The following is a 52,797-nucleotide window of genomic DNA, read 5'->3' as shown; positions in this document are numbered from 1 at the left end:
ACTCGCACCCAGGTCGGGCCGCGGCACCTCGACGGCCTCTCACCTCGAGAGCCCAGCCCCGTCAAGGGGACACGGACGGACGGACCGAACAAGCCGTTCACCTGGGAGAGGAGGGCGTCCACTGCGTCCTCCGCCGCTGCACCTCTCGCGCGGCTCCGCGCGCGCCCCCGTCGTTGCACAGCCCTAGTGGCGCCTACCGCTCCGGGCGTCACTCAGGGCGTCGCCCTGGGCGCCCGCTCACCGGGCGCAGCAGCGCCTGCCCAGCCAGCTGCCGAGCAGCGCTTCTTCCGGTCTCGGACCGGGTCCACGAGTGGGACGAGGTCCAGCCCGTGGAACGCCGCTCGGGTGGCCGGTGAGGGACGTCCTCCAGGCCTGTCGCCCCCCACACCTGGGGCGGACCCGCGACCCGCTGACTCAGCGGCAGTCCGTCTCGATCCCGGCAGCGCGTTCGCCTCAGCGAGTCCGTGGCCCGTGGGCGGCCGCGCTCTCAGAGGGGGCCGGCCGTCGCGGTGCTGGGAAACCCACCGGCGGGGAAGCCGGGTCGGTGATGTCGAAGACCGAGGCAGGGCCCTGCGGCTGAGCTGTCGCGGTCACCTCGACCACCGCGTCCACCTCCGCGGCTTGGGCGACCGGACTCGGGCACGAGCAGCCCGAAGGCCTCATCGCGGACACGCCCTCGGCCACCGCAGCGGCGCCGAGCAGGAGGGCCATGGCGGCGCCGGGACCGGCCATGAACAACCAGCCCGCCCCGGGCGCCACGAGCACTGCTCGCCCCAGGTCGGCGCTGTTCAGGTCGACGGTCCAGGGGTCTGCCTCGGGGTTGACGTCACCGCGGGTGGTCATCGCTGTGGTGCCTGCGCGCTGCTCGAGGGACACCACCCGGTGCATCACCGGGTGGTGTCCGCGGGCGTACGGCTCCGGGGGAGCGAAGGCGACCACGTCACCGACGCGCACCTGCGACGGGGCCACGGGGACGGTCAGCACCAGGGAGCCCTGAGCCGCGTACGGGGTCATCGAGCCGGACAGCACCGGCACGGCGCGCCAGCCGTGCAGCTGCGCAGCAGCGGCCAGCACCACCCCGAGGGCGACGACGGTGACGCCGAGCCTTCGGGACCAACGCGTGGCGAGGCTCATCACGCTCATCCGGACGTCCTGTCCCGCGGGGCGCCGACGGGTGCGGCGCTGCTGCGCAGGTCAACAGACGCGCCAGCGCCGAGGGAGGTGGAGGTGCCCAGCTTGAGGTAGCGGCGTCCACCCGAGGGCAGCACCGCTTCGAGGGTGGCGGTGCTGGTCGACCCGAGCAGCACCGGTGCCGTGGACACCGTGGTCTCGCCTGCGGCGCAGGTGCCCGTGACCGACCACGGCACGTCGCAGCCCTTGGCGGTGACCACCAGGTTGGCCGCGCCGCCGGTGGTCACCGTGACGGTGACCTCGGCGGTCACGGTGGAGGTGTTGACGGCGTCGACGTACCCCGGACCGAGCGCCAGGAGCGCTGCGGCGGAGTAGGTCTCGCCCCGCGGGGTGGTCGTCCCACCGGGTGCCCTGGTGTCCAGCCGGCTGCTGATGCGGGCCAGGGTCAAGGGGGCGGTAGCGGTGGAGTCCCGGGCCCGCCAGCCGGCGCTGGCTGGGGCAGCTGTGGCGATGATCGCTCCAGTGGTGCCGGCGGCGACGGCTGCGGTGATCACCGCAGCCGTGCGCCGGCGGGGCAGCGCGGGCGGCTCAGCCCGTGGTGCGGTCACGGTTGCCCACGAGGTCGCTGACCACCGACATGCTCAGCGATCCGGTGGTGCCCATGAGAGATGCCGGTGCTGAGGGGTCGACGGTCACTTTGTAGCGGACGTGCTGCACCGCGGTCGGTGCGAGGATTCCGTGGGCGATGGCCAGGCCTGAGCCGACGCTGCCGGAGGCCAGGACGTTCTGAGTGCCCGGGCAGGTGGCCGCCGCCGTGTTCCAGGCCGCTGAGCAGGACTCGACAACGGCGGTCAGCCCGCTGCCCAGCGCAGCGGAGGACACCGTGCCGGTGAAGGCGCCGACCACGGTGCTGGTGTTGGTGACGTCGACGTAGCGGTACAGCCAGTCACCGGGTAGCAGGTCGGAGACGGGGGTGGTGAGCTGGCCGCCGGTCGCACCGACCACAGTGGCGCCCACGGTGGCGGCCCTCAACGACGCGCTGCTGGCCGAGGCAGTGGCCTGCCAGGAGGCGAAGGCGCCGGTGCCCAGCAGGCTGCAGCCACCGACCAGCAGCACCACGGCGCCCAGGCGGCGGCGCCGGTGGCTGTGGCTCGGGCAGTCTTTCTGCTCGCGCGAGGCGCTGGGTGCTGTCGGGGAGGAGGCGAGAGACATGGGCGTCGTTCCTTCGGCGCTCGGAAGCGCCGCCTTCAGGACGCCTCGCAAGATGTGTCGGACACGAGAGATTCACTGTTGAGTGCCGCCGACCAGGCCGAAGCGATCGAGGCTGTCCCACCTTGGGGGGACGGGGTCGGGTGGTGCCAACTCCTGTCGAGGCGGCATCCCCGCTCGTGGGCGTCGATGCCGACTGACGCCAGTCGTCGCACGAGGGACCGTCTGCCGGTGGGCTGCGACGTGGAGTCCCGAGGCCCGAACCCTCCGACCAGCGGTGTTCCGACGACCCGCCCGGAGGACCGCCTCACCCGAGGGGCGTCCTGCGGAGATCGACGTCCAGCGCCTGTCGAGGAGGCGACGGCAGGTCGGCGTCAGCCTCGCGAGCCGCTCCGGGGGCGCGGCGCTGACGGGCCGGAGGACAGCGACGTCGAAGCCGCCGACAGCTCGGACAGGTCCGAGAGGATCCGTGCGTGCCGGGCGCGCAGAGCCTCCACGTCGGCCTGGGCCTGCTCGAGCACGGACTCAGCCTCCTCGCGCAGCTTCGCGGACTCCTTCGCGGCGTCCTCGAGGAGCTTGTGCGCCGCGGTGCGCGCCTCGGAGAGCAGCGCCTCGGCCTCGACCGAGGCGGACCTGCGCTGCTCGGAGGCCTCGCTGCGGGCGCGGGCCACCTCCTCGGCCACCTGGTCCACCAGGGCGCGCGCGCCGGCCTCGGCCTCAGCGGCCGAGCGGGCCGCCGCCGCCGCGGTCTGGGCGGCCTGCGCCGTGGCGCCCTCCACCAGGCGAGAGGCCTCGGCCTGCGCCACCTCGAGCGCCTCGCGGGCCGCGCTGCGGGCCGCAGCCGCCTCCCGGCGGGCGGCGGCACGCAGCTGCTCGCTCTCGGTGCGGGCCGCGGTGCGCTCGGCGGCGCTGTCCTCGCGGGCGCTGCCGAGCAGCTCCTCGGCCTCGCCGCGGGCGGCGCCCAGCACCTCCTCGGCCTCGCGGGAGGAGGTGGCGCGCAGCTCGGCCGCCTCCCGCTCGGAGGTGGCGCGCAGCTCGGCCGCCGCCTGCTCGGAGGCCTGACGCAGCTCCACCGCGATCCGCTCGGCAGCGTCGCGGACCTCCTGCGCGGTGCGCTCGGCCGCCTCCCGCACCTGCTCGGCGTGCTCAGCAGCGGTGCGGCGCAGCTCGGCGACGTCGAAGTCCGCGGCCTGCTGCTCGCGCTCGAGGCGCTCGGACGCGGCCGTGGTCAGCTGCTGGGCGCGCTCGCGGGCCTGGCGGACCGTCGCAGCGGCGTCGGCGTGGGCCTTGCGAGCGGCGGCGTCCGCCGCGTCGGCCGCCTGCTCGCGCACGCGCTCGGCGTCGGCGTCGGACTGCTGCAGGCGAGCGGCCGCCTCGGCGAGCACGCGAGCGGCCTCCGCCTCGGCGGCGGAGCGGACGCGCTGCGCCTCGGCGCGAGCGGCCTCGGCCTCCTCGGCGGCGCCCTCGCGCAGCGCGTCGGCACGAGCGGTGGCAGCGGTCAGCGCGCGCTTGGCCTCCGCGTAGGCGTCGGACGTGGCGCGGCGCGCCTCGAGAGCCGCCTGCTGACGGGCCTGGTCGGCCTCGCGGCGGGCGCGGGCGGCCTCCTCGTCGGCCTCGCGCTGCGAGGTCGACAGCAGGGAGGCGGCCTCGGAACGGGCCCGCTGCAGCTCGGCCTCGGCCTGCTCGCGCAGCAGCAGGGCCTCGTCACGCAGGGCTGCGGCGGCCGAGCCGGCCTGCTCCCCCGTGACCAGGGCGTCGGCGGCGGCGCGCTCCAGCAGCTGCTCGGCCTCGGCCTGGGCCCTGGCCAGGTCTGCGGCGGCGCGCTCGCGCACCGCGGTGGCCTCGGCCAGGACGCGCTGGGCCTGCGCCTGCGCCTCGGCGCGCGAGGCGGCCGCGGCGGACTCGGCGGCCGAGCGCTCCCGCGTGGCGCGCTCCTGGGCGGCCACCAGCAGCCGGTCGGCCTCGGCCTCGGCGGCGCGCTGGCGGGCCTGGGCGCGGGCGGTGATGTCGTCGGCGGCGCGCTGGACGCTGGAGAGCATCTCCTTCGCCTCGGCGCGGGCGGCCGAGACGATCTGGTCGGCCTCCACCTCGAGCGCGGTGCGGGCGCTCTCGGCGTCGTTGAGCAGGGAGACGCCGCGCTGGCGGGCGAGGGTCAGCAGCTCCTCGGCGTCCACCTGGGCAGCCGCTCGGACGTCGTCCGCGTCCGCCGCGGCGGCCGTGGTGATGCGCACCGCCTGGGCGCGGGCGGAGGCGAGCAGCTCCTCGAGCTCGTCGGCGGCCTCCTCGCGGGAGGCGTCGGCCTCGCGGGCCACCGCCTCGGCCTCCGAGCGCGCGGCGGACAGCACCTCCTCCGCCTCGGCGGCGGCGTCGGCGAGCATCTGCTCCACGGCGGTCTGCGCCGCAGCCACGGCGCCCTCCGCCTCGGCGCAGACCTCCTCGGCGCTGGCGCGGGCGCGGCCCAGCACGTCGTCGGCCAGGTCCACCGCGTCGCCGTGGAGGCGGTCGGCCTCGTCGGCGGCGGTCTGCCAGAGCCGGTCCACCTCGCGCGAGGCCTCGGCGACCAGCGCAGCGGCCCTGTCGCGGGCGGTCGCCACGAGGCGCTCGGCCTCGGCGCGCGCGGCCTGGGCGTGCTCGCGGGAGCGGTCCCGCTCCGCCTGCACCTCCAGGTGCAGCGCCGCCGCAGAGGCGCGGGCCACCTCGGCCAGCTCCTCGGCCTCGCGCGCGGCGGCCTTCACGCCCTCCACGGCCTGCTCGCGAGCGGCCTGGGCGTGGCGTCGCGCGCCGGCGAGCACGGACTCGGCCTCGCTGTGCAGCGCGGCGGCGGACGCCCGGGCGGCCTCGGCCAGCTCGTCGGCCTCGGCGCGCGCCACCAGCTCCAGCGCCTCGACGCGCTCACGCGCCTTCTCGGCGTGGCTGCGGGCCCCGGCGAGCACGAGCTCGGCGTCGCGGCGAGCGGCCGCGGCAGCCGCGCGGGCCACCTCGAGCGCGGTGCCGGCCTCGCGGGCGGCGCGGTCGGCGATGGTGTCGGCGGCGGCCTGCGCCACCGTGCGCAGCTGGGCGGCTTCGGCGCGCACGGCGGCAGCGTCGGACGCCGCCGCACCCCGCACCCGCGACGCCTCGGCCTCGGCGGCCTGCAGCACCTCCTCCGCGCGCGTCTGCGCCGAGGCCAGCAGCTCCGCGACCTCGGCCTCGGCGGCGGCCAGCAGCGCGGCGGTCTCGCCCTCGGCAGCGGTGCGCAGCTCCGCGGAGGCGAACTCCACCGCGCTCTGCACCTGCGCGGCCTCGGCGCGAGCACCGGCGAGCAGCTGCTCGGCGTCTTCCTGCGCGGCGGCCAGCACGCCGGCGGCGNNCTCGGCCTCGGCCTCGGCGACGAGCTCGGCCGCCCCGGCCTCCGCCGTCGCGCGCAGCTCCGCGACGTCGCTCTCGGCGGTGGCGCGCAGGGCGGCGACGTCGTCGCGGGCGGCACCGGCCGCGGCGCGGGTGGCCTCGGCGTGGGCCAGCACCTGAGCCGCCTCGAGGCGCACCTGCTCGGCGTCGGCCTGCGCCGCGGCGCGGACGGCCTCCACCTGGGCGCGCAGCGCGTCGGCCTGCGCGGCCAGCTCGTCGACCACGGCGCGAGCGGCCTGGCGCTCGGCGTCGAGCCCGGCCAGCACCTCCTCGCGGACGGCCTCGGCCTCGGTGCGGGCCGTGGCCAGCAGCGCCGCCGCTCCGGCCCGGGCGCTGGCCAGCGCCTGCTCGCGGTCGTCGAGGGTCGCGACGCGCAGCGCCTCCGCCTCGTCGCGAGCGGCAGCGGCCTGCGCCTGGGCGGCGGCGCGCGTCTCCAGGAGCAGCGCCGAGGCCTGGGCGGTGGCCTCCTCCAGCACGCGGTCCGCGTCGGCGGCTGCGGAGGCCGCCTCGGCGCGGGCGAGCGCCAGCGCCTCCGCCGCCTCGGTGCGGGCCTGCTCCAGCAGCGCCAGCCCCTCGGCGCGCGCGGTCTCCCGCAGCCCCTCGACGTCGGCGAGCGCGGCCTCCCGCTCCAGCTCCAGCGTGGCGAAGACGGCCTCGCGCTCGGCGTCGATGTCGCCCTGGGCCGCGCGCAGCTCGTGGGCCACCAGCTCGGCGGCCTCCAGGCGCGCGGCCTCAGCGGCCCCCGCGGCCTCCTCGTGCAGCTCCTCGGCGTGCCGGGCGCGCTCGGCGGCCTGGTCGTGCAGCTCCTGGGCCTGCAGCAGCAGCGCCCGGGCTGCGTCCTCGGCCTGCTCGCGCAGCTGCGCGGCGACCGCCTCCGCCTCGGCGGCGGTGCGCTCGGCCTGCTCGGCGGCAGCGGCGCGCACGGCGTCCGCCTCGTCGCGGGCGGCCACCAGCGCCACCTCGGCGGCCGCGGCGGCCGCAGAGGAGACCTGCTCCCGCTCCTGCTCGGCGTCGGCCTGCACCTGGTGCGCGTCGGAGCGGGCCTGGCCCAGCAGCGCCTCGGCCACCGCGGCGGCCTCGGCGCGGACGCGCTCGACGTCCTCGTCGACCTCGGCCCGCAGCTGCTCGGCGTAGGCGACAGCGGCCGCCGCCTGCTTGCTGGCGTCCGCCCGGGTGCGGTCGGCCTGGTTGCGGGCCTCGGAGCGGACCTCCTCGGCCTCGGCGCGCAGCGCCGCGCCCTGGGCGGCGGCGCCCTCAAGGCGGGCCTGGACGTCCTCGTCGGCAGCGGCCAGGCGCGCCTCGGCCTCGCGGAGCAGCCGGTCGGCCTCCTCCTGCGCCGAGGTCAGCACCCGCTCGGCGGCGGCGCGGGCCTGGGCGAGGTCGGCCTCGGTCTTCAGGCGCAGCTCGCTGGCGTCGGCCTGCGCGCTGGCGCGCGCGGCGACGGCGCGCTCCACGGTGACGGCGGCCTCGCGGGTCACCTCGGCGGCACGAGCGGCCGCCTCGTCGATCATGGTGTCCGCCACCGAGCGGAGCACGCTGACGCGGTCCTCGAGGGCGGCGGTCTCCTCGACGAACTCCCCGCGGCGGGCGCGCAGGGCGGTGAGGTCGGTGCGCAGCAGGCTCAGCTGCTCGCGCAGCGTCGTGTACTCCTCGCCCATGGCGGCGAGCACCTGGCGGCCCTGCTCGGTGCGCGTCTCGAGGAGCTCCACCTCCTGCGCGGCGCGCGCGAGCATGCTCTCGGCGCGGTCCTGGGCGCTGCCGATGACCAGGGCGGCCTGCCGGGCGGACTCGGCGCGGGCGCACTCGGCGCGCTCGGAGGCCTCCTCGAGCAGGGCGCGGGCCTCGCGGTCAGCCGTGGAGCGCACCTCCTCGGCGTGGCGCTGGGCCAGACCGAGGAGCTCGACGGCGTGGTCGTAGCGGGACGGGTCCACCGCCGGCTGGACGGGCTGCGCGTGCTGGACCGCGGGCGCCTGCTGGTGCACGGGCTGGTGCACCGGCTGCTGCACCGGCGGGGTCCCGTACCAGTGCTCCTGCTCCACCGCGGCGGGGTGGTGCGAGGCGGCAGCGGTGGGCGGCAGCTGCACCGGGGCGTGGGCGGGCTGGGCGGGGTGGCGGCCGAGCCACTGGTCGAGGTGGTCGGAGACCTGCGGGCCCGGGGCCGCCGGTGCCCCGCCGTCGCGCAGGTCGATCACGGGTCGCCGCACACCGGGCTGGCCCGGCTGCCGCGTGGCCGCGCCCACCGGCGTCGGGGTGGGGGGCGTGCGGCCCGCGGCGACGGCGGGCAGGGAGACGGAGGTGTGGGCGCGGTGCGAGGCCACGCGCACCCGGGGCAGGGCGCGGGCGTCAGCGTCGTCGACGTCGTCCGGGTCGTCCCACGGAGACGGCTCGCCCGGGAACCCGGGGCGGTGCATCTCCATGCACGGATCGTGACACCTCGAACGCTCTGCGCGTGGGACTTCCGGCGCGTCGAGGCATGTCGCGCCGCCCACAGGCCTGCTCGCGCGGGCCCACGGACGCACCGAACCGGGACAGACCCGGGCTCACAGCCCATCTCCAGCGAGGCCGGTGTGACTGCTGTGAACGATGGTGCACCCGGGGGCGAGCCCGGCGTCGCAGGCGGGCACCGCCCCGGCGTGTCGCGCTCAGCCGACCACGCCCTCCACGAGCGCACCCGCCCCCGTGAGCACGGCCAGGGGCACGGGCGGTGACGCGACGTCCGCCGTGCCCGCCACCGCGGTCGGCGCACCGCCGTCCACGGTGAACTCCCCCGCGTAGGTGGTGGTGAGCGTGACCAGCACGTCCCCGCCGCGCTCGTAGGTGTGGGTGGTGCCCAGGGCCGGGAAGAGGGCGCCCGGGTCCGGGGTGGGCCCGAGCACGGTGCCGTCACCGAAGTCCCAGGTGTAGGCCACCGGCGTGGCCCGCACGGAGACCGCCGCGCCGAGCACGGCCGTGGCCAGCACGGCCGGAGCCGTCCCGGCCACGGCGTTGAGCGGCACCCCGACGAGCGCGTACCCGTTGCCCGGCTCGAGCACCACCTGCTGCGGCGGGATCGGCAGGCTGCGGAAGTCCGCGAGCGTCAGGCCCGGCACCGCCTCGCCGTCGGTCGCCTCCTGCCGGGTCAGGCAGCGGGTGCCGACGAGGTCGTAGGCCACGCCGTCCGAGGAGCGGTACTGCCAGTAGAACAGCCGCGGGGCGGCGCACTGGGTGGTGGCCAGCTCGCACGTGGTGGTGCCGGGCGCCTCCAGGGTGTTGCCGTCGCACGCCAGCACGTAGCGGTAGCGGTAGCGCGGCCCGCTCGGCGCCGCCCCTCCCCCGCCGCCCTGACCCGCCGAGCCGGCGCCGGGCACGTGCTCGCGGCACCCCACGTCCACGGAGCGGTCACCGAGAGCGCCGTCGCAGGCCGCCGCCGCGGCGGTCGGCTGCGTCCCGGGCACCGCCACGGCCACCACCCCCAGACCGACCAGGAGGACGACGACGAGCGCCGCCGCACGGGCCGGCGCACGGCGGGCGCGCGCTCGGCGCGGCGGCCGCGCGCGGCGCGTGACGGCGATCATGGGCGCAGCGTGGAGGAGCTGCGGGGTGCAGCGGGCGCGCACCCCCCCGCCCGGACCAGCGCCGTGCTCCCCCCGGGCCGCGGCCGTCCCGGGCCGTGACGGGTGGCCAGCGCTCGGTGATCGCCGGGGTCGCTCTTTACTCGCCCTTGACCATCCGGTGAGAGACTGGGGCATGCCCGCCGGCGTCCTCGGTCCCCTGTCCGCCACGTCCTCCGCAGCGCCCCGGTCGTCGCTCGGCTCCCGCACCCGCCGCTGGACCGTCGCGGCGCTCGCCGCGGCCCAGGTGGTGGCAGCGGTGGTCGCCTCCGTGCTCGGCGGCGGCCGGCCCGGCGGCACCGGCGGCTCCGACCTGCTCATCACCCCCGCCGGGTACGCCTTCGCGATCTGGGGCCTGGTGGTGGCCGGCTGCCTGGCGTACGCCGCCTACCAGCTGCCCGCCGGCCGTGGCGACGAGCCGCCGTACCGCCGCGTGGCCTGGCCGCTGGCCGGCGTCATGGCGGGCTTCGCGGCGTGGCTGGTGGTGGCCGCCACCGGCCCGGTGTGGGCGACCGCCGCGATCTTCGCGGTGATGCTCGCACTGCTCGTGCTCGCCTACGACACCGGGCTGCGCCACCGCCGGCTCATGCGCCTGCCCGGCCGGGTGCTGCTGCTCGGCACGCTCGGCGTCTACACCGGGTGGGCGGCGGTCGCGGTGCCGGTCAACGTCGCCTCGGCGCTGGCGGAGGCGGGGCTCCCCTCCAGCGGTGGCGGCGCTGCCGCCTGGCAGGCGGGGGTGCTGCTGGTGGCCCTGGGGGCGGGCGCCGCCGTGGTGCGGCGCTGGCGCGCCCGTGCGGCGAGCACGCTGGCCGCCGTGTGGGCGCTCATGGCCGTGGCGTTCGGGGCCGGTGCTCGCGACGGCGGGGCGCTGCTGGCCTCGGCGGCCGCCGTGGGAGCCGTGGCACTGCTCGGCTGGGCGGTGTGGTCGCGCTGGGAGGACCTGCGCCGCCGCCTGCAGGCGGCCACCCTCCGCGTCGGCGGTCCGGGCGGCCCCTTCGGCCCCGGGGGCCCTGGCGCGCCCGGCGGCCCGTTCGGCCCCCGTCCCTGACCCTCCCCAGCGTCAGGCACCGCCGCGGTGTCAGGCTCCTGAGGCCGGATCCGGCCTGACGGCCCTGACGCTGCGGCTCGGCCTGGCACTGCGGGGCGGCCGGCCGTCGGCGATCACGCCGCAGGACCCGGAGCAGGTGCGGGCGGGTCCTGCGGGGACGGCGACGGCGACGGCGACGGCGACGGGGCGTCCCCGCGCGCGTCGCCGTGGCCGAGCTCGAGCATCGCCTCGAGCATCTCCGCGCGCAGCCGCTCGATCTCCGGGGTCAGCCGCTCCACCGCCTGCCGGCGGCGCGGGGCGTCGGCGCGCCCCGGCGTCGTCGTCCCCAGCAGCAGGTGACGCGACCGCTCCAGCGCCTTCGCGCGGCGCAGCCACGCGTCGGCCTGGGCCACCTGGAAGGGGCTGCCGGCGCCCTCGGCGTCCGCGCGCGCCGACGTGGCGTGGTCGACGAGGGCGGAGATCTGCTGCGCGAGCCGGGCGTCCGGGGTACGGGCGGAGCGCGCGTCGGACCAGCGCTGGGTCAGCGCGCGGAAGCGCTCGCGGGTCTCGGGCTCGCGCAGGTAGGGCGCCACGATCGTCATCCAGCGGATGGCGTCGGGCCCGCGCTTGGCCGCCAGCGCGACCAGCTGGCGCAGCACGGCGGGGTTCACGGCGGGCACCCGGCCATCGTGACCGACCGCCGCGGTCCTGTCGCCACCACTTCCCGCGGAAGGACTACCGCCCGGCGCGCCCCGGGTCTACGGTCACGCCACCAGCAAGCGTTTCGCTTGCTCAGTGTGCGCGGAAGGTGGCACGTGGCTCACGACTCCCTTGCTGGTGCCGGTGTCCCGGTGCTGGTCACCGCGGTCGAGGACGACGCCCTGGGCGCGCGCCTGCGCTCCGCCCGCCGCAGGGCCCGGCTGTCCACCCGGGAGCTCGCCGAGCGCGCCGGCGTCAGCGCCGGCTTCGTCAGCCAGGTGGAGACCGGCAAGCGCGGGGTGTCCGTCAGCGCCCTCAAGCGCCTGGCCGACGCGGTGGGGCTGTCCGCCGCCGAGCTGCTGTCCGAGCGCCCGCCGGTCTCGCGCCAGGTGCTCCGGGCCGCCGAGCGCCCCGTCTTCGAGTCCGAGACGGGCCTGACCAAGCTGCTGCTCTCCCGCACGCCGCTGCAGCAGCTCGAGGTGTACGTCGGGCGGTTCGAGGTGGGTGGCTCCACCGGCGAGGAGCCGTACAGCCACGACGACGCCCAGGAGATGTTCCACGTCGTGGCCGGCCACGTGGAGTTCACCGTGGGCGACGACGCGTTCGTGCTCGGGCCCGGGGACACCCTCGAGTACCTGTCCGCCGTCCCCCACCGCGCGGTCAACGTGGGGGCCACGCCCGCGGAGGCCTTCTGGATCACGTCGCACTTCTCACCGCCGGTGGACCCCAACCCGGCGAGCGCCCGCCCCAGCCAGCACACCGGCCAGCACACCAGCCAGGCCCACCTCCAGGAGGGACGTCAGTCGTGAGCACCACCCTCGTCGTCAACGGCAGGCTGTTCACCCCCGCCGGGGTGCTCGACGAGCCGCTGCTGCTCTCGGGCGGCCGCATCGCGGCCATCGGAGACGCCGCGCGGGACGCCGCGTCCGCGGCCGGCAGCCGCCCCGCGGAGCTGGACGCTGCCGGCGGCCTGGTGCTGCCCGGCTTCCAGGACTGCCACGCCCACCCCCACCACGCGGGGCTCGACATCCTCTCGTGCGACCTGTCGCAGCACACGACCCGCGAGGAGTACCTGGGGCTCATCGGCGACCACGCCGCCGCCACCGCCGCCAGCGGCGAGGAGTGGGTGACCGGGGGCGGCTGGTCGATGGACGCCTTCCCCGGAGGCATCGCCACCGCGGCCGACCTCGACGCGGTGGTGGGAGACCGCCCCGCCTACTTCCCGACGCGCGACGGTCACACCGCGTGGGTGAGCTCCGCGGCGCTGCGCCTGGCGGGCGTCACCCGCGACACCCCCGACCCCGCGGACGGCCGCATCGAGCGGGACGCGGCCGGCGAGCCGGTCGGCACGCTGCAGGAGGGCGCGATGCGGATCGTGGCCCAGCACGTGCCGCTGGCCACCCAGGACGACCTCGACGCCGCGATGCGCATGGCGCAGCAGCGCCTGTTCGCCTGGGGCGTCACCGGCTGGCAGGACGCCATCGTCGGCGCGACCAACGAGGTGCCCGACACCCTCGACTCCTACCTGCGCCTGGTGGCCAGCGGCGAGCTGAAGGCCCGCGTGGTGGGGGCGCTGTGGTGGGACCGCACGCGCGGCCTGGAGCAGGTGGAGGAGCTGGTGGCCAAGCGCGAGCGCGCCGCCGCCGCCGGCTTCCGCGCCACGGCGGTCAAGATCATGCAGGACGGCGTCGCGGAGAACTTCACCGCCGGGATGCTGGAGCCGTACCTGGACGCCTGCGGGTGCCCGACGGGCAACGCCGGCAAGTCGTTCGTGGACCCCGAGGTGCTGCGGGAGGCCTGCACCCGCCTCGACGCGCTCGGCTTCCAGCTGCACGTGCACGCCCTGGGCGACCGCGCCGTCAGGGAGGCGCTCGACGGCGTCGAGGCCGCGCGGCGCGCCAACGGCCCGCGCGACGCGCGGCACACCCTGGCGCACATCCAGGTGGTCCACCCCGACGACGTCCCCCGCTTCGCCGAGCTGGGTGTGGTGGCCAACATGCAGCCGCTGTGGGCGCGCCACGAGGCGCAGATGGACGAGCTGACCATCCCCTTCCTCGGGGCGCGCCGGGCGGTGAACCAGTACCCGTTCGGGTCGCTGCACCGCGCGGGCGCGGCCCTGGCCTCGGGCAGCGACTGGCCCGTGAGCACCGCCAACCCGCTGGAGATCGTGCACACGGCCGTCAACAGGGCGCGGGTGGCCTCCGACGGCCGGTGGCTCGCCCCGTTCCTGGGGGAGCAGGCGCTCAGCCTGGCCGACGCGCTCACCGCCCACACGCTCGGCACGGCCCACCTCAACTTCGACGAGGCGCACAGCGGCTCCCTGGAGGTCGGCAAGGCGGCGGACGTGGTGGTGCTGGACCGCGACCCGTTCGCCCACCCCCTGCCGGAGATCGGCCTGGCCAGGGTCACCACCACGCTCGTCGGCGGGGAGGTCGTGTTCGACGCGACCTCCACCGCCTCCCCCACCGGCGGTCCCCAGACGGCGGGTGCGCGATGAGCCTGCTGCGCCCGACCCCGACGTCCGGCAGCGCGCCCGCGGCGGGCACCGACTCGAGCGCCGCCCGCGAGCTGGGCGGGGCGCAGGGGTCGGTGCGGCTGGCCGGTGTGACCAAGCGCTACGGCGACGCCGTGGCCGTCGACGACCTCGACCTGGACGTGCGCCCCGGTGAGCTGCTGTCGCTGCTGGGCCCCTCGGGGTGCGGCAAGACGACGACGCTGCGGCTCATCGGCGGCTTCGAGCAGCCCGACGCCGGCACCATCTCCATCGACGACGCCGAGGTGCAGCACCTGCCCCCGCACAGGCGGCCCGTGAACACCGTCTTCCAGAGCTACGCGCTGTTCCCGCACCTGTCCGTGGCCGACAACGTCGCCTACGGGCTGCGCAAGAAGGGCGTGGCGCGCTCCGAGCGCGGCGAGCGGGTGGCGAGGGCGCTCGACATGGTCCGGATGCGCCCCTTCGCCGACCGCCGCCCGGCGCAGCTGTCCGGCGGCCAGCGCCAGCGCGTGGCGCTGGCCCGGGCGCTGGTCAACCGGCCGCCGGTGCTGCTGCTGGACGAGCCGATGAGCGCGCTGGACCGCAAGCTGCGCGAGGAGACGCAGGTGGAGCTGACCCTCCTGCAGATCGAGCTGGGCACCACCTTCGTGTTCGTCACGCACGACCAGGAGGAGGCGCTCACGATGAGCGACCGGATCGCCGTCATGGACTCCGGCCGCGTCGCCCAGATCGGCACGCCGCGGGAGGTCTACGACACCCCGACGTCGGCCTTCGTCGCCGGGTTCATCGGCCGGCAGAACGCCTTCACCGGCGTGGTGGAGGGCCGCGACCCCACCTCGCTGACCGTGGTGGCCGGCCAGCGGCTGCGGCTGCTCTCCACGCGCGTCGTCGACGGCGTGGAGCGGCCCGCTCCCGGTGGGGCGGCCGCCGTCTCCGTCCGCCACGAGGCCGTCTCGGTGACGGTGCTCGAGGACGACGCCCGCGGCGACCGGTCCGCCGCTGCGCCCGAGGTGCCCAACCGGCTCGTGGGCTCCGTGGTCGACGTCAGCGAGCTCGGCCACTCGGTGATGGTCGTGGTGAGGGACGACGACGGCACGCAGGTCATCGCGCGCCTGCCCCGGGGAGCAGGCGCCCCGGCCACCCACGGCACCCGCGTCACCTGCTCCTGGAGGGCCGACGCCGTCCACGTCTTCACGCCCTGACCCGCAGCCCCACCACCGCAGCCCCGCACGACGCAGCCCCGCACGACCCCCCTCCGCCCAGCCCGAGGAGTCCCGATGCCGCAGCGCCAGCCCCAGCTCCCCGTCCGCGCCCTCGTCCCCGCCGCCGCGCTGCCGCGCCTGCAGGCGCAGCTCGGCGCCGCGCTCTCGCGCCGCACGTTCCTGGGCGGGCTCGCGGCAGCGGGAGCCGCGGGCCTCGCGGCCTGCGCCAACCCCAACGCCTCGGAGGGGGCGGGCGGCGGCGGGGGCGGGGGGACGCTCAACATCTACACCTGGGGCGAGTACGACGACCCGCAGGTGCTCAAGGACTTCACCGCCGCCCAGGGACCGGCCATCACGCTGGACAGCTACGGCTCCAACTCCGAGATGACCGCCAAGCTGAGCGCCGCCAAGGGCACCAGCGGCTACGACATCTGCGTCCCGACGCACTCCAACATCCAGCAGATGGTGGAGCTCGACCTCCTCGAGGAGCTCGACCACTCGAAGCTGCCCAACATGGCCAACCTCGACCCGTCGGTCATGGACACGGCCTGGGACCCGGGCAACAAGCACACCGTCTGCAAGGACTGGGGCTCCACCGGCTACGTCTACGACACCCAGCGCATCACCCGCGAGCTCAGCAGCTGGAAGGACTTCATCGACGCCGCCCAGAACGAGGCGTCCGGCAGCCTGTCGCTGCTGGAGGACCAGGGCGAGGTGGCCTTCATCTACTTCTTCGCCAACGGCATCGAGCCCAACACGCAGGACCCGGCGGACGTCGAGGCGTACCGGCAGTGGGTCCTGTCCGACCTCGCGCCGCACATCACCACGTTCTCCTCCTCCACCAGCGCCGCGATCAGCGCCAGCGAGCAGGCGCTGGTCCACTGCTGGAACGGCGACGGCCGCCTGGGCATCCTCGGCAACGCCGACCCGGAGCGGTACAGGTTCGTGTGGCCGTCCGAGGGCGCCAACCTCTGGCAGGACAACTGGGCCATCGTCAAGGGCGCGCCCAACGCCGAGGCCGCCTACCAGTTCATCGACTACGTGCTCGACAAGGACGTCTCGCTCAAGGAGCTGACGTACATCGGCTACAACACGGGCGTCCAGGGCATCGAGGAGGCCGCCACCGCGGCCGGCGTCGAGCGCCCGGACCTGATCTTCATCGACCAGTCGGTCATGTCCAAGCTCGTCTACAGCGAGATGACCCCGCGCGACCAGGACATCATCAAGATCTACGACGAGCTCAAGGCGAAGGCCGGTCAGTGACGTGACCACCGCCCCCCCGCGCCTGAGGCGCACCCCCCGGCTCGCGCTCCCCCGCGGCATCGGCGCCCTGCCGCTCGCCGCCTGGCTGGTGCTCTTCTTCGTCGTCCCGCTGGGCGTGGTCCTCTGGTACTCCTTCGGCTACAAGCCGAGCCTGTACGAGACGCACGCCAACGACGTCCTGTCCTTTGACAGGTACGTCGAGGCGGCCTCGCCGACGTTCTTCGCCGTGCTGTGGCGCACCATCCGCATCGCCGCGCTCGGCACCCTGCTGTGCCTGCTCATCGCCTTCCCGGTGGCGTACTGGATGGCGGTGGTGCTGCCGGCGCGCTGGCGGGGCGTCGTCGTCGCCCTCGTGCTGGTGCCGTACTGGACCAACTTCCTGGTCCGCACCATCGGGTGGCAGGTCTCCCTCAACGCCGACGGGTTCGTCTCGCGGCTGCTGCAGGGCGCCGGGCTCGTCGACGGCCCGCTGTCGGTGCTCTACACGCCAGCGGCCGTGCAGCTCGGCGTCGTCTACAACTACCTGCCGCTGATGGTCCTGCCGCTGTACGTGACCCTCGAGCGGCTGGACCCGGCCCTGCTGGAGGCGAGCTCAGACCTCGGCGCGGGGCGCTGGGCGACGTTCTGGCGCGTCACGGTGCCGCTGTCGCTGCCCGGCGCCTCGGCGGGGGCGCTGCTGTGCTTCGTCCCGCTCATGGGCGACTACATCACCCCGACCGTGCTCGGCGGGGCGAGCGGCTCGATGGTCGGGCAGATGGTGGCCTCCCAGTTCCGCGAGGCCCAGAACTGGGCGCTGGGCAGCGCCATGGCGGTGCTGCTCATGGTGGCGATCCTCGGCTCGGCGGCGGTCTTCGGCGGCGCGGCGGCCCTGCTGCGCCGCGCGGTGGCGGCCCTCACGGCGGTGCGGCTGCCCACGGTCGGCGCCGGCACCGGTGCGGGGAGCGCGTCGTGAGCGCCCCCGCCAGGACCCGGGGGACGACGACAGCGGCTCCGGGCTCGCAGCCCGCGCCACGGCGCCCGTCCCCCGCGCCCCGGCGCCGCGGGCGCGGGGTGCAGCTGCTGCTCGGCGCGTGGGGCGCGCTCGTGGTCGCGTTCCTCTTCTTCCCGATCCTCGTGATCGTCGTCTACTCCTTCAACGAGGGGCGCTCGCTCGCCACCTTCGACGGCGTCGGCACGCTGTCCTACGCGCGGGCCGTGTGGGACCCGACCATCGCCAGCACCATCCGCGTGACCCTCGTGGCGGCGCTGGGGACGGCGGCCGTGTCCACGCTGCTCGGCACCGCGGCGGGGGTGTCCCTCGCGCGGCGGCCCGGCCGGTGGGCGCCGTGGCTGCTCGGGCTCCTCGGCGTGGTGCTGGTGACGCCGGAGATCGTCTCGGCGGTCTCGCTCCTGCCGTGGTTCGTGACGCTCGGCGTGGATGCGCAGATCGGCCTGTTCAACGTGGGCCAGGTGCGCCTCGTGATCGCCAACACCCTCTTCGCCTGCGTGGTGGTGACGTTCGTGGTGCGCGCACGGCTGGCCGGGCTGGACGAGTCGCTGGAGGAGGCCGCCGCCGACCTGTACGCCAGCCCGTGGCGGCGCTTCACCGACGTGACGCTGCCGCTGGCGCGCCCGGCGATCGTGGTGGGCGCGCTGCTGTCGTTCACCTTCACCCTCGACAACACGGTGCTCTCCTCGTTCGTCTCCGTGGCGGGCTCCACGCCGTGGTCGGTCTACGTGCTCGCCTCGCTGCGGGCAGGGCTCAGGCCCGAGATCGCCGCCGTCTCCACGCTGCTGCTCGGGCTCACGCTGGCCGTGCTCGCGCTCGCCGTCCTCGTGCTGCGCCGGGACCCGGCCGGCGCAGGGCGCGGCGCGGCCCAGCTGGCGTCGATGGTGGGCGGGAAGTGACCGGGCACGCCGACCCGCCCGTCAACGGCGAGGTCAGCTTCTGGTGGCACCAGCTCGGCCGGCCGGCGCAGCGGCCTGCGCTGCCGCGCCCGCCGTCGTCGTCCTCCCCGGCGCTGGAGTGCGACGTCGCGGTGGTCGGGGCGGGGTACACCGGGCTGTGGACCGCGTACTACCTCAAGAAGGCCGACCCGTCGCTGCGCGTCGTCGTCCTCGAGCAGGCCTTCGCGGGGTACGGCGCGTCGGGCCGCAACGGCGGGTGGCTGACCAACGAGATCACCGGCGGCGTGAGCGGCTACCGGGACAGCCACGGCCCCGCCGCCGTCGACGCCTTCCAGCTGGCGATGGACTCCACCGTCGCCGAGGTGGTCGCCGTGGCGGCCGCCGAGGGGATCGACGCGGACGTGCACCGGGGCGGGGAGCACACCGTGGCCCGCGGCCCCGCCCAGCTCGCGCGGCTGCGCGAGCTGCACGCCTCGATGGCGGCGCGCGCCGGCACCGACGTGCAGTGGCTCGACGCCGGCGCGGCGTTCGAGCGGATCGGGGTGGCCGGGACGTCGGCGGCCCTCTGGCACCCGCACTGCGCGCGCATCCACCCCGCCAAGCTGGTGCGCGGCCTGGCGGAGGCCGTCGAGCGCCTCGGGGTGGAGGTCTACGAGGGCACCCGCGTCACGGAGGTCTCCCCCGGCCTGGCCCGCACGGAGGTGGGCGGCGTCCCCGGGGACGTCAGGGCCCGTGTGGTGGTGCGCGCCACGGAGGGCTTCACCGCGGACATCCCGGCCCTGCACCGCGACTGGCTCCCCATGAACTCCTCGATGGTCGCCACCGCACCGCTGCCGCCGCTGGTGTGGGAGGCCATCGGCTGGGAGGGGCGCGCGACCCTGGGCGACTCCGCGCACGTCTACATGTACGCCCAGCGGACCGCGGACGACCGGATCGCCCTGGGCGGGCGCGGCGCCCCCTACACGTGGGGCTCCAGCACCGCCCGCACCACGGCCGACGGGCGCACCCCCGAGCGCACGGTGGAGGGACTGCGCCGGGTGCTGGAGGACTTCTTCCCCGTGCTGCGCCAGCTCGCGCCGGACGGTCGCGCCCCGCTGGAGCACGCCTGGTCGGGCGTGCTGGCCGTCCCGCGCGACTGGCACGCCTCGGTGGGCCTGGAGCGCGCCGCGGACGGGACCGCGCTGGCGTGGGCCGGGGGCTACGTCGGCACCGGCGTCACCGCCACCAACCTGGCCGGGCGGACCCTGCGCGACCTCGTGCTGGGCGAGCGGACGCCGCTGACGGAGCTCCCGTGGGTCGGGCACCGGGTGCGCCGGTGGGAGCCGGAGCCGCTGCGCTGGCTGGCCGTGCACGGCCTCTACGCCACCTACCGCGCCGCCGACGCCGCCGAGGCCCGCGGCCGCACCCGCACCTCGCCGCTGGCGGTGCTGGCGGGGAAGGTCGCCGGGCACCACTGAGGACGACGACGACGACGGCCGCGGACGCCGTCGCCCCGCGCGCGCCCCAGCTCAGCCCGCGGTCCTGGCCACCCCGAGCGCGTCGGCCAGCGTGGGGAGCACCGTCAGCACCGTGTCGGCCGCGGTGACGTCGAGCACCTGCCGGGGCTGCTGCTGCGCGCAGCACACCACGAGCGACCCGCCGGACGCGGCGCACCGGCGGTGCAGCGCGATGAGGGCTCCCACCCCGCTGGAGTCGAGGAAGGCGACGCCGGTCAGGTCGGCGACCACCCGGTGCGCCGACGCCTCGGGGAGGTTCCGGCGCAGGCTGGTGGCGCCCTGCACGTCGAGGTCTCCGGCGAGGCTGAGCACCTGCACGGGTCCGCGGGCGCCGTCGTGGCGCTCGACGCGGACCCTCAGGTCCAGCGCGTCGTCGTAGCCCGGTGCCCAGCGCGCGCTGCGGTGGTCCTCCACGCCCTCCCCCTCTCGCCGTCGCCGGGTCGTCGGACACCGGACGGCAGGCCGAATGCTGGCACCCGCAGGCTGACAGCGTAAGTCCCCGAGGTGGAGACGGCCTGGGCGTGACGAGGGCCACCCGGCACCGGCGCCTCCGGCACGAGGACGACCCGCGGGCGTGTGTGACAGTGGTGGTGGGACCTCCGGGTCCCTCGCTGAGCGGTCGGCAGCACCGTCACGGACCACGAGACGGTGCACGGGTGAGCAGTGGCTGTCGCCCTCGCCCGACCCGCGCCCCGCTGCCACGGGGCGTGAGGACTGCGACGGAGCACGGCACGCGCCCGCGCCCGCGGTGCGCGCCGCGTCCCCCCGAGGAGCTCCTCCCCCATGACGACCACCGCACCCGACCCCGCCGCGGCCGCGCCCCGCGTCCGCGAGCGCGACCGGGCCGTGAGCACCTACGCAGAGCTCTCGCGGGCGGTGAAGGAACGGGGGCTGCTCGACCGCCGCCTCGGCTACTACGCGGTCCGCATCAGCGCGGCCGCGGCGGCGGCCGCGGCGCTGGTGGCGGGCGTCGTCGTCCTCGGTGACTCCTGGTGGCAGCTGCTGCCGGCGGCTGCGCTGGGCGTGCTGGGCACGCAGTTCGCCTTCCTGGGCCACGACGGCGCGCACCGCCAGGTGTTCGCCTCGAACGCCCGCAACGACTGGGCCGCCCGCGTCTTCGCGGGGCTGTGCGCGGGGCTGAGCCACGGGTGGTGGATGAACAAGCACACCCGCCACCACGCCGCGCCGAACCAGGTGGGCAGGGACACCGACATCGAGTCGGCGGTGGTGGCCTTCCACGTCGAGGAGGCCCAGAAGCGCCGCGGGCTGCGGGCGGCGCTGACCCGCCACCAGGGCTGGTTCTTCCTGCCGCTGCTGCTGCTGTCGGGGGCCAACCTGCACGTCGACAGCGTCAGGTCGCTGGCCCGCCGCTCCCCCGTGAAGGGCCGCTGGACCGACGTGGGGTTCATCGCCGCGCACTGGGCGCTGTACGCGTCGGTGCTGCTGACCACCATGGGCCCGGGCAAGGCGGCGGCCTTCGTGGGGGTGCACCTCGCGGTGTTCGGCCTGTGCATGGGCGGTGCGTTCGCGCCGAACCACGTGGGGATGCCGATCGTGGAGCGCGGCGCCCGGATCGACTTCCTGCGCCGCCAGGTGCTCACCTCGCGCAACATCCGCGGCGGGGTGGTCGTCGACTTCCTCATGGGCGGGCTGAACCGCCAGGTGGAGCACCACCTGTTCCCGAGCATGCCGCGGCCCAACCTGCGCCGGGTGCAGCCGCTGGTGCGCGAGTTCTGCGCGACGCACGGCATCCCCTACACGGAGACGTCGCTGGTCGGCTCCTACCGCGCGATCATCAGCCACCTCAACGAGGTGGGCCTGCGCGCCGGCGACCCGTTCAGCTGCCCCCTGGCCGCCCAGCTGCGCGCCTGACGAGGTCCTGCGGCGGACCGGGCGGGGACCTCGCTGCCACGCGTCCGCTCCCTCCGGGTGCAACGGCAGCGCCCCGTCCGGCGTCACAGGTGCGTCGCCGTCCACCCGAGCACGGGAGTCCGCATGCGCCCTGCCCCACGTCCGCGCCCTGCTGGTCGCACTGCTGGTCGTGGGGCCTCGGTCGCAGTGGCCGCCCTCGCGACGGCGCTGGTGGTGGCCGGGTGCGCGGACAGCACCGTCGGTGGGCTCGTGACGATCTCCGGGGACCAGGTCGACGGCGAGGCGGTGCCGTTCGAGGGCGAGCTGGTGCTCGACCACCAGAGCTGCGAGCTGGCCCGCCTCACCACCCCGGCCGGGAGCACCACCGACCGGGGTGGTGAGGCCGACCGGCGCCGAGATCTACTCCGAGGACGGCCCAGAGCCCGTGCAGGGAGCCACCGTCGACGGCGAGCAGTTCGTCAACGGCGACCGCATCCGCGGCACCGGGTACGTGGTCGGCCTGGAGGCCCTGCCTGGCGAGGCCCGCCGCAGCGGAGGGATGTACGCCCAACGGGGCCGCTACTGCGACGCCCACCACCGCGGTGTGCTGGTGATCGCCGAGGTCGAGCACGCCTGACGCGACGGGTGCACGGGGCGTCCCCTCCCACTGCCATGATCGTCCGGCTGGTGGGGTCGACGGGGGGCGGGGGACCGGTGGACGGCTTCGGGCACGACCTGCTGTGGCGCCTGCCGCTGACCCTGGTCGGCGGGTGCGTCACCGCACTGGTGGTGCTCCACCTCGTCCGGTCTCGTGAGACCACAGCCGTCGACGGCGCCAGGGCGTGGTCGTTCGAATGCTGGGCGCGCGTGGAGGAGGGCGAGCATCCCCAGCTGTCCCGCCGCTGGCGCGTCGGGCGCGCGGTGGTGAGCCCCCGCAGCATCCAGCTGACCCTGTACCGGTGGGGACTGCGCTTCCGGCGGCTGACGCCCTTCGTGGTCGACGTCGGTGCGGTCGACCACGGTGGTGTGCGGCGTGCGGGGTGGCGCGACAGCCTGCGGTTCGAGTCGTCGTGCCGTCTCGTGCCGGTGAGCACCACCGGAGGCGTGCGGCTGGTGCTGGCGGTGCCCGCACGGGATGCGTCCGTGGTGCTCGACCTCCTCGAGGGACACCCGCCACCGGCTCCCGGAGCGCCCGGGCAGCCCGGCGAACCCTGCCCCCCCCACCACGGTGGTGGTCACCGGCAGGCCCGTGACGCGCGGTGACGTCCGTGATGACGTGCCGACACAGCTCCGCCGGTGCCTCGACGCCGTGGCGCAGCAGCTGCAGCCGCAGGGGATGTCCCTGGCCGACCTGGTGAGCGTGAGGGTGCGGACCACCGACGCCCACGCCGTGGTCGCGAGCGTCCGCGAGATCGCGTCGCAGCTGCGGGAGGCCGGCGCCGCGCCGTCGATCAGCGTGCTGGCCGTCGAGCGGCTGCCCGCCCCGGGGCAGCTGGTCGAGGTGGACGCGACGGCCACGGGTGTCGGTCGTTCCTCCACCGAGGACGAGCTGCGGTGAACTCGTCCCCACCCGGACGCGGTCGGCGCGAGCGCCGCTCGCGAGCACGCGACGAGGGTCGCAGGCGGTACCGGACCGAGGTCGTCGACGTGGTGACGCGCGCCGCGCAGGACCTCCACGGCGTCACCGCCCAGGACGACCGGGAGAGCGAGCACCCGTCGGTGGTGCTGCGCCTCAGCGACCCGCACGACGCCGCCGCCGCAGCGCGGTGGGCCCGCATCTCGACCTGGGGCAGCGGGCTCTTCGTCCTCGACCTCTCCGGCGGCTTCAGCCACACGGACTTCGAGTACGACGACGGTGGCGAGCCCGAGATGCTCCGCCGGCTGCTCGGCCTCGCGGTGGAGCACCTGCACGGTCGCTCCTGCGAGGTCGAGGAGCTGGGTCCCGACGGCAGCCGGCGGCGCCACCTGGAGATCTTCATCGGCGGTGATGTCCACGCGGTGCACGAGCACGCCGAAGCGCTGTTCGGCTCCTGCCACGAGGCGCTGCTGGGGCTCCCCCGGCTGCTCCTCACTCGCCTCGTGCGGAGGGGTCGCTGACGGCGGAGGAGGACGACGGCGGGCGCCAGCCGGGGTCGCGTCCCGCCAGGCCGAGCGCCCGCTCGAAGGGCGGCGCGCCGTCGGCCACCGCCACCGCGGGCCCGAAGAGCCCCTCGCGGCTCCACTCCTCACCGGGAGCGGCGACGGCGGTGGTGAACGCCAGCACGACGGCCGCGGACCCGTCGTCCACGGCGTAGGGCTGGCCGGTCGCGCGGGCGAGGTCCCAGCCGTGGAGCACCACCTCGTCGAGCGCGACCGCGGCGGCGTCCGGGCCGTCCATCACCACCCCGCCGGCCTCCAGCCGCCCGCCGTACGGCGCCGGGTCCTGCCAGCCCTCGGCGAGCGCGGCGAGCCGCGCCGGGAGCAGCGCGCGCCAGGCGGGGTCGAGCTCGGTGGGCGGGGCGCTGTCGTCGTCGGGGACCACCGCACCGGGGGTGAAGACCAGCGACAGCCCGAGGAGGTGGACCAGCAGCCACGTCACGTCCCTGCCCTGGCAGGGCGTCGGGGCGTGCAGCTGGTCGTCACGGACGGCGAGGGCCACCCGGGCGGTCTCGGCGCAGGCGGGTCGCAGGTCGAGGAGCTCGCTCATGCAGCCCGGACCGCGGCGGACCGCCGGACTCATCGGACGGCGGCCGCGCCACCGGGTGCTGCAGGACCGGCCGTACCGGTGACGCGGCCCGGCGGAGACCGGCCCGGTGGGTCAAGCGAGGCCCCGCGGCGTCCGATGGGTGCCGTGTGGAGCACCAACCGCCCAGGCGCGGCCTCGCGCGCGCTCGCGGCACCGCGCGTCGCCTGACGACGCCGCCGTCCACGGCCTCACCGGTCGCGGCGGCGTCGCTGGCGCAGGTGCTGCTCTGCGTCAGCGCGGTCCTGGCGCTGGTGGTGGGCGGCCTGCCGGGGCACCCGGAGGCGCTGGTCGCCGTCCTGAACGCGAGCGGGCTGCTCGGGCTCGGCCTGGCGCTCGTGGTGCGGTGCCGCGGGCAGCTGGGAGCGGTGGGGCTCCACGTCCTCCTCGTGGGCGTGTCCCTCGGCGCCTCGGCAGCGGCGCTGGCGGCCTCCGCCTCGCACGCCAGCACCGCCTTCATGGTCTGGTACTGCGCGGTGGTGGCGGTCGCCGTCGCGGCCTCCTCGTGGTCCGGGGCGGTCGCGCACGTGGCGCTGGCGGTGGTCAGCGCGGCCCTGCTGCACCTCGAGCGCGGGACCGGCTCCCCCACCGCCGTGCTGGTCGTGGGCTGCGCGCTGGTGCTGACCGTCGTCGTCACCGGGCGCGCCGTGCACTCCGCCGGTGACGCCGGCGTCGACGGGCTCACGCGCCTGCCCACCCGCCGCGCCTTCGAGCAGCGGCTCTCCTCCGCCCTCGAGAAGGCGCAGGCGCAGGCGAACGCCGGCGAGCAGGCCCCACTCGTCAGCGTGCTGCTGCTGGACCTCGACCACTTCGAGGTGGTCAACCGCACCCACGGGCGTGACGGCGGCGACGACGCGCTGCGCACCGCGGCCGGCCAGCTCAGGGCGGCGCTGCCGTCCGACGCGGCGTGCGCCCGGCTGGAGGGCGACCGCTTCGCGGTGCTGCTCGTGCGGCGCGACGACGCGGCCGTGCCGACCCTCGCGCGGGACCTGCAGCGGGCCATCGCGCCCCTCCAGGCGTCGGTCGGAGCTGCCCACGCCGAGGCGGAGCAGGACTACACGACGCTGCTGCGGCGCGCCGAGGTGGCGCTGCACGCCGCCAAGGAGGCCGGGCGCGACTGCCTGCGCACGGCCGACTCGTACGACGAGCAGCTGGTCCGCGGACTGCGCCGAGCGCTGCTCAACCCGAGCATCCAGGTGGCCCTGCAGCCCCTGGTCGACCCCGCCACCGAGCGGGTGCTCGGGGTGGAGGCCCTCGCCCGGTGGCACGACCCGGCCCGCGGGTGGGTGCCGCCGGCGGTGTTCATCCCGGTGGCCGAGAAGAACGGCCTGATCCCCGACCTCGGCCAGGTGGTGCTGGAGCGCGCCTGCCGCGACGCGCTCCAGCTGGTGCACCACCTCGGACGCCCGCTGACGCTGACCGTCAACGCCTCCGGCGCCGAGCTGGTGCGACCGCAGTACGTCGACGACGTGGCCGCCGTCCTGCACCGGACCCAGTGGCCGGCGCGCGACCTGGTGGTCGAGGTGACCGAGAGCAGCCTCGACGCCGCGTCGCAGGACACGCTGGCCACCGTCGAGCAGCTCAAGCAGCTCGGGGTCCGCGTGGCCATCGACGACTTCGGCACCGGGTACTCGGCCTTCAGCCAGCTCGACAACATCCCTGCGGAGTTCCTCAAGCTGGACACCAGCTTCACGGCCACCACGACGACGAGCACCCGCCGCCAGGCGATGCTCGCCGCGCTGGTCACGCTGTGCGGGGAGCTCGGCATCCAGGTCATCGCCGAGGGCGTGGAGACCGCGGAGCAGGCCGAGCTCGTCGCCCGCTTCGGCTGCGACCTCGCGCAGGGCTACCACTACGCGCGGCCGATGCTCGTCGCCGACCTCATCGCCGAGCTGGCCCGCCGCTCGGCGCCCGGCCACCCGGTCCACCCCGCACCCGCGCTGCAGGACCACGCCCTGGGCAGCTGACCCCCGGCGCGCTGCCGAGCCCCTCGGTCACCGCTGGGACGGAGGCCCCCACACCTGCGTCTCACCCCAGGACTCCGACGACGACGACGGCGCGGGCGGCGGCGGCGCGGGCGCCAGCGCGAGGCGCAGGACGTGCCCGGCCACGCAGATCATGCCCACCCACCAGGCCGCGGACTGCAGCCACGCCACCACGCCGGTCCCCGCCACCGCGCCCGAACCGCTGTCCAGCGCGGTGACGAGGAAGCTCAGCCCCAGGCAGGAGAGGCCGGTGGGGAGCAGCGGCGAGGGTCGAAGGGGGCGCCGGCGGGGGTCCACGTGATCAGTGTGGCCCTCAGTGCATGTGCATGCCGCCGTCCACGCTGAACGTGGTCCCGTTGACGAAGCCGGCGCCGTCGGACAGCAGGAACGCCGCCACCTCGGCGAGGTCGGCCGGCTGGCCGACCCGGCCGGCGGGGATGCCGGCGGCCATCTGGGCCTTGCGCTCGTCGTCCAGCGCTCCGCCCATGATGTCGGTGTCCACCGGCCCCGGGACCAGCGCGTTGACCGTGACGCCGTGGGGCCCCAGCTCGCGCGCGGCGCCGCGGGCCAGGCCCAGCACGGCCGCCTTGGCCGCGGCGTAGGCCGACTTCGAGAACGTGCCCCCGCCGTCGAGCGCCGTCACCGACGACGTCAGCACGATCCGCCCGTGCCCGGCCGCCACCATGCGCCGCCCCGCCTCCTGCACCAGCAGCAGCGAGCCGGTGGCGTTGACCGCCATGACGCGGTCCCACTCGGCCAGGGTGACCTCCAGCAGCGGCGTCGGGCTGGGGATGCCGGCGAGGTTCACCAGCCCCGCCACCGGCGGCAGCTGCTCGTCGGCGGCGGCGAGCGCGGCGGCGACGGCGTCGGGCGAGGTGACGTCGCACGCCAGGCCCAGCACCGAGGCACCGTCGGCCAGCTCACGAGCCACCTCGTCCGCGCGGCGCCGCACGCCGCCACCGTCGACGTCCAGGAGCAGCAGGCTCCACCCGTCTCGGGCGAGCCGGTGCGCCACCGCCCGTCCGATGCCGCGCTCCGAGCCCGCGCCCGTCACCACCGCTGTCCGCTGCCCGGCTCCAGCACCGGGTCCCGCCGTCGTCATCCCCCCAGGAGTAGGTGCTGCCAGCGCCGCGCGCCAGCCGGGGACGGGGCCTCAGCCCAGGTGGCGGGAGAAGAACTCCACGGCGGCCACCTCGTCCACCGAGCCACCGCCCTCGTGCCCGTTGTAGGGCCACACCTCGATCTCCTTGTGCACCGAGGGGTCGCCGCCGCCCCACTCGGCGTAGGCCGCGAACGGCCCCGACGGCGGCACGACCGCGTCCATGAGCGCAGCCGTGAACCGCGCCGGCGCGCGGCCCCGGCGGGCGAAGCCCACGCCGTCGACGTGGTCGAGCGTGCGGTGCACGGCGTCGACCTCGTCGCGGTGCACGGCGAGGTAGCGCACCAGCTCGTGGAACGGGTCGGCGTCGGTGATGGTCATCGACCGGCGGATGTCGCACAGGAACGGGACGTGGGCCACCACCGCGCCCACGTCGGGCACCAGCCCGCCGGCGGCGATGGCCATGGCGCCGCCCTGGCTGCCGCCGTAGACCGCCACGCGCCCGGCGTCCACCACGGCGAGGGTGCGGGCGGCGTCGACGGCGCGGGCGGCATCGGTGAACAGGCGCCGGTAGTAGGAGGTCTCCGGGGAGGTGATGCCGCGCGTCATGACGCCGGGGAACTGCGCGCCGTGGCTGGCCGGGTCCTCGGTGCCGACGTCCGGCGTGGCGCCGCGGCTCCACGTCGAGCCCTGTCCGCGGGTGTCCACGTGCAGGTGCGCGAAGCCGCAGCTGGCGAAGAGCAGGTCGTCGGCGGGCTCCCCGCGGCCGCCGCCGTAGCCGACGAACTGCACCACGGTCGCCAGCCCTCGGCCGGTCCGCTCGGCGGCCTCGACGGCTCCGGCGGGCACCCGCAGCCACGCCCGGATCGGCTGCCCCTCGAAGCCCGGGAAGGTCACGTCGTACACGTCCACGCTCGTCAGCGGCGTCGGCTGCGGGACGAGCCGCACCTCGCCGCCGGCCGCGCGGGCCTGCGCCAGGGTGGAGTCCCAGAAGCCGGTGAGCCCCTCGGGGTCGCGGTGGGCGCTGCGGTGGGAGCGGAGCTGCTCCAGCGGCATGTCGGTGAGCACGGGCGCCATCGTGGCCCGAGCCACCCGCTGATCGCCCGGCGGGTGGGCCGCCCCGGCGGCCATCGGAACAGGTGCCGCCACCGCGCTGTTGCCGCCCGCGTGAAGGTGGAGATCTGGTCCGACGTCGTCTGCCCCTGGTGCTACGTGGGCAAGCGCCGCTTCGAGCAGGCGCTGTCGCGCTTCGAGCACGCCGAGGGCGTGGAGGTGGTCTGGCGCGCGTTCGAGCTGGACCCGAACAGCTCCTCCCACCCCGAGGGCACCGAGGTCGGCCCGGACGACTACGCCCAGCGCCTGTCCACCAAGTACGGCGCGGGCCTCGAGCGCGGGCGCGAGATGGTGTCGCAGATGACGGCCACCGCCGCCACCGAGGGCATCGACATGCGCTTCGACAGGGCCGTGAAGGCCAACACCGTCGACGCGCACCAGGTCATCCACCTCGCCCTGGAGCGCGGGGGCGCCCAGCTGCAGGGCGCCGTCAAGGAGCGGCTGCTGCGCGCGTACTTCACCGAGGGCGAGGCGGTCGGTGACCGCGCGGTGCTGCAGCGGCTCGCGGTCGAGGCCGGGCTGGACGCCGAGGACGTCAGCGCCGTCCTGGCCGAGGGCCGCTACGTCGACGCGGTCCGCGCCGACGAGGCGGAGGCCTCCGCGCTGGGCATCACCGGCGTGCCGTTCTTCGTGCTCGACAGGAAGTACGGGGTGTCCGGGGCGCAGTCGGCCGACGTGCTGCTCTCCGCGCTGACCCAGGCGTGGGCCGAGCGCGCACCCCAGCTCGTCATGACCGGGAGCGCCGCCGGCCCGGCAGACGGGAAGGGCGCCGACGGCGGGGCCTGCGGCCCCGACGGCTGCGCCGTCTGACGCCTCAGCGCAGGGCGGGCCAGCCCAGCAGGTGGGTCGTCTCGCAGGTGGAGTGCCAGCGCCCGGTGAGCGCCGAGCGCCGGTAGACGCCGAGCGAGCCGACCGACCTGACCACCACGTCCACGCTCCACGCCCGCCCGTCGGACAGGCCCGGCAGCTCGGCGGCACGGGTGTGCAGCGCGCGCAGCCAGCCGGCGTAGCGGTCCAGCACGAGCACGGCGCTGCCGTCGTCCTCCGACAGGACCAGCCGCCCGCGGTCGTCGCTGCGGCCCACCAGCTGGCGCACCACCCGGGTGAGCTCCAGCGGGTCCGGCCCGCCCTCGGTCATCACGGGGAAGACCTCGCGGCTCGGCGACAGCGGTGTGCCGGCCACGGGCAGCGGCAGGCGGAGCTCGTCGGACAGCGCGGCGGACAGCTCCGAGACCACCACCGAGGCCCGGCTCCACGCCACCAGCCCGGCGGCGCGGGGGCCGTACCAGCGCGCCAGCAGCGACGCGGGCCCGCCGTCCTCCGGCATGCCCTCACCCATCCACCGGGTCACGCCCACGTCGGGGCGCCCCCAGCCCAGCGCGCCGAAGGTCAGCGCCACCAGCGGTGCCCAGTGCTCCACGTGCGCCTCGTAGCGGTCGTCCTCGCCGGCCTCCGGCAGCTCGGTGCGGGCGAACGGGTCGGCCAGCGCGGGCCAGACGAGCCCGACGTGCGACGCCCACGCGCCGCGCTCGCCGAGCACCTCCTCAGACCGCTGCAGCAGCCCTGCCGCACCGGCGACCTGCCGCACCGCTGTCCGTGCCACCGAGGACCTCCTGACGCCGTCCGACGCCCGCTGCTCCGGCGTCCCTCGTGACTTCGGGGCCGGGAGGCCGCGTCCTCATCGAGGGGACACCCGCGTCACCCGCTCGGCGGACACCACCGGGGGCAGGTGCAGCCGCTCGCCGCTGCACGGGTCGCGGGGTCCCACCACGAGCTGTCGGTGCCGTCGCGCAGACTGCTCCGGGTGGGGTGCACGGGGTGAGGCGGACGGCTGACGGGTGGTGGCACTCGCCGCGCGACCTCATGGCGGTGCTCGAGTGCGACCACCGCCTGCGGCTGGAGCACGCCGCCCACAGCGGCCTCGTGCAGCGCCCGCCGGTCCCGCTCGACGGGAGCCTGGAGCTGGTGGCCCAGCACGGCCTGGAGCACGAGCGCCAGGCGCTCGCCGCGCTGAAGGCGCTGGTGGCGCCGCGCGGTGGCCGGGTGGTGGAGATCACCGCCCCCCGTGATGACGAGGACGACGACCCGGCGGTCCCGGCCGACCCGGTCGCCAGCAGCGCCGCCGCCCTGACCGCCGCGGCGCTGGCCGCCCAGGTCGACGTGGTCCACCAGGCGGCGCTCGTCGTCCCCGCTCCCCCCGAGGACCCGCGGGGCGGCGGCTTCCTCGGCTTCGCCGACTTCCTCGTCAGCGTCGACCTCGTCACCGGTGAGCCGGTGGTCGACGAGGCCACCGGGCGGCGCCGCTACGAGCCCGTCGACGCCAAGCTGGCCCGCACCGCCCGCCCCACCGCGCTGCTGCAGGCCGCCGCGTACGCGGACGCCCTCGTGGCGCTGGGCCACCCCGCGCCGCAGCGCGTGCACCTCTGGCTCGGCGGCGGGGCCGGGTCGCCCGGCGGCCGGGTGGTCTCCGAGCGCGCCGCCGACCTGCTGCCGCTCGTGGCGGAGTACCGCGAGCGCGTGCTCGCGCAGCTGGCCACCACCGGCGCCGGGCCCGCTCCGCTCCCGGAGCCCCTGTGGGCGGACGCCCGCCCGGCGTGCGGCACGTGCCCGTGGGCGCCGGTGTGCGAGACCGGCAGGGCGGACGCCCGCGACCTCAGCCTCGTGGCGGGCATCCGCCGGGACCAGGTGCACCGCCTGCGCGAGCGCGGCGCCGCGACGGTGGAGGCCCTCGCCGCCGCGGGTGACGAGGTGCGCCCGCCCAGCATGAGCCGGCCCACCTTCGAGCGGCTGCGGGCGCAGGCCGCGCTCCAGGCCCGCGGTGACGCGCAGCCGCCGGGCTCGCCGCCGCTGCACGACCTCCACGACGACGCGCCCCTGCGCCTGCTGCCCGAGCCCGACGCGGGCGACCTGTACTACGACATCGAGGGGGACCCCTTCGCCGACGGCGGCGAGGGGCTGGAGTACCTGCACGGCCTCACCGGCGCCGACGGCGCCTTCACCGCCCACTGGGCGCACGACCGGGCGCAGGAGAAGGCGGCGTTCGAGGCCGTGGTCGACACGATGACGGCCGCGGCGGCCGCGCACCCGGGCATGCACGTCTACCACTACGCCGCCTACGAGCGGACCGCGCTGCTGGCGCTCGCGGTGCGCCACCAGACCCGCGAGGCCGAGGTGGACGCCCTGCTGCGCGAGGGACGCCTCGTGGACCTCTACGCCGTGGTCCGCGCCTCGGTGCGGGTGTCCGCGCCGTCGTACTCCATCAAGAAGCTCGAGCCGCTGTACATGGGCGCCGACCTGCGCGGCGGCGAGGTCACCACCGCGGGCGACTCGATCGTCCAGTACGAGCACTACGCCGCCCTGACCGCCCGGGGCTTCCACGCCGACGCCGCCGTGGTGCTCGAGGCCATCCGCGACTACAACGCCTACGACTGCGAGAGCACCCGCCGGCTGCACGGCTGGCTCCTCTCGCTCGTCGGCAGGACGACGACGGCCGCCGCCGAGGCCGCGGCCGCTGCCGCGCTCGCCGCGGCCCGGGACGGCGCGGACGCACTGGCGGTGGCCGGCGCGGTCGGCGTGGCCGACGTCGCCGTGGACGGCTCCGACGCCGGGGCGCCCCCGGACGCCGCGGTCACCGACCTCGTCGGCCGCCTGCTCGCCGGCGTCCCCCCGCACGCGGGAGAGCGGACCGAGCTGCAGCACGCCCGGGCGCTGCTCGCGGCCTCGCTGGGCTACTACCCGCGCGAGCACAAGCCGTTCTGGTGGGAGCACTTCGACAGGCTCCGCACGCCCCTGGACGAGCTCGCCCACGACGACGGCGTCGTCGTCCTCGACCGGGTGGACGGCGGCGACTGGGAGAAGCCGCCCCGCGCCCGGACGCTCAAGCGGACCGTCACCGCGTCCACCTCGGCCAGCGCCGCGGACGCCGGCCGGCTGGGCCGCTCCCCCCACGTCGTCTACGAGGCGCCGGCGCCGGAGGGGATGCAGCTGTCCGCCGACAGCGCCCGCGGCACCCACGCCCGCTGCGGCTCGCTGGAGTGGGACTCCGGCGTGGTCACCTTCGTCGAGAGCACGGCCCAGGGGGGTGGTGGGGGCTGGCCGGAGCTGCCCGTCGCGCTGCTCCCGAGCGCGCCGCCGGCGACCAAGGGCAAGGAGGCGGTGGTCCTGGACCTCGGCCGGGCGGCCCTGGCCGAGCTGGAGGCGGGGCGCGAGCCCGACGAGGCGTGGTGGCGCCTGCTGCTGCGCCGCTCCCCCGGCCTGCACCACGCCCCCGCCGTCGCCGGCCAGCCCGGTGGCGGTGTCGACACCGTGGCCGCGGTGACGTCGGCGCTGCTGGGCGCGGGGCGCGACGTCGTCGCCGTCCAGGGGCCCCCGGGCACGGGCAAGACCTACGTCGGCTCCCGCGTGATCGCCGCGCTCGCGCAGCGCGGGTGGCGGATCGGCGTGGTGGCGCAGAGCCACCAGGTGGTGGAGAACCTCCTCGAGCGCGTCGTCGCGGTGCGCGACGCCGCAGCGGGCGGCCCGGGGTTCGCGGTGGCCAAGCCGAAGCAGGAGGGCGACGAGCGCGAGACCACCCCGTGGGAGCGCCCGCCCAGGCCCGACGCGTGGCTCGCCGCGGCCGAGCGCGGGTGCGTGCTCGGCGGCACGTCGTGGACCTTCGCCCAGGAGAAGGTGCGCGGTCAGCACCTCGACCTGCTCGTCGTCGACGAGGCCGGTCAGTTCGCGCTCGTCGACGCCCTCGTCGCGGGCTCGGCGGCCGAGCGGGTGCTGCTGCTGGGAGACCCGCAGCAGCTGCCGCAGGTCTGCCAGGGCACCCACCCCGAGCCCGTGGACGTCTCCGCGCTGCGCCACCTGCTCGGCGGGGCCTCGCTCGTGCCGCCCGAGGCCGGCTACCTGCTGGACACCACGTGGCGCATGCACGAGCGCGTCTGCGAGCCCGTCTCGCAGCTGCAGTACGAGGGCGTCCTCGCCGCGCACCCGCGCACCGCCGAGCGGCACCTGGAGGGCGTGGAGCCCGGCGTGCACCTGCAGCCGGTCGACCACCGCGACAACACCACGGCGTCGGTCGAGGAGGCGGCGCGGGTGGTGGAGCTGGTCGGCGACGCGCTGGGCCGCACCTGGACGGACGAGGACGGCGCAGCCCGCCCGGTGGGCACCGGCGACGTCCTCGTCGTCGCCCCCTTCAACCGCCAGGTGTCGCTGCTGCGCCAGCGGCTCGCGGCGGCGGGCTGGGGCGACGTGCAGGTGGGCACGGTGGACAAGTTCCAGGGGCGCGAGGCACCGGTGGTCGTCGTGTCGATGGCGACGTCCTCCGGTGACGACCTGCCCCGCGGTCTGGAGTTCCTCCTGTCGCGCAACCGCCTCAACGTGGCGCTGTCGCGGGCGATGTGGGCGGCGCACCTGGTGCACTCCCCCGCGCTGCGCGCCATCACGCCGACGACGGCGGAGGGCCTCGTGGCGCTCGGCGCCTTCGTCGGTGTGCTGCGCCGCACCACGCCCTGATCCGGACGGGTGGTCGCCGACGGCCGGACGGGGCACCGCCCCGCGGGCCGGGTCAAGCGACCGAGCGCTCGGGGCCGACACCTCCACCATGCCGCTGATCACCCTGCGCCCCGCGCCGTCCGGAGCGACGCCGCTCACGACGTCGACGGCGTCCGTGCTGCGACACCTGGACGCGGTGCTGGTGACGGCCCTGCTGCGCACCGCCGTGCCGGCGCTGCGGGACGCCGGCTCCGTCGTCCTGCTCGCCGAGGGCCGGGACGGGCGCCGCGTCAGCGGCGCCGCTCGCGACGCGCTGGTCAGCGACCCGGGCACCGCGCTGCTCGTGGTCACCGGCGACCGCACGCGCCCGCCGTGGGTGGACGAGCTGGGCACCGAGGACGAGCAGCTCCGGGTCGCGTGGTGCTCCTCGGCGCACCTGGCCGACGTCGTCGACCTCGCGCTGGCCGACGGCCTCCCCCAGGCCCGCGCCAGCCAGCACTCCCGCGAGCTGCTCGGCGAGCTGCTGGCCTACTGGGACGCGCACGGCCTGCGCTCCCTGCACGACACCGTGGTGGTGGCCGGCCGCACCGCGTGGCCGGAGTACCTGCGCACCGGCGCGGTCATCACCGCGCCCGGCCGCGAGCTGCGCGGAGGCACCACGCACGTCGGCTTCTCCGTGGACGGCGAGCTCGCCGGCATCGTGCCCGCGGTCGAGGCGGTGCACACCGGCGTGAGGTTCACCGCCGCCAGCGCCGACCGGCACCGCGAGCAGGGCCGCGAGCAGCTCGCCGCGGTCATCGACACGTCCCTGGCGGACCACACCCGCACCGAGGGCGCCCTCTACGACGTCGTGCTGCTCAGCGCCCCGTGGGACGAGGGCACCGTGCAGCTGGGCGCCGGCGTGGCCGACTCGGGCGTCACCGGACGCCGCGGCGGCTGGCCGCAGGCCCGCCGGTACGCCCACCTCGACGAGCTGCGGGCCCAGTCCTCGACCCAGTCCTCAGCGCGGGGCTGACCCGCCGCCGGCGCGCGCACCGGCCCGCGGGGCCACGCGACGCAGCACGGCCTGCGCCGCGCAGGGCCACGTCCGCTGGAGCCGCCCGCGCGCCAGCTGCGCGTGCAGCGCGTCGCCGAGGGCTCCCGGCGTGGTCGGCCACGGGACCCCGCCGCGTCCGGCGAGCACGGCGGCGTTGGCGCGCCCGTGCCCGGGGATGCTGCGGTAGGTCACCGCGGGCAGCCCCGCCACGAGCGCCTCGGTCACAGCGAGGCCACCGGCGTTGTGCACGAGCACGTCCGCCAGCTGCATCAGCCGGTGCACGTCGGAGCGCCACCCGAGCGCCACGGCGCCGGGCACCGCCGCGGCGCGGCGCCGCAGCGCCTCGTTGCGTCCGCACAGCACCAGCGGCGTCCACCCGGCCGCGACCACGTCGCGCGCCGACGGCACCACCGCGCCCATCCCGAGCGAGCCCGTGGCCAGCAGCGCCACCGGCCGGCCGGCGTGCTGCCCCCGGTCCAGGCCCAGCTCCCCCCGCAGCGCCACCAGCTCCGGCAGCGCGGGGCGCTCCGCGAAGCGCGCCGGCACCAGCGGGCCCGCCACCTCGAACGGCACCCCGGCGCGCTCGAGCTGCGGGTAGGCGGCCCGGCCCTGCTCCGCGGTCGCCTCGGTGACGGTGAGGTGCGCCGCGGCGCGCGGGTGCAGCCAGGACGCGTGCACGGCCGGGTCGGTGCAGTAGGTGACGAACGGCACGGCCAGGCGGCCGGCCTCGGCCTCCTGCCCGAGCAGCTGGCTGGACAGCGGGTAGGTGGAGACGACCACGTCGGGCCGCACCTCCTCCAGCCACCCCTGCACCGCGCCCGCGCCCAGCGCGCAGATCTCCTGCTCGACGCGCCAGACCACCCCGCGGTGCTGGACGCCTCGGAACACCGCCTCGAACAGGTGCGGCAGCCGCGCCACGGCCACGGCGTAGCCGTCGCGCAGGAAGAGCTGGGCGGCGCGCGGCAGCCCGTCGAGCAGGTCGCGCACCTCGGCCACCGCGCCCGCGGCGCGCAGGCGCGCGGCCAGCTCCGCGGCGGCGCCGTCGTGCCCCGCCCCCACGCTGCCGGTGAGCACCAGCACCCGCGGGGCGCGCGCCGAGGGCGCAGGGAGCACCACCGGCGCGGCGGGCACGGCGGGGAGCAGACCCGGGGGCGCTGCGGTCATCGAGGGTCCTCACGTCGGGCCGAGCGGTCCCCCCGACCCTGCCCGCCCCGGTGCGGTCCGCTCCCCCTGTGCGGGCGCACTCCAGGTGAAGGTCAGGCGAACAGCTGCCCCGCGGCGGGCGTCCCGGACGCGTCACCGGACGCACCACCCCCCCGCGCCCGGGGATGCTGGGCGGGTGATCGCGGTGCTCTTCGGGCTGGCGGCGGCCGCCGCGCTGGCGGGCGCCGCGGTGCTCCAGCACGACGCCGCCTCCACCGCACCCGCCCAGCGCGGCTTCGGCGCCGGTGTCAGGCTGCTCGGGCGGCTCCTGCGCCGTCGCCGGTGGCTCGCCGGGCAGCTGCTGGGCGCCGCGGGCCTGGGGCTGTTCGCGGTGGCGCTCCACCTGGGCCGCGTGGTGGTGGTGCAGCCCCTGCTGGCCACCCAGCTGGTGTTCTCGCTGCTCCTCGCCGGGGCCCTGGCGCGGCGCCGCCACGGGCGCGCCGGCCTGGACGCCGCGCTGTGGGGTGCGGCGGCGCTCGTCGTCGGCGGCCTGGTGCTCTTCGGGGTGACCGCCCGCCCCGCGGCGAGCCCCGCCGTCGCCGGGAGCAGCGGCGGCAGCGACGGCACGGACGTCGAGGCCCTCCGCCTCAGCTGGCTCCTCGGCTCCGCCGCAGTCGCGCTCACGGCCCAGCTGGTGGGCGGGCTGCTGGGGCACCGCCTGCGCGCCGGCCGGCGGTGCCTGCTGCTGGCGGTGGCCGCAGCGTGCGGCTTCGGGGTGGACGCCCTGCTGATCAAGGCGGTCGGCGCGCAGGTCGCGAGGGGCGAGTGGCTGTCCTGGCCGCTGGTCGCCCTCGCCGTGCTCGCGCCGTCCTCCCTGGTGACCGCGCAGCGCGCCTTCCAGGCCGGCGCGGTGACGCAGGCCCTCCCCGCCATCGCGGCCCTCGAGCCGGTGGTCGCGATCACGCTGGCCGGGCCTGCGCTCGGCGAGCACCTCGCCAGCGGCGCCGGCTGGCGGGCCGGCCAGGCCGCGGGCCTGGCGGCGCTGCTGGTGGGGGTGGTCGTGCTCGCGCGCCGCGGTCCCTGGGCCACCGCTGCCCGCCCGCCGACCGCTGAGGACGACGACGAGCGCGGCCAGCCCGGGCTGCGCGGCGGCCGGCTGCGCCGAACGGGTGACGGGTCGCTGAGCCGCCGCTGATCCGGTGGCCGCCCGCTCGAGCGGCAGCGGCGAGCCGCCGATGCCAGCGGGGTGACGGCTCCCGCTGGTGCTCGGCCCCTGCTCGCGCCGTCCCCCGCTGCCACCACAGGGCCCGCGGCCACCCGTCCCACGGCCAGGCTCAGGGCACCCGGCGCGCCCCGCCCGGCGGGAGCGTCCGCGATGGCGGCGGCTGTCGCCGCTCAGGACGCCGCCGCCCCGCTCCCCGCGGTGCTGCGGCTGCTGCGGCGCGCCGTCGGCGCCGACCCGCTCACCGGCGACGCGCTGGAGCACTACGTCGACGCCGTCGGCCAGCGCGAGGTGGGCCGCCGCCTCGCCGTGCTGCGCCGCCGCAGCGGTCCCACGCCGCCGTGGCACGTGGTCCACGACCTCGACCTCGGCGACCAGCCCGTCGACCACGTGCTCGTCGGTCCCGGTGGCGTCTGCGCGGTCACCACGCTGCACCTGCCCGGCTCGCGCGTGCGCGCCGTCCGGTCCGGGCTCCTCGTGGACGGCCAGCGCGCCGAGCACCTGCAGCGGGCGCAGCAGCGGGCCCGCGCCCTGCAGCAGCTCCTGGCCCGGGCCACCGGCGCGGACGTGCCCGTGCGTGCCGTCGTCGCCGTCCTCGGGGCCGAGCGGCTGGCGCTGCCGCTGCGCACCGGCGACGTCGCCGTCCTGAGGGCCCCCGTGCTGGTGCGCTGGCTGCGGCGCCAGCCGCACGTGCTGGACGCCACCACCGCGGCGCGCCTCGCCGCCGCCGTGCGCGACCTCGACCCCGGTGACGGCGGCGCCGAGACCGCCGCCTTCTCCGTCCTCCACGAGCGCGTCCGCGCCGCTGACCGCCTCCGCCGCGCCTGGTTCGTGGCGGTGGCGGTGGCGGGCTCCACCGGCGTCACGACGCTGCTGGCGGCCGTCAGCCCCTGACCGAGCTCACAGCGTCAGGAGGCGCTCCAGCAGCACGGCGCCGAAGTCGCCGTCGACCTCCAGCGCCACGCGCGGCGCGCGGGGGAAGTGGTCGGGGAAGCCGTGGTAGAGCCCGCGCAGGTCGGCGATGGTCTGCCCGCGCCCGGGCCCGTGCGTGGCGTCCACGGCCACCGGCACGCGCGGCGCCAGCGACAGCTGCACGTCCCCGGTGATGACGCCGGCGGCCAGAGGGTCGTGCAGCACCGAGCACGGGCGGCCGAAGCGCTCGGCGTAGAAGGCGAAGTAGAACTCCAGCACCTCCCCCAGCGCCCGGGTGACGGGCGTCCCGGCGGCGAGCAGCGCCTGGCGGTGCTCCTCCTCGAAGCGCTGGTGCATGGTCACGTCGAGGCCGACGACCGTCAGGTCGAAGCCGGCGTCCACCACGCGGGCGGCGGCCACCGGGTCGTTGTGGATGTTGGCCTCGGCGACGGGGGTGACGTTGCCGGGCGCCATCGCCGCACCGCCCATGATGACCACCTCGCGCACCAGGCGCGGCAGGTCCGGCTCGAGCTCGAGCGCGAGCGCGACGTTCGTCAGCGGGCCGATGGCCAGCAGGCGCAGCTGCCCGGCGTGCTCGCGGGCGGCGTCGACGAGGGCCTGCGCCGCGCTCGTGCCGCTCACCTCGCTGGCGGCGCGCGGCAGCGCCACCCCGCCGGTGCCGTCCGCGCCGTGGACGTGCGGGGCGCCGCCCGAGAAGGGGTGGTCGAGGAAGTCGTGGGCGCCCAGGTGCACGGGCACGTCCTCGCGCCCGAGCATCGCCAGCAGGTCGAGGGTGTTGCGCGCGCCGACCGCCGCGGCGACGTTGCCGCTCACCGCTCCCACCCCCACCAGGTCCACGCCCGGCGAGGCGACCAGCCACGCGATGGCCAGGGCGTCGTCGACGCCGGTGTCGCAGTCGAGGAACAGCGGGGCGGTGTCAGGCACGCGCCCATGCTCCCAGCGCCACCCCGGGCGTGGGGCGGGCCGGGTCGTCGTCCGGGCGGCGCCGCGTTACGGCTGTGGGTCACTCGCGCGTCGCGCCCCCGCCGGGGGCCGGAGGCCCCTACCGTCGGCCCACGGTCGAGCCGACCGCCGCCGGTCCGAGCCCTGCGAGGTCCCCGTGGTGCCCACGTCGCTGCTGCCCACCGGGGCGCCCGTCCCTGCCGCGTGGTCGCGTCGCGCCGGCGCCGGGCCGCTCGACGACCTGCGCGCCTCCGCCTCCCTCGCCGCGGCCCGCGGCGGCGTGCCCGCCCTCCTCGCCCTCCTCTGGGACGACCACGACGACGACGCCCGCCGCGCCCGACCCGCGCCGGTGGCGCCCGCGTCCGTGCTCGCCGACGGGCGGCAGCTGGCCGCCCGGGCCGACCTCGTGTGGCGGGCGCTCGCGTCGGACCAGCGCGACGACGACCTCAGCGTCGTCATCTCCGTGCTGCACGCCGCGGGCTTCGCCGTGCTGGCCGATGAGCTGGCCGACCAGCGGGCGGGTGCCCTCCGGGTGCCGCACCCGCGGCGGGCAGCTGTCCCCGGCAGCGCGCCGCTCGGCATGACCTCGCACCTGCTGGCGATGGGCCGCGGCCACCACCTGCGGGTGGTGAGCTGGCACAACACCCCGCCGTCGCGCCGTGACCAGCTGCGCGCCGAGCTCGCCGCGCTGCAGCAGCGCTACCGCCTCTGGACCCTCGCCGACCTCGAGGCCGTCACCGCCACCGGCACCTGGCCCGACGACCCGCGCCCGGGCCTGCTGCCGGTCTTCTACGAGGGCTACCGGGCCAGCGCGGAGGTGGCGGCGCCGGTGTGCGACGAGCTGGGGATCACCGGCTGGTTCGGCGTGTGCACGGGCTTCGTCAGCTGCCGTCCCGACCAGCAGGAGCTGTTCGCGAGGTCGCACAAGGTCGTGCTGCTGCCGGAGGACCTCGCCGCCCCCAGCGCCGCCATGACGTGGGACCAGGTCGGTGAGCTGGCGCAGCGGCACGTGGTGTTCGCGCACACCGCCTCGCACGCGGGCATCGAGGAGACCCCCACCGACGCCGACCTGGAGCGGGAGGTCCTCGCCCCCGCCACCGCGCTGCGCGCGGCGACAGGGCAGGACGCGGGGGTGTTCGCCTGGCTGCACGGCTCCCCCACCGGCACCAGCGCCCGCCACGACGCCGCGCTGCGCGCGGCGGGCTACCGCCACCTCGTCAGCGCCACCGCCGTCCACCGCCTCTGAGGACGGCGCAGCCACCGGGGCGACCTAGCCTGGAGGGGTGAGCGCCACCCCCCTGACGGCTGAGAAGACGGCCTTCGACCCGCGCGCGGTCCGCGACGACTTCCCCCTGCTCGGCGTCGAGGTGAACGGCGAGCCGCTGGTCTACCTCGACTCCGCCGCCACCTCCCAGCGCCCCCGCGCGGTGCTCGACGCCGAGCGCAGCTTCCTCGAGACGGTGAACTCCGCGGTCCACCGCGGCGCGCACACCCTCGCGGCGGAGGCGACCGAGCTGTTCGAGGGCGCCCGCGAGACGGTGGCGGGCTTCGTGGGTGCACGACCGGAGCAGCTGGTGTGGACTTCCGGCGCCACCGCCGGGCTCAACCTCGTGGCGTACTCCCTCGGCAACGCCGCCGCGGGGCGCACGGTGCCGGGCCACGAGGACGCCGTGCGCCGCTGGGTCCCCGGCCCGGGCGACGACGTCGTCGTCACCGAGGCCGAGCACCACGCCAACCTCGTCCCGTGGCTGGAGCTGGCCGCGCGCACCGGCGCGACGGTCCGCGCGATCGGAGTCCGCGACGACGGCACGCTCGACCTCGAGGCCGCCGCCGCCCTGCTCTCGGAGCGCACGGCGGTGCTGGCGTTCTCGCACGTCTCCAACGTGCTCGGCGTGGTCAACCCCGTCGAGCAGCTGGTCTCGCTGGCCCGCGAGGCCACCGGCGGCCGGGCCCTGACGGTGCTCGACGCGTGCCAGTCCGCCCCTCACCTGCCGCTGGACCTGCCCGCGCTGGGCGTCGACGTCGCCGTCTTCTCCGGCCACAAGGTGCTCGGCCCCAACGGGGTCGGAGCGCTGTACGGCCGGGCCGAGGTGCTCCAGGCGCTGCCCCCGTTCCTCCTCGGCGGGTCGATGATCACCACGGTGACCCTCGAGGGCGCCGACTACCTGCCGCCGCCGCAGCGCTTCGAGGCCGGCACCCAGCCGGTCTCGCAGGCGGTGGCGCTGGCCGCCGCCGTCGACTACCAGCGCGCCGTCACCGACCGCTTCGGCGCGACCGCGCTGCTGGAGCACGAGCGGGCGCTGGAGCGCCGACTGCGCGAAGGGCTGCGCGGGATGCCGGGCATCCGGCTGCTCGGAGACGCCCCCGAGGGCGTGGAGCGGGTGGCGCTGCAGGCCTTCGACGTCGACGGCGTGCACGCGCACGACGTCGGCCAGGTCCTCGACGCCCGAGGGGTCGCCGTGCGCGTGGGGCACCACTGCGCGCAGCCGCTGCACCGCCGCTTCGGGACGACGGCGAGCGCGCGCGCCAGCGCCGCCCTCTACACGACCGAGGACGACGTCGACGTCTTCCTCGACGCCCTCTCCGGCGTCCGGTCCTACTTCGGGGTGGCCTGAGGTGGCCGGCCTGGACTCCCTCTACCAGGAGCTGATCCTCGACCACTCCAAGCGCCGCGTCGGCGCCGCTGACCTGGCCGGGACCGTGGAACCGCCCCACAGCGCGACCTCCCACCAGCGCAACCCCGTCTGCGGTGACGAGATCACCCTCCGGGCCACCCTCGCCGGCGGCTCGGACGACGACGACGGCGAGGTCGTCTCCGACGTCGCGTGGGAGGGCCTGGGCTGCTCCATCTCCCAGGCGTCCGCCTCGATGCTCACCGAGCTGGCGCGCGGAGCGAGCACGGCGGAGGTCGCGCGGCTCACCGAGGGCTTCCGCGAGGCGATGCGCTCCAAGGGGAAGCTGGCGCTCGACGAGGAGGTGTTCGGCGACGCCGCCGCCCTGTCCGGCGTCTCGAGGTTCACCGCCCGCGTCAAGTGCGCGATGCTCGCGTGGGTGGCACTGGAGGACGCGGTGCGTCGCGCCCACCCCTCGGCCGGCTGAAAGGCGCTCGCGCCGCACGCGCGTGATCACCTAGCGTCCGCCGCATGAGCGCGGAGCAGGTCGACCTGCAGCACGAGGAGCGGGCCGTCCTGCGGGACGGCCTGCAGACGGGCCTGCAGGAGCTGGTCGTTGACGGCGTGCGGGTGTTCCACCGGCCCGGCCCGTCCAAGACCCGGGCCAGCCTGGTCTTCGACGTCGGCCTGCGGGACGAGTCCTTCGAGACCGTCGGCCTGACCCACCTCGTCCAGCACCTCGTCTGGGCGCAGCTGCCCAGGACGCGCTGCGAGGTGGACGTGACCGTGGCCGTCGACCACACCGAGTTCTCCGCGTACGGCCGCCCCGACGAGGTCGGCGACGTCCTGCGCCGGGTGTGCACGGCCCTGGCCGACCTCCCCCTGGACCGCCTCGAGCGCGAGAAGAGCGCGCTGGTCGCGGACGGCACCGTCGGTGCGGACATGACCATGGCGGTCTCCTGGGCGGCCCGCTACGGGTTCGACGGACCCGGCCTGGCCCTCACCGACGGGCTCGGCCCCCTGGTCCTGACCGGTGAGGAGGCGCTGGCCCACGCCGCCGAGCGCTTCCACGCCGGGCGGGCCGCCCTCGGCGTGCTGGGCCCGCTCCCCGAGGGGCTGTCGCTGCCGCTGCGGGCCGACGGGACGGCGCCGCGCGCGCCGCGCCGCCACCCGCGGCCGCGCCTGGGCGACGGACCGGAGTGGGTCCAGGCCCCGACGGAGGGGGTCGGCCTGCTGCTGGACGGCCTCGAGCCCTACGACGCTGCGGCGGACGTCGCGCGCACCGTGCTGTGCGAGCGCCTCCAGGACGTCGCGCGCACGGGCCACGGCCTGACGTACTCCGTCTCCTCCGACCTCCTCGACGGGGTCGACGGCGACGTCTTCACCGTGGCCCTCGACGTCCGCGAGGGCATGGGCGCGGAGGTGGCCGGCCTGGTGTGGGAGCAGCTGGCCGACCTCGCGACGAACGGCCCGACACCGGCGGAGCTCGACCACGCCCTCACCGGCTCCGCCGCGGAGCTGGACGCCTCCGACGACGACGTCGCCGACGCCGAGCCGTTCCGCACCGCGTTCCACACCGCGCTCTACGGCCGGGTCCGCACCCTGGAGGAGGTCTCCGCCGGGCTGGCCGGGGTGACCCGCGAGGCGGTTCGCGACCGCCTCGCGGCGGCCGCGCGCCGGGCGCTGCTCGTCGTCCCCGACGGCTTCCGCGTGCCGGACGCGGCGCTGCAGGCGGCACCGATCGCCGAGCGGTCGTGGTGCGCGGTGGCGCCCGCGCTGCCGCCGGGCCGCCAGCACCGACCGCCGCTGCTGGACAGGCTGCGCTCGAAGCTGGCGCGGCGCCGGCTGGTGGTCACCGAGGAGTGCATCGCGCTGCAGGACGAGACCGGCGCGGTGCACGTGGTGCGCTGGGACGAGGTGGCCGGGGTCGACGAGCTGCCGTACTCGGAGGGGGGCCTCGGCATCGTGGGCCGTCACCTGTGCGGTCTTCCCGTGCACCCCGACGCCTACGGCCGCGAGGCCTTCGACGAGGTGCTGCGCCGGCTGGCGCCGCAGGTCGAGCGATTGCGACAGGCCCAGCGCGCCCGGGAGCTGGCCGCACCGGCCCAGCACGCCGAGGCCGGGGACGGTGCCGCGTGAGCGCGGAGCCGCTGCAGGAGACCGCGGTGCGCGAGCTGGTGGTCGACGGCGTCCGCGTGTTCCACCAGCCCGGACCGTCCAAGACCCGCGCGGCGCTCTTCTTCGGCGTCGGACGGCAGGACGAGGCCTTCGAGACCATCGGCCTGACCCACCTCGTCGAGCACCTCGCCATGTCGCAGCTGCCCAAGAGCCACCTCGAGGCGAACGCCAGCGTCAGCGTCAGCGAGACCGCCTTCTTCGCCCACGGCCGCCCGGAGGAGGTCGCCACCTTCCTGCGCCGCATCTGCACGGCGCTGGCCGACCTGCCGCTGGACCACCTCCACCGCGAGAAGGACGTCGTCGCGACGGAGGGCGGCGCCGGTGGTGACCTCACCGCTGCAGCGGCGTGGACCGCTCGCTACGGCTTCGAGGGCGCCGGCCTGCTCGCCACACCCGGGTACGGGCCGCTGGTGCACACCGGCGACGACGTGCTCGCGCACGTCCGCGAGCACTTCACCGCCGCTCGCGCGGCGCTCGCCGTCCTCGGGCCGCTGCCGGAGGGGCTGGCCCTGCCGCTGCCCGCGGGTGGTCCCTCCGCCCCCGGGGGCCCGGCCCCGCGCCGCTTCCCGAGGCCCCTCCTGGGCGACGGGCCCGAGTGGGTCGAGGGGCCCTCACCGGGGGTGGCGCTGCTGCTCGACGGCCTCGCGCCCGAGGACTACGCGGTCCGCGTCGCGCACACGCTGCTGTGCGAGCGCCTGGAGGACGTCGAGCGCGAGCACCCCGAGCTGTCGTTCTCGGTGTCGTCGGACCGCATGGACGGCGCTGACGGTGACGTGTTCACGCTCGTCGTCGACGTCCCCGAGGAGGCGGCCGGGCAGGCGGCGGCCCTGGTGTGGGAGCAGCTGGTCGAGCTCGCGGCGAACGGCCCGGGGCAGGCGGAGCTCGAGGGCGTGCTGGAGGCGTACGCGGCCCAGGTCGACCCGACCGACGAGGACGTGGTGGAGAACGAGCCGTTCCGCCACGCGGGCGAGACCGTGCAGGCCGTCGCCGCGGGGCGGCAGGGCGTCACGCCGCTGGCGCGGATCGCCGCCGCGGTCGCGTCGACCACCCGCGACGACGTGCGCGAGAGGCTGGCGGTGGCTGCGCGCCGGGCGCTGCTCGTCCTCCCCGAGGGCGTCCGGCTGCCGGACTCCGCGCAGCAGGCGGCGCCGATCACCGAGCGGTCGTGGTGCCCGCAGGTCTCCGAGCTGCCCGCCGGGCGCCGGCTGCGGCCGCCGCTGCACCGCCGGCTGCTGCGCACGTGCGCGGACCGCACCCTCGTGCTCGGCGAGCACAGCATCGCCCAGCAGGACGAGACCGGCAGCGTGCACGAGGTGCGCTGGGAGGACGTGGCCGGCGTGGTCGAGGTGGACGGCGGGCCCGGCGTCGTGGTGCTGGGCCGGAACACGTGCCACGTCTGGGTGCACCCGCACTGCTGCGGGCGCGCCGCCCACGCCGAGGTGCTGGACCGGCTGGCCCCGCACGTCGAGCGCATGCGCCGCGCCGTCTCCGGGCGGCACTAGGTTCTGCGGGCATGACCCTCGACGCCACGGACCTGGCCCTCGTCCGCGCGCTCAGCGACCACGGCCGGGCCACCTTCGCCCAGCTCGCCGGGGAGACCGGCCTGTCGACCTCGGCCACGCAGGCGCGGGTGCGCCGCCTCGAGGCCGAGGGGGTCATCACCGGGTACCGGGCCGTGGTGGACCCGGAGGCGGTGGGCCAGCCGCTGGCCGCGTTCATCGAGATCACCCCGCTCGACCCGGCCCAGCCCGACGACGCGCCCCGCCGGCTGGAGCACCTGCCGGAGATCAGTGCCTGCTACTCGGTGGCCGGTGACGCGAGCTACCTGCTCATGGCGCGGGTGGCGTCGCCCCGGGCCCTGGAGGACCTCCTGCAGCGGATCCGGCAGGCGGCGTCGGTGCGCACCCGCAGCACGGTGGTGCTGCAGACCTTCTTCGAGCGCGCCAGCGCCTCGCCGCAGTGAATTCGACGTCACTACGGCACTTCCACAGGTCGTCTTCCTGCCGGAGGCTTTGCTCGCGGGTCATCGACCTCTAGAGTCGCGCCATGGCCGTGATCACCCACACCACCCGCGCGTCCTCCTCGTCCAGCTCCTGCATCAGCGCTGACGAGGTGCTGCCCTCCCTGGCGCGGCACCTGCTCGTGGACGGCTACGACCTCGTCGTCGACCTGGCCGGCTCGCACGGCTCCTGGCTGCGCGACGCCACCACGGGCCGCGAGCACCTCGACCTGTTCACGTACTTCGCGTCCAACCCGATCGGCACCAACCACCCCGGGCTGGTCCAGGACGAGGCCTTCCTCGCCAAGCTCGCCGCGACGGCGGTCCACAAGCCGAGCAACTCCGACATCTACACCACGCAGCTCGCGGAGTTCGTCGACACCTTCGCCCGCGTGGTCGGCCACCCGGAGCTGCCGCACCTGTTCTTCATCGACGGCGGCGCCCTGGCCGTGGAGAACGCGCTCAAGGTGGCCTTCGACTGGAAGAGCCGGCTCAACGAGAGCAAGGGCCTCGACCCGGCGCTGGGCTCGCAGGTGATGCACCTGGAGGGCGCCTTCCACGGCCGCTCGGGCTACACCCTGTCGCTGACCAACACCGACCCGAACAAGACCGCGCGCTTCCCGCAGTTCGGCTGGCCGCGCATCCCCGCCCCGCACACCGGCCTCGGCGACGACGCCGCTGTGGAGCGCGCGGAGGACGAGGCGCTCGCCGCCGCCCGCGCGGCCTTCGAGTCGCACCCGCACGACATCGCCTGCTTCATCATGGAGCCGATCCAGGGCGAGGGCGGAGACCGCCACTTCCGCCCGCGGTTCCTGCGGCTCATGAAGGAGCTGTGCCACGCCCACGACGCGCTCTTCGTCCTCGACGAGGTGCAGACCGGCGTCGGGATGACCGGGACCACGTGGGCGTTCGAGCAGCTGGGCGTCGTCCCTGACGTCCTGTCCTTCGGCAAGAAGGCGCAGGTCTGCGGGGTCATGGCCGGCGGCCGGGTGGACGAGGTGCCGGACAACGTCTTCACCGTCAGCTCGCGCATCAACTCCACGTGGGGCGGCAACCTCACCGACATGGTGCGCTCCCAGCGCATCCTCGAGGTCATCGAGGCCGAGGGCCTGGTGGAGCGCGCCGGCCTGCTGGGCGCCCAGCTGCTGGGGCGCCTGGAGGACCTGGCCGCCCGCCACGCGGTGGTGACGCACCCCCGCGGTCGCGGCCTCATGTGCGCCGTCGACCTGCCCGACGCCGCCACCCGCGGCGCCGTGGTCGCGGCACTGAAGGAGGAGGGCGTGCTCGTGCTCGGCTGCGGCACGCGCAGCCTGCGCTTCCGCCCGTCGCTGGCCGTCACCCCCGACGAGCTGGACGCCGGCGTCGACGCGCTCGACAGGGTGCTCACCCAGCTCGTTGCCTAGGGTCGGGCGGTGCGCGTGCAGCCCACCGTCCTGGACTCCCCCGAGGCCCTCGGCGAGGCGGCTGCGGCCGCGGTCGTCGAGGGCCTCGCCGCCGCCCGGACCCGCCGCGCTGACGCGTTCCTGCTCGGCTGCCCCACGGGGCGCAGCCCTGCCAGCACCTACGCCGCGCTGGCGCGGCGCGTGGCGGCGGAGCGGCTCGACGTCAGCCGGCTCGTCGTCGTCCTCATGGACGAGTACCTGGTCCCGCGCCGGCCGCAGGACGACGACGGCGGGCTGGCGCTCGAGGACCCCGCCGCGCCGCACTCGTGCGCGCGGTACGGCCGCCAGGAGGTGCTCGAGCCGCTGCAGCGCGCTGCGGGCGCCGGGCGCGGTCCCTCCGACGACGCCCTGTGGCTGCCCGACCCGCACCACCCCGACGGCCCCGCGGCGTACGACGCGCTGATCGCCGACGCCGGTGGCGTGGACCTGTTCCTCCTGGCCTCGGGCGCGTCCGACGGCCACGTGGCCTTCAACCCGCCGGGCACCCCGCCGGACGCGACGACGCGCGTGGTGGAGCTGCCGGAGACCACCCGGCGGGACAACCTGGCGACGTTCCCCAGCTTCGGCGGTGACCTGGCGAACGTGCCGCGGCACGGCGTGGGCGTGGGGGTGGCGACCATCCGCGACCTGTCGCGCTCCGTGCTGATGCTCTGCCACGGCGCCGGCAAGCGCGCTGCCGTGGAGCGGCTGGCCGCGGCCGACCGCTACGACCCGACCTGGCCCGCGACGGTGCTGGCCGACTGCGCCGCGCCGCGCTTCCTCGTGGACCGGGCCGCCACCCGCGGGTAGCGACGTCCTCCGAACGCAGGACGTGGAGGAGAGGTGTCGGTGACCGGCGCCATGATGGGACGCGTGACGTGGCGCGGCTGGCCGGTGGTGAGCCGCCTGGAGTGGCGCACCGCGGTGCTCGCCCTCCTGGCGGGTCTCGCCGCTGCCTCGTGCGCGCTGGTGCTCGCCGTCGACGTCCTCTCCGGTGGCGGTCTGGCGATCGCCCGCGGGGTGGTGGCCGCCACCTGCGCGGCGGCCGCCGTCGTCGTCGTCCACCTGCTGCGGCGGCGTCGCGTGAGCGACGCCGAGGCCGGGGTGCTGCTGCACGTCGGCGCCGTGGCCACCGCGGTCTCGGGCGTGGTGCAGACGGACCTCGGCTGGCAGTGGCTCAGCGCGTCGGTGCTGTCCGCGATCCCCGTGGTCGGCGTGATGCACCTGCGGCGGTGGGGCCTGGTGTCGCTGACCGCGCTGGCGTGCCTGGGCGCGCCGCTCGTCTTCGCCGCGTGGGAGCCGCAGTCGCTGCTGACGCTCATCGCGTCGGTGGCGATGGCCGCCGTGCCCGCCGTGGTGGTGGGGGTGGTGTGGGCGCTGGCGCAGCAGCTCGACGCCGCGCGCGCCGCCGCGGCCCGCGCTGCCGGCCTCGACGAGCTGACCGGGCTGCTCAACCGGCACGGCCTGGCGCTGCGCGTGGGACCGCTGGTGAGGGCGGCGTCGCGGGCGGGCGAGCACGTGTCGGTGGTGGTCGCCGACGTCGACCACTTCAAGCGCGTCAACGACACCCACGGCCACCTGGTCGGAGACCGGGTGCTCGTGGCCGTGGCCGACGCGCTGCGCGGCGCGGTCCGCGAGGACGACCTGCTGGTCCGCTGGGGCGGGGAGGAGATCGCCCTCGTCGCCCGCGGCGAGGCGGGACGCGTGACGCGGCTGGCCGAGCGGCTGCGCGCCGCGGTGGAGGAGGTCGACGAGCCCGGCCTGCCGCGCGTCACCGTCAGCCTCGGCACGGCGAGCACCACCGCCCCCCTGCGCACCACCGACGACCGCGCGTCGGAGCTGTCGGCACGGCTGCTCGACCACGCCGACGCCGCCCTCTACGAGGCCAAGCGGGCCGGCCGCAACCGGGTGCGCCACGGAGCGCCCCTGGTCCTGGTCGCCGGTGAGGCGGAGCAGCCGCAGGTCGCGGTCGAGCGGTCAGTGGTGACGCTCCCGGCCGACCCGGTGGTCGCCCTCCCCAGCACCGCCGTCCCGCCGAGCTCCTGACCGCGCCCCCTCCCGCATCGATCGGGGCTGCTGCGCCAGGTCCGGCCTCGCGGTGGGGAACCTGGCGCCCGGTGGGGAGCCCGACGCCCGGATCCGGCCCCGGAAGCGGCACTCAGCCTCCCCACCGGGACTCAGCCTCCCCAGCGCTCTGCGTCGTCAGCCGGTCCGCGGCCTCGAGGGCTGTGCTGCGCCAGCGCGGCTTCGATCCTGTCGACCGCCTCGGCCGGCGCCTCGTGCTCCCACACCCGCAGCGGCAGCCACCCCGCGGCGAGCAGCTCGGCGTCGGTGCGGGCGTCGCGCTCGCGGATGCTCGCCAGCTTCACCTCCCACCACGCGCGGTTCGCCTTCGGGACGTGCAGGTGCAGGGGGCACGAGTGCCAGAAGCAGCCGTCGACGAACACCGCCACGCGGCCGCCGCGCAGGACGACGTCGGCGCGCCGCCGCTTGCTGGTGCCGGTCGGCGTCGCGTCGACCAGGTAGCGGTGGCCGCGCCGCCAGAGCTCGCGGCGCACCGCCAGCTCGGGTGCGGTGTCGCGCCGGCGGTTGGCCCGCATGGTGCGCGCCGCGGCGGCCGAGGACGGCGGGGGTGCCGGCGGGACGACGATCGGCCGCGTCACCACCAGCCCCGCAGGCACGGCCGTCTCCTCCGCCACGCCCGCCACCCTGCCCGCCGCCTCCGACACCGCCCTCCCCCGTTCGGGCACGCCCCCGCGAACCGCGGTGGGGTCAGGGGGTGGCGGCGCCCACCTGGCCCGCGAGCGCCGCCAGCTGCAGGCGGCTCTCGTCCTCGCTGCCCGGCGCCGCCGTCATCACGACGATCTTCAGGTCGGCGTCGCCGTCGGTGAGCACGTCGCAGTCGAGCGTCGTCGGTCCGACCGCGGGGTGGTGCACCACCTTGTGGTCCGCGCGGTGGGTCCCGACCGCGCCGGTGGCCCACAGCGCGGCGAAGCCCTCGCTGCCGTCGCGCAGCTCGCGGACCAGTGCTGCCAGCGCCCGGTCACGGGGGTAGCGACCGCAGGCGCGCCGCAGGTCGGCGACCACGGCGGCGCGCACGGCCTCCTCGTCCACCGACTCCACGGGCCACTGCGACAGCCTCCGCACCCCGGCCTCGGCGCGGCCGCCGCCGTCGCCGTCGCCGTCGCCGTCGCCGGGCACGAGGAAGCCGGAGCGGGCGAAGTTGCGCCACCGCACGGGGATGGCCAGGGGGTCGCCGAAGAGCCCGGCCCACGTGCGGTTCCACCACAGCAGCTGCCAGTCGGCAGCGAACACCGCCACCGCGGCCGTGCCGTCGAGGCGGGCCAGCGCGCGCTGCACCCCCGGGGAGATGTGGCGCGGCACCGCCTCGCGCGAGGGCGGGGCGAGCCCGGCGAGGCGGAAGAGGTGGTCGCGCTCGCCGTCGTCCAGCTGCAGCGCCCGCGCCAGCGCCCCGGCCACCTGCGGCGACGGTGAGGTGGCCCGCCCCTGCTCGAGGCGCACCACGTAGTCCACCGACAGCCCCGCCAGCTCGGCGAGCTCCTCGCGGCGCAGCCCGGCGGTGCGCCGGCCGCTGCGCGCGGGCAGTCCGGCGGCGGACGGCGGCAGGCGGTCCCGCCACAGCCTCAGGGTGGCGCCCAGCCCGGTCGCGCTCTCCACGCCCCCATGCTCCCCCGGAGCGCCGCGCCGAGCCTGGTACCGCTGGTCCTACGGTCACCGGCTGCCTGGTGCGCCTCCCGTGCCGGCGCACAGGGTGGAGCCATGACCACCACCTTCATCACCGGGGCCAACAAGGGCCTCGGCCGCGAGACCGCCCGCCGCCTCGTCGAGGCCGGCCACACCGTGCTCCTCGGCGCCCGTGACCCGCAGGCGGGTCGACGCGCCGCCGAGGAGGTCGGCGCGCGCTTCGTGCAGGTCGACGTCACCGACGAGGCGTCCGTGGCGGCCGCGGCCGCCGACGTCGCGGCCCACGAGGGCGCGGTCGACGTGCTCGTCAACAACGCCGGCGTCTCCGGCGCGCACGTGGACGTCCCGGACCTGTCCGCCGACGACGTCGCCGCCGTCCTCGACGTCAACCTCCTCGGCGTGGTGCGCACCACCCGCGCGTTCCTGCCGTTGCTGCGCCGCTCGGCAGACCCCGTCGTCATCAACGTGGCCAGCGGTCTCGGCTCCACCCGCCTCACGCACGACCCCTCGCGCATCGAGTCGACCGTGGTGGCGCCGGCCTACACGGCGTCCAAGGCGGCGCTCATCATGCTCACCACGCAGTACGCGAAGGCGCTGCCGGACGTGCGCGTCAACGTGGTCGACCCCGGCTACACCGCCACGGACCTCAACGGCCACAGCGGACCGCAGACGGTCACCGAGGGCACCGACGCCGTGGTGCGCCTGGCCACCGAGGGGCCCGGCCACGGGTCGGGCCGCTTCCTGGACCGCGACGGCGAGATCGGCTGGAGCTGACGCCCCCGGCCGGACGTGTGGTTCGATCACCGGCGGGTAGGAGGTCTGTCGTGAGCGACACGACGCAGACCACCCAGCCGCTGGCCCAGCCCCGGGGCATCCACCACGTCCGCCTGTCCGTGACGGACATCGAGCGCTCGAAGGCGTTCTACACGGCGCTGGTCGGTGCCGAGCCCGCCGTCGACAAGACCGCTGAGCTCAGCAGCGACCCTTCCGCCGCGCAGGACCCGGACCGTCTCTTCGGCGGCGCGGTCTTCGAGCTGGGAGACCAGATCCTCGGCCTGCGCCCGGTGCCCGGCGCCAGCGGCCAGACGTTCAGCCCCGAGCGCCCTGGCCTGGACCACATCAGCCTGGCCGTCGGCTCCCGCGCCGACCTCGACGCCGCCTCGGCGCGGCTGGCCGCCGCCGGCGTGGAGCACGGCGAGGTCATCGAGATCCCCGCGCAGGAGATGGCCGTCCTGAGCATCCAGGACCCCGACGACATCAACCTCGAGCTCACCGCCCCGCTGGGCTGACCCCCGCTGCCGCCGTCGTCGTCCTGCTCCCCGGCGGAGCAGGACGACGACGGGCGGCGGCGCGGCCGGTCAGGCGTGGTTGCGGTGCAGCACCTGGTCGGCGGGACCGAGCAGGTCCGACGCGGTCATCTTCTGGTGCCAGTACGGGTACTGCAGCGGCTGGCGGCTGACCTCCTCCAGCGCGGACACCTCCTCGGCGGACAGCTCCAGCGAGCCCGCGGCGAGGTTGTCGGCCAGCTGCTCCTCCGTGCGCGCGCCGAGGATCACCGAGGTGACGGTCGGGCGGGTCAGCAGCCAGGCCAGCGCCACCTGCGCGCCGGACACGCCGCGGCCCGCGGCGACCTCGCGCAGCACGTCGATGGTGGCGAAGAGCCGGTCGGGGGTGTTCACCGGCGGCTCGTTCCAGTCACCGAGGTGGCGCGAGCCCTTCGGGCCCTCCACCTGGCCGTCGGCCCCGCGGGTGTACTTGCCCGACAGCAGCCCGCCCGCCAGCGGGCTCCAGATGAGCACGCCGAGCCCCTGGTCCGCGGCGGCCGGGAGCAGCTCGTTCTCGGCCTCGCGGCTCTCCAGGGTGTAGTAGATCTGCTGCGCGACGGGCCTGACGAGCCGGTCGCGCTCGGCGGCGCCGAGCACCTTCATGAGGTGCCACGCGGAGAAGTTGGACACCCCCACGTACCTGACCTT

Annotated in this window: 46 protein-coding genes and 1 pseudogene (1 of these 47 cut by a window edge); 30 read left to right on the top strand and 17 right to left on the bottom strand. The window is 76.6% G+C overall.

Annotated features, from left to right (window positions below; genetic code table 11):
- Positions 1-453 precede the first annotated feature (453 nt).
- The 5 genes and pseudogenes from FHN55_RS02945 to FHN55_RS02925 form a co-directional block, all read right to left on the bottom strand.
- The gene (locus FHN55_RS02945) at positions 454-1,143 is read right to left on the bottom strand and encodes a signal peptidase I (RefSeq protein ID WP_139710605.1); all 690 of its coding nucleotides are present in this window, start codon (positions 1,141-1,143) and stop codon (positions 454-456) included.
- Positions 1,140-1,685: a hypothetical protein gene (locus FHN55_RS02940; protein ID WP_139710603.1), complete on the bottom strand. Its 546-nt coding sequence runs from the start codon at positions 1,683-1,685 to the stop codon at positions 1,140-1,142. The genes FHN55_RS02945 and FHN55_RS02940 overlap by 4 nt, the downstream gene beginning before the upstream one ends.
- A 34-nt stretch (positions 1,686-1,719) precedes the next feature.
- Positions 1,720-2,343, bottom strand: a complete 624-nt coding sequence (locus FHN55_RS02935; protein ID WP_139710601.1) for a hypothetical protein — start codon at positions 2,341-2,343, stop codon at positions 1,720-1,722.
- 3,347 nt (positions 2,344-5,690) lie between these two features.
- A pseudogene (locus FHN55_RS23180) lies at positions 5,691-8,144 on the bottom strand (hypothetical protein); the annotation flags it as partial.
- Positions 8,145-8,369: 225 nt separating this feature from the next.
- Positions 8,370-9,281: a PKD domain-containing protein gene (locus FHN55_RS02925; RefSeq protein ID WP_180357600.1), complete on the bottom strand. Its 912-nt coding sequence runs from the start codon at positions 9,279-9,281 to the stop codon at positions 8,370-8,372.
- Positions 9,282-9,453: 172 nt separating this feature from the next.
- Between FHN55_RS02925 and FHN55_RS02920 the strand changes: the two genes are divergently transcribed.
- On the top strand, positions 9,454-10,365 hold the full coding sequence (locus tag FHN55_RS02920; protein ID WP_180357599.1) for a hypothetical protein: 912 nt from the start codon (positions 9,454-9,456) through the stop codon (positions 10,363-10,365).
- A gap of 113 nt (positions 10,366-10,478) precedes the next feature.
- On the opposite strand, the gene FHN55_RS02915 is transcribed toward FHN55_RS02920, so the two are convergent.
- The gene (locus FHN55_RS02915) at positions 10,479-11,024 is read right to left on the bottom strand and encodes a hypothetical protein (protein ID WP_139710595.1); all 546 of its coding nucleotides are present in this window, start codon (positions 11,022-11,024) and stop codon (positions 10,479-10,481) included.
- A gap of 135 nt (positions 11,025-11,159) precedes the next feature.
- Here FHN55_RS02915 and FHN55_RS02910 point away from each other — a divergent pair, with 135 nt between their 5' ends.
- The 7 genes from FHN55_RS02910 to FHN55_RS02880 all read left to right on the top strand — a co-directional run bounded on the left by FHN55_RS02910 (position 11,160) and on the right by FHN55_RS02880 (position 19,346).
- Positions 11,160-11,852, top strand: coding sequence for a helix-turn-helix domain-containing protein (locus FHN55_RS02910; RefSeq protein WP_139710593.1), 693 nt, complete (start codon positions 11,160-11,162; stop codon positions 11,850-11,852).
- The gene (locus FHN55_RS02905) at positions 11,849-13,540 is read left to right on the top strand and encodes an amidohydrolase (protein WP_257570652.1); all 1,692 of its coding nucleotides are present in this window, start codon (positions 11,849-11,851) and stop codon (positions 13,538-13,540) included. Before FHN55_RS02910 ends, FHN55_RS02905 begins: the two co-directional genes overlap by 4 nt.
- Positions 13,537-14,739, top strand: coding sequence for an ABC transporter ATP-binding protein (locus FHN55_RS02900; RefSeq protein WP_139710591.1), 1,203 nt, complete (start codon positions 13,537-13,539; stop codon positions 14,737-14,739). Before FHN55_RS02905 ends, FHN55_RS02900 begins: the two co-directional genes overlap by 4 nt.
- Before the next feature lie 75 nt (positions 14,740-14,814).
- Positions 14,815-16,002 (top strand): spermidine/putrescine ABC transporter substrate-binding protein, encoded by a 1,188-nt coding sequence (locus tag FHN55_RS02895; RefSeq protein WP_139710589.1) that lies wholly within the window; start codon positions 14,815-14,817, stop codon positions 16,000-16,002.
- Between the two features lies 1 nt (position 16,003).
- A complete protein-coding gene (locus FHN55_RS02890; RefSeq protein ID WP_218974291.1) occupies positions 16,004-16,954 on the top strand; it encodes an ABC transporter permease in 951 nt (316 codons plus the stop codon).
- Positions 16,951-17,889 (top strand): ABC transporter permease, encoded by a 939-nt coding sequence (locus FHN55_RS02885; RefSeq protein ID WP_218974290.1) that lies wholly within the window; start codon positions 16,951-16,953, stop codon positions 17,887-17,889. Before FHN55_RS02890 ends, FHN55_RS02885 begins: the two co-directional genes overlap by 4 nt.
- Entirely contained in the window at positions 17,886-19,346 is a 1,461-nt protein-coding gene (locus tag FHN55_RS02880; protein ID WP_139710587.1) for an FAD-binding oxidoreductase, read from the top strand. Before FHN55_RS02885 ends, FHN55_RS02880 begins: the two co-directional genes overlap by 4 nt.
- Before the next feature lie 51 nt (positions 19,347-19,397).
- On the opposite strand, the gene FHN55_RS22505 is transcribed toward FHN55_RS02880, so the two are convergent.
- Complete coding sequence (locus FHN55_RS22505) at positions 19,398-19,799, bottom strand: STAS domain-containing protein (protein WP_180357598.1); 402 nt, start codon at positions 19,797-19,799, stop codon at positions 19,398-19,400.
- 369 nt (positions 19,800-20,168) lie between these two features.
- On the opposite strand from FHN55_RS22505, the gene FHN55_RS02870 reads away from it, so the two are divergent.
- From FHN55_RS02870 to FHN55_RS02855, 5 genes are all read left to right on the top strand, one after another.
- A complete protein-coding gene (locus FHN55_RS02870) occupies positions 20,169-21,257 on the top strand; it encodes an acyl-CoA desaturase (RefSeq protein WP_139710582.1) in 1,089 nt (362 codons plus the stop codon).
- A gap of 376 nt (positions 21,258-21,633) precedes the next feature.
- The gene (locus FHN55_RS02865; protein ID WP_139710580.1) at positions 21,634-21,873 is read left to right on the top strand and encodes a hypothetical protein; all 240 of its coding nucleotides are present in this window, start codon (positions 21,634-21,636) and stop codon (positions 21,871-21,873) included.
- Between the two features lie 50 nt (positions 21,874-21,923).
- Positions 21,924-22,499, top strand: coding sequence for a hypothetical protein (locus FHN55_RS22500; protein ID WP_180357597.1), 576 nt, complete (start codon positions 21,924-21,926; stop codon positions 22,497-22,499).
- Between the two features lie 13 nt (positions 22,500-22,512).
- On the top strand, positions 22,513-22,794 hold the full coding sequence (locus FHN55_RS02860; RefSeq protein ID WP_257570651.1) for a Rid family hydrolase: 282 nt from the start codon (positions 22,513-22,515) through the stop codon (positions 22,792-22,794).
- Positions 22,795-22,883: 89 nt separating this feature from the next.
- Complete coding sequence (locus FHN55_RS02855) at positions 22,884-23,333, top strand: hypothetical protein (RefSeq protein WP_139710576.1); 450 nt, start codon at positions 22,884-22,886, stop codon at positions 23,331-23,333.
- Here FHN55_RS02855 and FHN55_RS02850 read toward each other — a convergent pair.
- Positions 23,305-23,922 carry a TIGR03086 family metal-binding protein gene (locus FHN55_RS02850; protein WP_139710574.1) on the bottom strand — a complete coding sequence of 206 codons (618 nt, stop codon included), beginning with the start codon at positions 23,920-23,922 and terminating at the stop codon, positions 23,305-23,307. The two genes, FHN55_RS02855 and FHN55_RS02850, sit on opposite strands and share 29 nt — an antisense overlap.
- A 146-nt stretch (positions 23,923-24,068) precedes the next feature.
- Here FHN55_RS02850 and FHN55_RS02845 point away from each other — a divergent pair, with 146 nt between their 5' ends.
- Entirely contained in the window at positions 24,069-25,925 is a 1,857-nt protein-coding gene (locus FHN55_RS02845; RefSeq protein ID WP_139710572.1) for a bifunctional diguanylate cyclase/phosphodiesterase, read from the top strand.
- Between the two features lie 27 nt (positions 25,926-25,952).
- On the opposite strand, the gene FHN55_RS02840 is transcribed toward FHN55_RS02845, so the two are convergent.
- From FHN55_RS02840 to FHN55_RS02830, 3 genes are read right to left on the bottom strand one after another with little or no spacing between them, the layout of a single operon-like run.
- Positions 25,953-26,240, bottom strand: coding sequence for a hypothetical protein (locus tag FHN55_RS02840; protein ID WP_139710570.1), 288 nt, complete (start codon positions 26,238-26,240; stop codon positions 25,953-25,955).
- Positions 26,241-26,256: 16 nt separating this feature from the next.
- Positions 26,257-27,045 carry an SDR family NAD(P)-dependent oxidoreductase gene (locus tag FHN55_RS02835; RefSeq protein ID WP_139710568.1) on the bottom strand — a complete coding sequence of 263 codons (789 nt, stop codon included), beginning with the start codon at positions 27,043-27,045 and terminating at the stop codon, positions 26,257-26,259.
- A gap of 51 nt (positions 27,046-27,096) precedes the next feature.
- Entirely contained in the window at positions 27,097-28,134 is a 1,038-nt protein-coding gene (locus tag FHN55_RS02830; RefSeq protein ID WP_306821782.1) for an acetylxylan esterase, read from the bottom strand.
- Positions 28,135-28,209: 75 nt separating this feature from the next.
- Between FHN55_RS02830 and FHN55_RS02825 the strand changes: the two genes are divergently transcribed.
- Positions 28,210-28,965, top strand: coding sequence for a DsbA family oxidoreductase (locus FHN55_RS02825; RefSeq protein ID WP_139710566.1), 756 nt, complete (start codon positions 28,210-28,212; stop codon positions 28,963-28,965).
- Between the two features lie 4 nt (positions 28,966-28,969).
- Here the strand turns inward: FHN55_RS02825 and FHN55_RS02820 are convergent, their stop codons facing one another.
- Entirely contained in the window at positions 28,970-29,758 is a 789-nt protein-coding gene (locus tag FHN55_RS02820; RefSeq protein ID WP_139710564.1) for a hypothetical protein, read from the bottom strand.
- Positions 29,759-29,973: 215 nt separating this feature from the next.
- On the opposite strand from FHN55_RS02820, the gene FHN55_RS02815 reads away from it, so the two are divergent.
- Together FHN55_RS02815 and FHN55_RS02810 are read left to right on the top strand one after the other, a co-directional pair.
- Positions 29,974-33,654 carry a TM0106 family RecB-like putative nuclease gene (locus FHN55_RS02815; RefSeq protein ID WP_139710562.1) on the top strand — a complete coding sequence of 1,227 codons (3,681 nt, stop codon included), beginning with the start codon at positions 29,974-29,976 and terminating at the stop codon, positions 33,652-33,654.
- Between the two features lie 88 nt (positions 33,655-33,742).
- Complete coding sequence (locus tag FHN55_RS02810; RefSeq protein WP_139710560.1) at positions 33,743-34,648, top strand: hypothetical protein; 906 nt, start codon at positions 33,743-33,745, stop codon at positions 34,646-34,648.
- Here the strand turns inward: FHN55_RS02810 and FHN55_RS02805 are convergent.
- Entirely contained in the window at positions 34,634-35,833 is a 1,200-nt protein-coding gene (locus tag FHN55_RS02805) for an MGDG synthase family glycosyltransferase (RefSeq protein ID WP_139710557.1), read from the bottom strand. The two genes, FHN55_RS02810 and FHN55_RS02805, sit on opposite strands and share 15 nt — an antisense overlap.
- Before the next feature lie 175 nt (positions 35,834-36,008).
- Here FHN55_RS02805 and FHN55_RS02800 point away from each other — a divergent pair, with 175 nt between their 5' ends.
- Positions 36,009-37,007: a DMT family transporter gene (locus tag FHN55_RS02800; RefSeq protein WP_139710555.1), complete on the top strand. Its 999-nt coding sequence runs from the start codon at positions 36,009-36,011 to the stop codon at positions 37,005-37,007.
- A 180-nt stretch (positions 37,008-37,187) separates the two neighbouring features.
- A complete protein-coding gene (locus FHN55_RS02795) occupies positions 37,188-37,928 on the top strand; it encodes a nuclease-related domain-containing protein (RefSeq protein WP_139710553.1) in 741 nt (246 codons plus the stop codon).
- 6 nt (positions 37,929-37,934) lie between these two features.
- On the opposite strand, the gene FHN55_RS02790 is transcribed toward FHN55_RS02795, so the two are convergent.
- Positions 37,935-38,891, bottom strand: a complete 957-nt coding sequence (locus tag FHN55_RS02790; RefSeq protein ID WP_139710551.1) for a nucleoside hydrolase — start codon at positions 38,889-38,891, stop codon at positions 37,935-37,937.
- A gap of 178 nt (positions 38,892-39,069) precedes the next feature.
- Between FHN55_RS02790 and FHN55_RS02785 the strand changes: the two genes are divergently transcribed.
- The 9 genes from FHN55_RS02785 (at position 39,070) to FHN55_RS02745 (ending at position 49,165) form a co-directional block, all read left to right on the top strand.
- Positions 39,070-40,155 (top strand): polysaccharide deacetylase family protein, encoded by a 1,086-nt coding sequence (locus tag FHN55_RS02785; protein WP_218974289.1) that lies wholly within the window; start codon positions 39,070-39,072, stop codon positions 40,153-40,155.
- A 37-nt stretch (positions 40,156-40,192) separates the two neighbouring features.
- Entirely contained in the window at positions 40,193-41,524 is a 1,332-nt protein-coding gene (locus FHN55_RS02780) for a SufS family cysteine desulfurase (RefSeq protein WP_257570648.1), read from the top strand.
- A 1-nt stretch (position 41,525) separates the two neighbouring features.
- Positions 41,526-42,008, top strand: coding sequence for a Fe-S cluster assembly sulfur transfer protein SufU (gene sufU, locus FHN55_RS02775; RefSeq protein WP_139710547.1), 483 nt, complete (start codon positions 41,526-41,528; stop codon positions 42,006-42,008).
- Positions 42,009-42,052: 44 nt separating this feature from the next.
- Positions 42,053-43,660 carry an insulinase family protein gene (locus FHN55_RS02770; protein ID WP_139710545.1) on the top strand — a complete coding sequence of 536 codons (1,608 nt, stop codon included), beginning with the start codon at positions 42,053-42,055 and terminating at the stop codon, positions 43,658-43,660.
- Entirely contained in the window at positions 43,657-45,201 is a 1,545-nt protein-coding gene (locus tag FHN55_RS02765) for an insulinase family protein (protein ID WP_139710543.1), read from the top strand. Before FHN55_RS02770 ends, FHN55_RS02765 begins: the two co-directional genes overlap by 4 nt.
- Before the next feature lie 11 nt (positions 45,202-45,212).
- On the top strand, positions 45,213-45,662 hold the full coding sequence (locus FHN55_RS02760; RefSeq protein ID WP_139710540.1) for an Lrp/AsnC family transcriptional regulator: 450 nt from the start codon (positions 45,213-45,215) through the stop codon (positions 45,660-45,662).
- An 83-nt stretch (positions 45,663-45,745) separates the two neighbouring features.
- On the top strand, positions 45,746-47,101 hold the full coding sequence (gene lat, locus FHN55_RS02755; RefSeq protein WP_139710538.1) for an L-lysine 6-transaminase: 1,356 nt from the start codon (positions 45,746-45,748) through the stop codon (positions 47,099-47,101).
- A 9-nt stretch (positions 47,102-47,110) separates the two neighbouring features.
- Positions 47,111-47,929, top strand: a complete 819-nt coding sequence (locus tag FHN55_RS02750; RefSeq protein WP_139710536.1) for a 6-phosphogluconolactonase — start codon at positions 47,111-47,113, stop codon at positions 47,927-47,929.
- Between the two features lie 39 nt (positions 47,930-47,968).
- The gene (locus FHN55_RS02745; protein ID WP_139710534.1) at positions 47,969-49,165 is read left to right on the top strand and encodes a diguanylate cyclase; all 1,197 of its coding nucleotides are present in this window, start codon (positions 47,969-47,971) and stop codon (positions 49,163-49,165) included.
- A 131-nt stretch (positions 49,166-49,296) separates the two neighbouring features.
- On the opposite strand, the gene FHN55_RS02740 is transcribed toward FHN55_RS02745, so the two are convergent.
- Together FHN55_RS02740 and FHN55_RS02735 are read right to left on the bottom strand one after the other, a co-directional pair.
- Positions 49,297-49,818, bottom strand: coding sequence for a very short patch repair endonuclease (locus FHN55_RS02740; protein WP_257570647.1), 522 nt, complete (start codon positions 49,816-49,818; stop codon positions 49,297-49,299).
- Positions 49,819-49,891: 73 nt separating this feature from the next.
- Positions 49,892-50,797, bottom strand: coding sequence for a helix-turn-helix transcriptional regulator (locus tag FHN55_RS02735; protein WP_139710532.1), 906 nt, complete (start codon positions 50,795-50,797; stop codon positions 49,892-49,894).
- A gap of 102 nt (positions 50,798-50,899) precedes the next feature.
- On the opposite strand from FHN55_RS02735, the gene FHN55_RS02730 reads away from it, so the two are divergent.
- Both FHN55_RS02730 and FHN55_RS02725 read left to right on the top strand, forming a co-directional pair.
- The gene (locus tag FHN55_RS02730) at positions 50,900-51,598 is read left to right on the top strand and encodes an SDR family NAD(P)-dependent oxidoreductase (RefSeq protein ID WP_139710530.1); all 699 of its coding nucleotides are present in this window, start codon (positions 50,900-50,902) and stop codon (positions 51,596-51,598) included.
- 50 nt (positions 51,599-51,648) lie between these two features.
- On the top strand, positions 51,649-52,113 hold the full coding sequence (locus FHN55_RS02725) for a VOC family protein (protein ID WP_139710528.1): 465 nt from the start codon (positions 51,649-51,651) through the stop codon (positions 52,111-52,113).
- Between the two features lie 69 nt (positions 52,114-52,182).
- Here FHN55_RS02725 and FHN55_RS02720 read toward each other — a convergent pair whose 3' ends face one another.
- A protein-coding gene (locus FHN55_RS02720; protein WP_139710526.1) for an aldo/keto reductase crosses the window boundary here: on the bottom strand, positions 52,183-52,797 show its 3' portion. Its footprint extends 441 nt past the window's final position; 615 of the gene's 1,056 nt are visible here — the last part of the coding sequence; the start codon falls outside the window, past its right edge; it ends in the stop codon at positions 52,183-52,185.

The sequence above is a fragment of the Streptomyces sp. NP160 genome (assembly GCF_006335115.1).
In the GTDB taxonomy this organism is placed as follows: domain Bacteria; phylum Actinomycetota; class Actinomycetes; order Actinomycetales; family Quadrisphaeraceae; genus Quadrisphaera.
Note: the sequence above shows the minus strand (reverse complement) of the source record. Positions and strands in the feature narration are given on the sequence as shown.

Bases quoted from the DNA above. Each gene is read 5' to 3' on its own strand.
- FHN55_RS02945 (WP_139710605.1), bottom strand. From the start codon at position 1,143: ATGAGCGTGATGAGCCTCGCCACGCGTTGGTCCCGAAGGCTCGGCGTC.
- FHN55_RS02935 (WP_139710601.1), bottom strand. From the start codon at position 2,343: ATGTCTCTCGCCTCCTCCCCGACAGCACCCAGCGCCTCGCGCGAGCAG.
- FHN55_RS02925 (WP_180357600.1), bottom strand. From the start codon at position 9,281: ATGATCGCCGTCACGCGCCGCGCGCGGCCGCCGCGCCGAGCGCGCGCC.
- FHN55_RS02920 (WP_180357599.1), top strand. From the start codon at position 9,454: ATGCCCGCCGGCGTCCTCGGTCCCCTGTCCGCCACGTCCTCCGCAGCG.
- FHN55_RS02900 (WP_139710591.1), top strand. From the start codon at position 13,537: ATGAGCCTGCTGCGCCCGACCCCGACGTCCGGCAGCGCGCCCGCGGCG.
- FHN55_RS02895 (WP_139710589.1), top strand. From the start codon at position 14,815: ATGCCGCAGCGCCAGCCCCAGCTCCCCGTCCGCGCCCTCGTCCCCGCC.
- FHN55_RS02870 (WP_139710582.1), top strand. From the start codon at position 20,169: ATGACGACCACCGCACCCGACCCCGCCGCGGCCGCGCCCCGCGTCCGC.
- FHN55_RS02850 (WP_139710574.1), bottom strand. From the start codon at position 23,922: ATGAGCGAGCTCCTCGACCTGCGACCCGCCTGCGCCGAGACCGCCCGG.
- FHN55_RS02835 (WP_139710568.1), bottom strand. From the start codon at position 27,045: ATGACGACGGCGGGACCCGGTGCTGGAGCCGGGCAGCGGACAGCGGTG.
- FHN55_RS02810 (WP_139710560.1), top strand. From the start codon at position 33,743: ATGCCGCTGATCACCCTGCGCCCCGCGCCGTCCGGAGCGACGCCGCTC.
- FHN55_RS02805 (WP_139710557.1), bottom strand. From the start codon at position 35,833: ATGACCGCAGCGCCCCCGGGTCTGCTCCCCGCCGTGCCCGCCGCGCCG.
- FHN55_RS02795 (WP_139710553.1), top strand. From the start codon at position 37,188: ATGGCGGCGGCTGTCGCCGCTCAGGACGCCGCCGCCCCGCTCCCCGCG.
- FHN55_RS02770 (WP_139710545.1), top strand. From the start codon at position 42,053: ATGAGCGCGGAGCAGGTCGACCTGCAGCACGAGGAGCGGGCCGTCCTG.
- FHN55_RS02760 (WP_139710540.1), top strand. From the start codon at position 45,213: ATGACCCTCGACGCCACGGACCTGGCCCTCGTCCGCGCGCTCAGCGAC.
- lat (WP_139710538.1), top strand. From the start codon at position 45,746: ATGGCCGTGATCACCCACACCACCCGCGCGTCCTCCTCGTCCAGCTCC.
- FHN55_RS02730 (WP_139710530.1), top strand. From the start codon at position 50,900: ATGACCACCACCTTCATCACCGGGGCCAACAAGGGCCTCGGCCGCGAG.